Origin of the sequence: Acidovorax radicis (genome assembly GCF_020510705.1) — a bacterium.
GTDB lineage: Bacteria > Pseudomonadota > Gammaproteobacteria > Burkholderiales > Burkholderiaceae_C > Acidovorax > Acidovorax radicis_A.
The window spans coordinates 3,663,879-3,718,448 of the sequence record NZ_CP075184.1 but is presented as its reverse complement, the minus strand read 5'-3'; the positions used below and the strand labels follow the sequence as shown (position 1 = coordinate 3,718,448).

Here is a 54,570-nt window from a genome sequence, read left to right as displayed (position 1 = left end):
CGGTGTTTTGGGGTGGTGTTCAGGGTTTTGACGTGCTGTGGTCCGCTGCGGCCCCGGCGCTGTCAGCGCCCATGATTCCCCGATACCACTCGTGAAAATGCTGCATGCCGTCTTCCATGGGGCTCTGGTAGGGGCCGACCTCGTTGTCGCCGCGTGCCAGCAGGGCCTTGCGGCCAGCGTCCATGCGTTCGCCGATTTCATCGTCTTCGAGGCAGGTTTCCATGTAGGCGGCTTTTTGTGCCTCGACGAATTCGCGTTCAAACGCCGCAATTTCTTCGGGGTAGTAGAACTCCACCATGTTCAGCGTCTTGGTGGGGCTGATCGGGTGCAGGGTCGAGACCGTGAGCACATGGGGATACCACTCCACCATGATGTGCGGGTACAGCGTGAGCCAGATCGCGCCATGTTTGGGCGGCTCGCCGTTGCGGTAGGCCAGCAGGGCTTCGTGCCAGCGCTCATACACGGGGCTGCCCGCCTTGCCCAACTGGTTGGCCACGCCCACGGTTTGCACCGAGTAGTTGGTGCCAAACTCCCAGCGCAGATCGTCGCAGGTGACGAAGCTGCCCAGGCCCGGGTGAAACGGGCCCACGTGGTAGTCCTCCAGGTAGACCTCGATGAAGGTCTTCCAGTTGTAGTTGCACTCATGCAGCTCCACATGGTCCAGCACGTAGCCGTCAAAGCTCAGATCGGCGCGGGGGCCCATCTGCGCCAGGTCAGCGGCCACGTCGTAGCCGTTGTCTTCAAACAGCAGGCCATTCCATTCGCGCAGTTTGTAGTTGTTCAGGTCCAGGCAGGGGTCGTGCGCGAAATGGGGCGCGCCCAGGAGCGAACCCTTGGGGCTGTAGGTCCAGCGGTGCACGGGGCACACGATGTTGCCGCCTGCGCTGCCCTTTTGCTGGCTGTTCAGCGAGCCCTTGCCCTTGAGCATGACCGCTTGGCGGTGGCGGCACACGTTGGACAGGAGTTCGATCCCGCCCTGTGCGTTGCGCACCAGCGCGCGGCCCTCACCCTCCTGGGGCAGGGCATAGTAGTCGCCCGCATTGGGCACGGCCAATTGGTGCCCCACGTAGCGGGGCCCTCGCTGGAAGATGGTGCGGAGCTCGCGCTCAAACAGCGCTTCGTCAAAATAGCTTGAAACTGGTAGTTGGCTTGCGGCCTGCTGCAGTCGAAGACTTAAATCAGACATGGGTGACCTGACCTAAAGACTCCCCACAGGGAGGTGCGCCGGGGCGCATCTGGAAAAAAAGAAACCGGCTAGGTGGACTAGCCGGCTTGGCGATAATGGGATTATAGGTGGTGGGGTTATTCCCGCATCCCACTTACGTGTATTGACAGGAAGGGCGTAGAGAGGGGGCGGGGCGCGACGGTTGCCGCCGTGCTCTGGCGATGCCCTGCGGATGCCGGTCTGAACCTGTGGGCGGACTGTCTGCGGCTTTTGATGGGCTGTGAACAGGTTCCAAGGGCTGTGCTCCACCCTTGTGCTGCCAACGTGCGCCTAAAATCACCCGTTTTTCACCCGCGCTCTGCCGCTCTCTCCATGCCCAAGGCCCCCGCAACTCCCGCTTCTCCCGCCGCACCTGCCAGCTATGAGGCGGCACTGGAAGAGCTGGAACAACTGGTGGCCCGCATAGAGTCTGGCCAGTTGCCACTGGACCAGATGCTGGCGGGTTATCAGCGCGGCGCCACCTTGCTGGCCTTTTGCCGCCAGCGCCTGGATGCCGTGCAGGACCAGATCAAGGTGCTGGATGAAGGCCAGCTACAACCATGGACGCAGGAATGAGCGTGTTGTCGACTTCACTGGGTTCACAGGGGTTACCTGCGGTGGGCCAGTCCTTTGATTTGACCCCCTGGAGCCAGGGGCACCTGGCCCGGGTGGAGCAGGCCTTGTCGCAATGGGTGGGGCACGGTGCGCCCGCCGGTCTGGGCGATGCGATGCGTTACGCGGTGCTCGATGGCGGCAAGCGCCTGCGGCCCTTGCTGGTGCTGGCGGCCTATGAGGCGGTTGGTAGCGCAAGGGGTGCATCTGTGGCTGTGTCGGTGGGCGATGCCGCCACCCGCGCTGCGTGTGCGGTGGAGCTCATCCACGCTTATTCCCTGGTGCACGACGACATGCCGTGTATGGACAACGATGTTCTGCGCCGCGGCAAACCCACGGTGCATGTGCAGTTTGGCGAAGCCCAGGCCCTGCTGGCGGGCGATGCCCTGCAGGCCTTTGCCTTTGAGTTGCTGACACCTGATGAAGACGTCGCTGCTAGCGCTCCCGCCATCGCAGCGTCCACCCAGGCTGCCTTGTGCCGTTTGCTGGCCCGTGCTGCGGGATCAGCCGGCATGGCCGGAGGGCAGGCGATAGACCTGGCCAGCGTGGGAACAGCGCTGACCGAAGATCAGTTGCGCCACATGCACCGCCTCAAGACCGGCGCGCTGCTCCAAGGCAGTGTGCTGATGGGCGCCGTGTGTGGCCAGGCAGAGGTTGGCGCTTACCAGGCGCTGTCGGACTATGGCGCAGCCATGGGGCTGGCGTTTCAGGTGGTGGATGACATCCTTGATGTGGTGGCCGATTCGGCCACGCTGGGTAAAACCGCCGGGAAGGATGCTGCGGCCGACAAGCCCACTTACGTCTCTCTGCTCGGGCTCACGCGGGCGCAGGCCTATGCCCAGGATCTGTTGGGCGAGGCGCAGGCGGCGCTGGTTCGCAGTAGCTTGCCCGATACACGGGCGCTGGCTGCGCTGGCCGACATGGTGGTGAACCGATCTTTTTGATGCCGCACAAGCCTTTATCGTTCGACCGTCTTGCTGCCCCATGGCTTTATCGAGTGTTGGCCACCTTGTGGTGAATTAAGTGTCTAACAGGCCTCTGGCGCTTATATATAAAGCGCTGGCAGCTATTAAAAGAATAGTAAATGTCCACGACATCCTTCCCCCTGCTGCAGACCATCAACGACCCGTCGGACCTGCGCCGACTCTCGCGCGCTGACCTCAAGACGCTGGCCACCGAGTTGCGCGGGTTCGTGATTGAGAGCGTTGCCAAAACGGGTGGGCACCTGAGCTCGAACCTGGGCACTGTCGAGCTGACGGTGGCGCTGCACCACGTCTTCAACACCCCTGAGGACCGGCTGGTGTGGGACGTGGGCCACCAGACCTATCCGCACAAAATACTCACTGGCCGGCGCGATCGCATGCACACGCTGCGCCAGATGGGCGGCATCTCGGGTTTCCCGCAGCGCGCCGAGAGCGTGTATGACACCTTTGGCACGGCACATTCAAGCACCAGCATCTCTGCCGCCCTGGGCATGGCGCTGGCCGCCAAGCGCAAGGGCGAAAACCGCCATGCGGTCGCCATCATTGGCGATGGTGCGATGAGTGCCGGGATGGCTTTTGAGGCGCTGAACAACGCAGGCGTGGCCGACTGCAATCTGCTGGTGGTGCTCAACGACAACGACATGAGCATCAGCCCGCCTGTGGGCGCGCTCAACCGCTATCTGGCACAGCTGATGAGCGGGCAGTTTTATGCGGCGGCCAAAAACGTGGGCAAAACCGTTCTCAAGCCCGTGCCACCGTTGCTGGAGCTGGCCAAGCGTTTCGAGCAGCAGGCCAAAGGCATGGTGGTGCCCGCCACGCTGTTTGAGAAATTTGGCTTTAACTACATCGGCCCTATCGATGGGCACGACCTCGATTCGCTGATCCCCACGCTGGAGAACATCAAGGGCCTGAAGGGCCCGCAGTTCCTGCATGTGGTGACCAAAAAGGGCCAGGGCTACAAACTGGCCGAGGCCGACCCCGTGGCCTACCACGGCCCCGGCAAGTTTGATCCCGCCGTGGGCCTGGTCAAGAGCAGCGCCCCGCCCAAGGCCACATTCACCCAGGTGTTCGGGCAATGGTTGTGTGACATGGCGGCCCACGACGAGCGCCTGGTGGGCATCACGCCGGCCATGCGCGAGGGCTCGGGCATGGTGGAGTTTGAAAAACGCTTTCCGGAGCGGTACTACGACGTGGGCATTGCCGAGCAGCACGCCGTGACCTTCGCGGCCGGCATGGCCTGTGAAGGCGTCAAGCCCGTGGTGGCCATCTATTCCACCTTTTTGCAGCGCGGCTACGACCAAATGATCCACGACGTGGCCCTGCAGAACCTGCCTGTGGTGTTCGCGCTCGATCGTGCGGGCCTGGTGGGCGCTGACGGCGCCACCCACGCGGGGGCCTACGACATCCCCTTTGTGCGCTGCGTCCCCAACATGAGCATGGCCTGCCCGGCCGATGAGCGCGAGTGCCGCCAACTGCTGAGCAGTGCCTTCGAGCAGGACCACCCCGTCGCTGTGCGTTACCCGCGCGGCAGCGGTGCGGGTGTAGCGCCCCTGGCGGGGCTCGACAGTCTGCCATTTGGCAAAGGCGAGATCCGCCGCGAACGCCTGGGCTCCGACCCCAAGGCGCCGCGCATCGCCATCCTTTCGTTTGGCACCTTGTTGTACCCCGCGCTGGAAGCCGCCGAGGCGCTCGACGCCACGGTGGTCAACATGCGCTGGGCCAAGCCCATTGACGAAGCCCTGCTGCGCGAGGTGGCCGAGCGCCATGACGCGCTGGTAACGCTCGAAGAAGGCGCCATCATGGGCGGCGCGGGCAGCGCCGTGACCGAGGCACTCAACGCCGCGGGCATTGTCCGCCCGGTGCTGCAACTGGGCCTGCCGGACGTGTTCATCGAACATGGTGACCCTGCCAAATTGCTGGCCCTTCAAGGTCTGGATGCCGCAGGAATTCAACGGGCCATAGCGGTGCGTTTTGGTATGGGTGCGGCCGCGCCGCAATAATGCCGGTGGCGTTTGCGCCGCGCGTGCCACCTTTGGTGGTGCGATTGCTTGCAAAAGTCTGAAGACTGCCGCGCACGCGGGCTTTTTCGCGGGAAAACCCCCAAGGGCTCGCGCGGGGGCATTTCTACAATCTGTCACGTAAACAACGCCGGTTTGTTCACCGCAGCATGCTGCCGTGGGCCGGCTTCACCTATCTCGGAGAACATTACATGGATCGTCGTTCCATCATCAAGCATGCCGGAATTGCTGGCGTATTGGCCGCAGGCATCGCGCCCGCAGCGCATGCGCAAGCCACGGTGCGCTGGCGCCTGGCATCGAGCTTCCCCAAGTCGCTCGACACGATTTTCGGTAGCGCCGAGATGTTCGCAAAAACCATCAAGGCCCTCTCGGGTGGCAAGTTTGAAGTGTCGGTGCATGCGGGTGGTGAGCTGATGCCTGCATTTGGTGTGGTCGATGCCATCCAGAACAACACGGTCGAGATGGCGCAGACAGCGCCTTACTACTTCACCGGAAAGGACCCGATTTTTGCCTTTGGTTGTGCTGTGCCTTTTGGCCTCACGGCCCGCCAGATGGATGCGTGGATGGAGCACGGCAATGGCCGCAAGCTCATGGACGCTTTCTATGCCAACTACAACATCAAGAGCCGCAGCGCAGGCAATACCGGCACGCAGATGGGTGGCTGGTATCGCAAAGAGATCAAGACCGTGGCCGACCTGAAGGGCCTGAAGATGCGTCTGGGTGGAGGTCTGTTCGGCGAGGCCATGCAAAAGCTGGGCGTGGTGGCGCAGAACATGCCTGCCGGTGACGTCTACCAGGCACTGGAAAAAGGCACGCTGGATGCCACCGAATTTGTCGGCCCTTATGACGACGAAAAGCTGGGCTTCAACAAGGTGGCCCCGTTCTATTACTACCCCGGCTGGTGGGAAGGCAGTGCCGAGCTGGAGTTCTTCATCAGCGCCAAGGCTTATGCAGCCCTGACGCCTGAGTTCCAGGCCATGGTGGATGCCGCCACGGCGGTTGCTGCGCGCGACATGACTGCCAAATATGACGCCTTCAACCCCATCGCGCTCAAGCGTTTGGTGGGTGCCAAGACCCAGCTCAAGGCTTTCTCGAAGGAAATCATGGATGCAGGCTACAAGGCCTCCATGGAAGTGTTTGCCGAGCACGAAGCCAAGTCGCCAGAGTTCAAGAAGATTCACCAGGACATGCGTGCATTCCAGCGTGACCAGCTGCTGTGGGCCCGTTATTCCGAGCTGCGCTTCGACAACTACATGACGGGCGTGAAGCTGTAAGCAAGCCATACGGCTGCGCAGGAGGGCGTGTACGCGCGCTGTTCCCGCCAGCGTATTTTGAACCGGTATGGGGTTGCCGCTCGGCGAGCGGCAACAGTACCGGTTTTTTTGTCACACAGTGCGCCACGAGTGCCTGTGTATTACCAGGAGATGTTCATGGATCGTCGTTCTCTGATCAAAAATGCCGGCATTGCCGGGGTGTTGGCCGCTGGCGTCGCACCTGCTGTGCATGCGCAGGCTGCCGTGCGCTGGCGCCTTGCTTCTAGTTTCCCAAAATCGCTTGACACCATTTTTGGCTCTGCCGATGTGTTCGCCAAGGCTGTCAAGGAAATGTCGGGCGGCAAGTTCGAAATTTCGGTGCATGCCGCTGGCGAGTTGATGCCCGCATTTGGCGTGGTGGACGGCGTACAGAGTGGCACGGTGGAAATGGCGCACACCGCGCCGTACTATTTCTTCGGCAAGAACGAAGCATTCGCCATTGGCGGTGCGATTCCGTTCGGCATGAACTCGCGCCAGCTCACTGCGTGGATGGTGGACGGCAATGGCTCCAAACTCATGCGTGAGTTTTATGCCAAGTACAACATCATCAACTTCATCGGCGGCAACACGGGCGCGCAGATGGGCGGCTGGTTCCGTAAAGAGATCAAGTCGCCAGCCGACATCAAGGGTCTGAAGTTCCGGGTGGGTGGTTTTGCCGGCCGCGTGATCGAACGCATGGGCGGTGTGCCCCAGAACATCGCCGGAGGCGAAATCTACCAGGCACTGGAGAAGGGCACCATTGATGCCGCCGAGTGGATTGGTCCATATGACGATCTGAAGCTGGGCTTGAACAAGGTCGCGCCTTACTACTACTACCCCGGCTGGTGGGAGGGTAGCCTGAACCTTGATTTCTACATCAACGACAAGGCCTTCAACGGGCTGTCGGCCGAAAACAAGGCCATCGTGCAGGCTGCGGCGCATGAGGCGCATGTGACCACGCAGGCCCGCTATGACGCACGCAACCCAGGTGCGCTCAAGCAGCTGGTGGCTGCAAAGTCCAAGGTGCTGCCTTTCCCTCAATCCGTGCTGGAAGCCTCGTTCAAGGCCTCGATGGAGGTGTATGCCGATTTGGCCGGCAGCAACCCCGACTGGAAAAAAATCTACAGCGACTACCGCAACTTCCAGCGCGACGAAATCCTGTGGTTCCGCTTCGCCGAAGCCCGTTTCGACACCTTCATGTCGTCACAGAAACTCTGACCCAGGCCGGCAGCGCCAGACGCTGCCCGCTGCGACAGAAGGGACCGCCGAGTGATTGCTCGGCGGTTTTTTTTGCCCCCGATTGTTGTGGCATGGCACGCACCGTGCGCGGCAGACAGCATTCGGCCGTGTTGCCTTATGGATGCGCGCTCGCTTGCAGGGGCGTGTCTTCCGTTGGCTGCGTACGTACCCAAGGCCCTGCGGCTGCGGCCTTGGATTGATATTCCACTGGTTCGGGTTCGCATCCCTCGCATGACGGTCTCTGGTGCTCGGCGCATGGATACCTTTGTCTGGATGAGACTGTGCAGCCACGCACCCCCAAAGAAAAAGCCCCTGCAGCACGCTGGCTGCAAGGGCTTGGGGTCGATAGGGGGTGGGTATCAACACCGGTCTGTGCCCGCGCAAGAGGCCAGCCCCCTTGCGCTGGGCTGCAGGTCATTCCTTTTTGGCGGGGTTGGCCATCGAGTCCTGCATGTCTTTGAGCGGATCATCTGCTGCTGGAGGCTCTGCAGACGGCTCAGAGGAGGGCTCAGAGGACGGTGTACCTTGCATGTCGGCAGCGGGATCAGGCTCCACCATCGATGCGGGCATGTCGGCTTCCATTTGCATGCGTACCTTGTCCAGGTCATACACCTCTTTCTTGTCCAGCCCGCTGGAGACGATGCCCGGGAAGATGATGACAAGCGCCACCATCGTGATCTGGATCACGAGGAACGGTACCGCGCCCCAGTAGATCTGCATGGTTGTCACAGGGGCAATCACCTTCTTGGTGACCTTGTCCACGTACTCCTTCGTTGGTGCCACGCTGCGCAGGTAGAACAGTGCAAACCCAAAGGGTGGGTGCATGAACGAGGTCTGCATATTGATGCCCAGCAGCACCCCGAACCAGATCAGGTCGATGCCCAGTTTTTCGGCCACCGGGGCCAGCAAGGGCACAACGATGAAAGATAGTTCGAAGAAGTCCAGGAAGAAAGCCAGGAAGAACACCATCAGGTTCACAACGATCAGGAACCCCAGCTGCCCGCCGGGCAGGCCGGTCAACAGGTGCTCCACCCACACCGGGCCGTCCACACCCTGGAAGGTGAGGCCGAACATGGTTGCACCGACGAGGATGAACACCACAAAACAAGACAGCTTGGTGGTGGTGTACATCGCCTGTTTGAGCAGCGAGAAGCTCAGGCGGCCACGGATCGACGCCATGACGAAGGCGCCCAGGGCACCCATTGCACCGCCTTCAGTCGGTGTGGCCACGCCCATGAAGATCGTGCCCAGCACCAGGAAGATCAGCAGCAGCGGGGGGATCAGCACAAAGGTCACGCGTTCAGCGATCTTGGACAGCAGGCCCAGCTTGGTGACCTTGTTCACCATCGCAATCACAAAGGCCAGCGCCACGCCAAAACACATGGCCACCACGATGGTTTCGTCAAGCGGAACACTCGTCACCACTTCGCCCGACCACCAGGTGTGCAGTGCGGCCATGTGTTCGGCCATGTAGAGTGCAGCGCCTGTGCTGGCGGCAGTCACCACCAGCAGAGAGATCACGCCACTTTTGCCATTTTTCTCGCGGAACGCGCGGGCCTCGGGGGGCAGGGCGGGCACCCATTCGGGCTTGATGAAAGCCAGAATGATGACGTACAGCGCGTAAAAGCCCGTGAGCATCAGGCCCGGCGTGAAGGCGCCCTTGTACATGTCGCCCACGCTGCGGCCCAGTTGGTCGGCCAGGATGATCAGCACCAGCGAGGGCGGGATGATCTGCGCAAGGGTTCCGGATGCGGCGATCACACCTGCGGCCAGACGCCGGTCGTAGCCATAACGCAGCATGATGGGCAGCGAGATCAGGCCCATCGAGATGACCGATGCCGCCACGACGCCCGTGGTGGCCGCCAGCAAGGCGCCCACAAAAATCACGGCCAGTGCCAGGCCACCGCGGATAGGGCCAAACAGTTGGCCGATGGTGTCCAGCAAATCCTCGGCCATGCCGCTTCGCTCCAGGATCAGCCCCATGAGCGTGAAGAACGGTATGGCCAGCAGCGTGTCGTTCTGCATGATGCCGAAGATGCGCAGTGGCAAAGCCTGCAGCAGCGCCTGGGGCAGCACGCCCAGCTCAATGCCGATGAAGGCGAAAAACAGGCCGCAGGCGCCCAAGCTGAAAGCGACCGGAAAGCCGACCAGCAGGAACAGGATGAGTCCCCCGAACATGATCGGGGCGAGGTTGTGGGTGATGAATTCCATGGTGGTTTCTCCGCTCAGCTGCCCAGGGTTTTGTTCTGGCTGCTGCCTTTGGCGGCTTCAGCAAGGTTGCGGATGGCTTCGGCGAGTTCTTCTTCGGCCGATTTTTCGGCCTTTTTGGCCGTGGGATCCTCGATCAGGCCCTGCAGAAACGCCACGCGTTTGATGAGCTCAGACCAGCCCTGCAGCAGCAGCAGCGTGAAGCCGGCGGGGATCATCAGGTACACGGGCCAACGGATCAGGCCACCCGCATTGCTCGACATTTCACCGGACGCAAGGCCACGCAGAAAGAAGGGCGTGCCGTACCAGAGCACGGCCAGGCACATGGGGGTGAGAAAGCAGAGAAACCCGAAGATTTCGATCCAGATCTGGGTGCGTTTGGCGAAACGGCTCGACAGCACATCCACCTTCACGTGTTCGCCTTGCAGTAGCGTGTAGCCCGCAGCCAGAAGGAAAGACGCGGCGAACAGATACCACTGCACTTCCAGGAAGGCGTTGGAGCTGGTGTCGAACACCTTGCGCACGATCGCGTTGAGCGCGCTGATGCCTGCCGACCCAAGAATGAGCCAGATAACGATTTTGCCGACTTGGGTGTTGAGCCAGTCGACTCCCCTTGAAAGTCTGAGTAGAGCCTGCATGGTGTCTCCAATAAAAAGGCTGCGCGCACAAATAGCCGGCCCTACCGAGGATAGTCGGGGACCAACAAACTTTTACAGGGCGCGATTCTACGGAGCACTCTAGCCCGAGTCTGACGGCATCGTGACGGTGTTATCCCTCGGTGGATATTCGGCTTAATGCTATAAAAAAAGAAGCGATTAGGGTTTTTGCCTAGGCGCTGGTGCCCGCTTTTTTCGCGGAAATTTCCACCACGGCAACACCTGGCTCATGGCCAGTACTTCGCCGCAGTGCATGGGGGCATATCCTGGCAGGAGCACCATTTGGTCTTGCCAGGTGGGGGTTTGCAGCAGGTTGCGCAGCGCCAGGGTGGCTGGTTGCTCCAGCATGGACTTGAGGCAGGCCAGGTGATAGCGCTCGTGGACCAGGGGCACAAAATCCAGCCCCCGCGCACGCGCTGCCATCTCGATACCCATCCCCACATCGGCCACACCGGCGGCCACGGCCTGCGCCACGGCCGTGTGCGACGGTTCGTCCTGGTCATAGCCTCGCAGGCTCTCAGGCCCAAGCCCCGCTTGCGCGAGCAGGTCGCCCAGCAACACGCGTGTGCCGGTGCCCAGGGCCCGATTCACAAAACGTGCATGCGTGCGCGCCACGTCTTGCAGCGACCGCAGACCCAGCGGGTTGCCGCGCGCCACGATCAGGCCCTGGGTGCGGCGTGCAAAACCGATGATCTTGTGCAGGCCGGGCTGCAACAGCGGGCGGTAGCTGGCTGCCGCCAGGGAGTCGGGTGAAGGCTGCTCCAGCGTATGAAAGCCCGCAATGGTGCAGCGCCCCTCATTGAGTGCGCGGATCGCATCCACGCTGCCGGTGAAGCGAATGTCCAGATGAAGTGCGCCGTCCTGCCCTGACACTCCCGGCTGGGCGGCGTGCGCGCGCAGGGCTGTCAGTGCATCGTCATGGCTGGCATAAATGGTGAGCACATGGGCGCTGGGGTCAAACGCCACGGCGAAGGCGCGCTCCAGGTCCGCACGCAGTGCTTCTATTTGAGGCGCCAGGCGCGCTTGTGACTGGCGCTCGGCCCAGAGCAGCTTGGTGCCGAACTCGCTGAGCTGCGCCGACTGGCCTTTGCCCCAGATGATGAGCTCGCCGCCGAGCTGGTCTTCCCAGCGTTTGAGAGCGCCCCAGACATGGCGGTACGACAGGTCCAGTGCACGTGCGGCGCCCGAGATAGAACCTTGCCGAACGACGGCTTCGAGCATCTCTGGCAGCGGGTTGCGGATGAGGGCATCGCCGGCGGCCAGGCTCAAGGTGTAGTGAAGTTGGATCCTATGCACGGGATTACATATGGCTGGACATTGTGTGGCTGCCTACGATAGCCGATCCCTCACACCCTTTTTTGCATGTCCACCGTCTCCGAGTCTGTTTCTGTTGCACTGCAGCTCATCACTTCTTCCGATCCGGCGTTGTGGTCCATTGTGAGCAGGTCGCTCGCGGTCAGCGCCACGGCGAGTGCGTTGTCGTGTGGCCTGGGGCTGGTGCTGGGCGGCTGGCTGGGTGTGGCGCGTTTCTCGGGGCGCGGCGCGGTGCTGGCGGTGCTCAACACGCTGCTGGCCGTGCCATCGGTGGTGGTGGGGCTGGCCGTCTATTTGTTGTTGTCCCGCAGCGGGCCGTGGGGCGGTCTGGGTTGGTTGTTCTCGTTCAAGGCCATGGTCATGGCGCAGGTTATTTTGGTGCTGCCGGTGGTGACGGCACTCACACGGCAGGTGGTGGAGGATGCCGACAGATCGCATGGTGAGCAGCTGCACTCGCTGGGGGCTGGCACGCTGCTGCGCAGCCTGCTGCTGGTGTGGGACGAGCGCTATGCACTGCTCACCGTGCTGATCGCCTCATTTGGTCGCGCCATCTCCGAAGTGGGTGCGGTGATGATCGTGGGCGGCAACATCGATGGATTCACGCGGGTCATGACAACAGCCATCGCGCTGGAGACGAGCAAGGGCGATTTGCCGCTGGCGCTGGCGTTGGGGCTGGTGTTGCTGGGCGTGGTGCTGGTACTCAATGTGCTGATCGCCCAGTTGCGGCGCTGGCGCGAGCGGGTGGACGGGGCTGCTTTTGGGGCGGCTGCGCCCCGCTTGGCCGCATGAGCGCCGTGCCCGTCGGCATGCGGGGAGGCGAGGGGGACTCCACGTGCGCATCCGTGTCAAAGACTCCCGCCCCGGTGCTTTTTGAACTGCTCAACGTCAGCAAACACTATGGCCCCGTGCCCGCGCTCATGGATATTCACTTGCGCGTGACCGCCGGTGAGCGGCTGGCTTTGGTGGGGGCCAACGGTAGCGGCAAGAGCACGTTGCTGCGGGTGCTGCATGGCCTGCTGACCCCCACCGGCGGGCAGCTGCGCAGTGATGCCGGCAAACGCCAGGCACTTTTGTTTCAACGACCCCACATGCTGCGCACCAGCGCACAGAACAACGTGGCGTTGGCCCTGTGGCTGCGCGGCACACGGTGGCGCGATGCGCGGCTTCAGGCCCTCACCGCATTGGAGCGCGTGGGGCTGCAGGACATTGCCGCTCAGAACGCACGCACCCTGTCGGGCGGCCAGCAGCAACGTGTGGCGCTGGCCCGTGCCTGGGCGTTGCGGCCCGATGTGCTGCTGCTGGACGAACCCACGGCCAGCCTCGACCCCCACGCCAAACGCGAGGTCGAGGCCCTGATGGCCGAGTTTGCCGCCAGCCATGGCGCGGCAGGCCCGGCCCACCCCGTGACCATGGTGTTCAGCAGCCACAACCTGGGTCAGGTCAAGCGCCTGGCCAGCCGCGTGATCTACATGGAGCATGGCCGACTGGTGGCCGATTTGCCCGTACATGATTTCTTCAACGGCCCGTTGCCCGAGGCCGCCCGTTTGTTTGTCAAAGGAGAGTTAGCATGACGAAAATTGACCCCCACGCTTCCCACTTCGTGTGGTCGCTGCCCCCCAAGGGGGCTTTTTCATCTTGGGGCGGCCCGGCGATGAAAAATTTCAAGCCTTTTCGCACTGTAGCGCTTGTATCTAAAGCGCTGGCAGCTATTGTTTTGGTAGCGTCTGGCTCTGCTTTCGCGCAGAGCATCACCATGGCGTCCACCACGTCCACCGAACAATCAGGCCTGTTTGGCTACCTGCTGCCCGAGTTCAAGAAGGCCAGTGGGCTGGACATCAAAGTGGTGGCGCTGGGCACCGGGCAGGCGCTCGATATGGCGCGCCGGGGCGATGCCGATGTGCTGTTCGTGCACGACCAGGTGGCCGAAGAAAAGTTTGTGGCCGATGGCTGGGGCGTGAAGCGCTACCCCGTGATGTACAACGACTTCATCCTGATCGGCCCCAAGAACGACCCGGTGGGCACCAAAGGTAAGGACATCGTGCAGGCCCTGCAAAAGCTGTCTGCCGCCAATGGCAACTTCATCTCGCGCGGCGACAAGAGCGGCACCCACGCGGCCGAGCTGCGCTACTGGAAGCTCGCGGGCGCCGATGCCGCAAATGCCTCAAAGGGCAGCGGCTACAAGGAATGTGGCTGCGGCATGGGCCCTGCGCTCAACATTGCGGCATCGAGCGGCGCCTACGTGCTGGCTGACCGTGGCACCTGGCTCAACTTCAAGAACCGTGCGGACCTGGCCATTCTGGTCGAGGGCGACACCAAGCTCTTCAACCAGTACGGCGTGATGGTCGTGAACCCGGCCAAGCACCCGCATGTGAAGACGCAAGACGCGCAGAAGTTTGTGGACTGGGTGGTGTCGCCCGTCGGCCAGCAGGCGATTGCGGGCTACAAGATCGGCGGCGAGCAGCTGTTCTTCCCGAACGCAGCCCAGTGAGCAGCAGCCATGGCACAACGCTCCCAGAGGGTGGCTGCCGCCGCAGCTGCCGGTTTAGCCATCGCGCTGGCCGGTTGTGCGGTGGCGCCCGCCAAGGCTCCCATGGCTGACGCTGCTCCCGTGCAGGTGTACGCCGCCGGCAGCCTGCGCGAGGCCTTCACCGAGATCGCGCGCGACCACGAGGCCCGCACGGGCCAGAAGGTGGCGCTGACCTTTGGTGCGTCGGGCCTGCTGCGCGAGCGCATCGAAAAGGGCGAGCCCGCACAGGTCTTTGCCTCGGCCGATACCGACCACCCCCAGCGCCTGGCGGCCCGGGGCGGCTGGCAGGCGCCTGTGGTGTTCACGCGCAACGCGCTGTGTGCGCTGACCAGCGAGCAGATCAGCGCCACCCCCGACACCTTGCTGGCCACTATGCTGCGCAGCGATGTGCGCGTGGGCACCTCCACGCCCAAGGCCGACCCGTCGGGCGACTACGCCTGGGCGCTGTTCCGCAAGGCCGACAAGATGCAACCGGGTGCCTATGCCCAACTGGACGCCAAGGCCCTCAAGCTCACGGGTGGTGCGGACTCGCCCAAACCGCCTGCGGGCCGGGGCACCTATGCCTGGGTGATGAACCAGCGCCAGGCCGATGTGTTTTTGACCTATTGCACCAACGCGGTAGCTGCCCAGGTTGAAGTGCCGCGCCTGCGCGTGGTGCAGTTGCCTGCGGCGCTGCAGGTGGGTGCAGCCTATGGCCTGACCGTGCGTGCCGATGCGCCTGCTGCGGCGCAGGCGTTTGCCAGTGCGCTGCGCCAACCGCTTTCTCAGGCAGTATTGCAACGGTTGGGGTTTGGGCAGCCCTGAACGTAGGCTGCCGTCTGGCTGCGTGTGCCTTTTAGACCCGCTGTCTGCAGCGCTCAGTCATCATCGCGGTGATGGCTGCTGCGCCAGATGGCACGCACCAGCCACAGGCCACACACCACGGCGCCGAAGAACCCCAGGAAACCAAACGCTGGCAGGCCAAACAGCGTAGGCCCACCCTTCACGGTCATCACGATGGACGAGCCGATGATCAGCGCCGCAATCACCAGTGCCATGGCCAGCCGGTTGGCCGACCGGTCGATCTGGTCGCCCACGCGCTTGAGGTGGGCCAGCTCGATGCCCACCTGCAGGTGCCCGCGCCGCGCGTTGCGCAGCAGCCGTCCCAAGTCGTCCGGCAGTTGCTCCACGGTGGCCAACGCGCGCCGCAAGGTGCTCCAGGCCCGCCCGGCCAGCGCCTTGGGCTGGTAGCGGTCGCGCGCCACCTGCTTGAGCAGCGGCAGGGCCTCGGTTGCCATGTGGAACGCCGGGTCGAGATTGCGGCCCATGCCTTCTAGCGAGATGAACGCCTTGATCAGCAGTGCCAGATCGGACGGCAGGCCCAGGCGGTGTTCGCGCAGGATGGCGGTGACGTCGGCCAGCATCTGGCCCAGGCTCAGCTGTGCCAGCGGCATGCCGTGGTATTGGTCCACAAAGGCCTCGATCTCGGTTTCGAGCTGGCCCCGGTTGATGCCCGGCCCGTCGCCTGTCCAGTCCAGCAGCACATCGGCTACGGCCTGGGGCTGGTGTTCCACCATGCCCAGCAGCAGCTGCAGCAGCTCATCGCGCCGGCGCTGCGACAGGCGGCCGACCATGCCGAAGTCGATGAAGGCGATGCGATTGCCTGGCAGGTAAAACACGTTGCCGGGGTGCGGGTCGGCGTGGAAGACACCGTCCTTGACGATCATCTGCAGCACGGCCTGCGCGCCCCGCTGCGCCAGCACGGTGCGGTCAAAGCCGGCCTCGGATGTCAGCGCCGCCAGGGCGCCGCCGGGTATGCCGTCGATGAAGTCCTGCACATTGATGCGCTCGCGGGTGTAGTCCCAGTGCACGCGCGGGATCACGATGTGGGGCAGCGTGGCCATGTTGTTGGCAATGCGTTCGGCTTGCCGGCATTCGCCCGCCAGGTCCAGCTCGCGGCGCAATGAGCGCGCGAACTCGCGCACCAGTTGCTGGGGCCCGTAGGGCTTGAGCGCGGGCAGTTCGGCCTCTGCCAGCGCCGCCAGCCGCTCCAGCAGGCGCAGGTCTGCGTGGATGATGTCGGTGATGCCGGGGCGGCGGATCTTGACGATCACCTCGGTGCCGTCCTGCAGCCGGGCGCGGTGCACTTGTGCAATCGAAGCGGCGGCGAGTGGCGTGGTGTCGAACCAGGCAAACACGGCTTCGGGCTCAGCGCCCAGGTCTTCGCGCAGTTGCGGGCGCAGGGCGTCGATGGGCACTGCGGGTACGTGGCTGTGCAGCTTCTCGAATTCTGCAATCCACTCCGGGCCGAACAGGTCGGCCCGGCCCGCGAGGATCTGGCCGAATTTCACGAACGCGGGGCCCAGCTCTTCGAGCGCAAGGCGCACCTGCACGGGCGGCTCCACGCGGGCCAGGTCTGCCGCGTGGGTCCAGTTCAGCGCCTGGCCTGCGCGCTCCAGCCGGTCGGCCAGGCCCAGGCGGCGCACGGTGTCGCCAAACCCGTGGCGCACCATCACGCCCAGGATTTCCTTCAAGCGCCCCAGGTCGCGGGCAGTGTCCAGGGTCTCGATCAGCATGGGGCGATGATAGTCCGCAGGGTGCCGTTCAGACCGTCAGCGCGGGCTTGTTCACCATCAGGTAGAACACCACGGCCATGGCCACAAACGCCGGGTAGCCCAGTGCCTCCCACCAGCGGGCATAGCGCCAGTACAGCGGCGGCAGCACCCCGTCGCCCTGCGCCGCCTCTAACGCCATATCGCGCATGCGCAGCTGCAGCCACACCACGGGCAGCCAGCAGGCACCGGCCACCAGGTACAGCGCGATGGACGCGGCCAGCCACGGCGTGCTCCAGGGCAGCCCGGCCATGGCGGCCATGGCCAGCCCCGTGGCGGGCTGGATGAACACCGTGGGCGTGGTGAACCACCAGTCCGCGCGCACCACCAGGCGCGTCACCACCGCCTGTGCCTGCACATTGCCGCTGCGGTTGGTAAAGAACATGTAGAACGCAGAGCCCAGCCCGGTGCCCACCAGCAGCACGCTGGAGATGATGTGCAGCCATTTGAGGGTGAGGTACAGGCTCATGGCTTTGGCGGCGAGGTGGTCGTGCCTTGCAGCAGCACCCACAGGATGGCGGCAATCGGCAGGTTCTTGGTGAGCGGCCCGAAGGGGTGTAGCCACCACGCCGGGTGTATAGCCGTGGCCAGCACTGTCATGGCGGCCATCAGCAGCAGTGCCGCCCCATACGCCTTGCGGCCGGGGCGAAGCGCCAGCCACAGCCCCAGGATGGCGTCGGCCGCCGCACCGGCCAGGATGATGGCGGTGGGCAGCCACGCTGCAACGCCTTCTGTCCATGCAGTGGGCAGGCCCGCCAGCAGTTCGCGGCTTTGGCCGTGGAGCTCCCACACGCTGACCAAGGCGGTGGCCAGCCAGACGACCACAAGGCTGGTGCGCAGGAGATTCGCAGACGAGCGATTCATGGATTGACCTTGCGCGCGGCGGCAGGATCTACCCCTTGCGCTTGTTGCCAGTCTGCAATGTCGGCAGCGCGGCTTGCCAGGAACTGCGCCAGGCGCTGGAACCGCTGGCGTGTCTTTCGAACAAAGATCCAGTTCACCACAGGCTCCAGAACAGCCCGAAAGAGTGCCGGGCCCACTTGAAACGTGTAGGTGTAGATCAGCAGGGACTGGTGGGGGCCCTGCTCCTGGTGGCGCATGGAGGCGGCCCACTGGGTGAAGGGAAACGAGCGGCCGACCATGACGGCGGCCGCAAGCACCGGGCGGTCATAGCTGACGAACTGCGTGCGCATGGACAGCGCCCGCAATGCACCGGCGCCCAGGTTCTCGGTGGTGGCGCCCACACTGGGGCAAGGCGCACCGCTTTCCACGCTGGTGCGGCGCACCAGCGAATCCCACTGGCACCGCCACTCGTGGTAGTGGAAGGCATCGAACACAACGTCGGCCCGCGCTGGCATGGGGAAGATCATTTTCTGGTGGGCCATTGCTTCATTCCTCCACCACATCCGTCACCATGCCCCACTTCGCAAACTCGGCTGCAAAGGCCGCCAGGGGCAGCAGGCTGGTGCTGGTGTGTGCGCCTATTGGCAGCGCCTGCCCGGCCGCCAGTTGGCGGGCCAGCAGGATCGCGGCCATGCAGGGGATCTCGGGGCCATGGTCGTGGTCTGCGGCAATGTGCCAGGCGCGCCGGCGGGGCTGGCCCTGTGCATCGGCGCCCGCCACACGCACCACCATGCCGCCCAGCGGTGTGCCCAGAAAGTCCAGCGCGCCGCCCGCGTGGTGCATCAGCCAGGCCAGCTTTTCGGGGTGGGGCAGCACGCCCCAACGGCGCAGCGCGGCCAGGGTGGCGAAGGCTCTTTGCGCCAGGCTTACCTCCAGTGCGGCGCGGAAGGTGACGCGGTCACGGGCCTGGTAATGGGCGGGGAAGATCTCCAGGTCCGGGATGTCGCAGACCGCCCCCAGGCGCGGTCGCAGCCGCTGGAACCGGACCGGCGTAGGCTGCGCCCAGCCCCGCTGCGGCTGCCAGCGGCCACCGTTCCACACATCAATGGGCAGGCCGCAGTAGCTCAGCACCGCCGCCAGCGTGGCCTGCCCGCGGGGTGCACGCTGCGCGGGGGCGATGCAGATGTCGATGCTGTCGATGTGCTGCCAGCCTGCGCACAGGTGGTCGATGACGGCCGAGGACAGCGCGGGCACGGTGCTGGCGCCAGCGATGGCGGTGCGCCCGGCCGCGGCAAACGCGGCCTGCATCGCGGCCGGGAAATCGCACACAAAGCGGCGGCCGTCGGCCAGGTCGATGTAGTGCGCGCCTGCTTCGGCAGCCGCCTGGGCCACGCTGTAGCCCTGCACCTGGAAAGGCCCTGCGGTGTGGATGACGAGGCCCACCCCCCATTGGCGCAAGGTGGTTGCCAGGCCTGGGGCCTGGTGGTTGAGAGCCACGCCCTGGGCGCCGTGGCCCAGGGTGTCCGCCAAGGCTTGGGCGCGGGCGGCATCGCGGCCCGCCACCAGCAGGGCGGTGTGGTGGCGCGTGGCCGTGTCGCCCACCAGTGCGCGGCAGATGCGTGCGCCAAAGTTGCCGTAACCGCCCAGCACCAGTGTTTTGAGTGTTGCCATGAATCAGTGGTTGGACGACGGTGCCAGGGTGGGGCGGGGCGCTAAAAACGGTGTGTGTGCCACTGCCGTGGCCGAATCAGCCGGGTGTAGCACGCTCTGCAGCGCTGCGCGCTGGTGCGGCATGTGGGCGTGGTACCAGTCGGGCACGTTGGTTGCCGGAATGGGTTTGCTGAACACGTAGCCCTGGATGCAGTGAAGTCCGATGGCGGCCAGCGTCTGCAGCTCCTCCACGGTCTCCACACCTTCCACCACCACAGACAGGCCGAACTCACCGGCCAGCGCGCTGATGTGCCGCAGCAGCATCTGCCGCCGGCTGTCCTGTGGCAGCTGTCGCACGAAGAGGCGGTCGCATTTGATACCCGCGATGGGCAGATCGCCCAGTATGCCCAGCGACGAATACCCAGCGCCAAAGTCGTCCATCAGCACGGCCACACCCATGGTGCTGAGGTCGTGGATGGCCGCCACCATCTCAGAGCCCAGTGCAATGATGGCGTGTTCGGTCATTTCGAGTTTCAGGGTGCGTGGTGGCAGGTCTCGTTGGGTGAGTTCTCTACGCAGCCAGGGGGCGAAGCGATCGTCCAGCAGCGTGATGGGGGCCACGTTCACGCTGATGGTGATGTCGGTGAGCCCCTGGGCTTGCCAGGCTTTCACGCTGTCCAGCGCGTTGCGAAGGATCATGCGATCCACTTCGACCGTCTTGCCTTGCAACTCGCACACCAGCAAAAAAGTTTCGGGGTTGATGGGGCCCAGGGTCTTGTCGGTCATGCGCAGCAGTGCCTCGAACTGCACCCCGCGCTGGTGAAAATCGACGATGGGCTGAAAGTGCAGCGCCAGATTTTCTGGCCGAAGCAGCCCGTGCAGATGGTCTGCAATGAGCGAGAGCTGCATGTCGCGCTGGGCGTTTTGCACGTTGGCCGAAGACCGCATCATCGACAGCCCGCGGCGCAAAAGTTGCTGACGACCTTCATCCCAGCGCATATTGCTCAATTGCTCCACCGCTACAGCAATGGCAAACACCAGCACGATGACCAGCAGGGCGATGCCGTCAGACTCACCGCGCGGGTCGCCCAGGTTCAGTGCAAAGGTGTTGACCAGCATCCAGTGCAGCATCAGGATAGAAGCGCCACACAGCATCTTGTCTTCCCAGGTCTGCGCGCGGTAGTGGGGGGTGAGCACACTCAGTTTGGCTGAGCGGTGGCGGATGGATGTGTAGGTCGCAATGCCCACGGCGGTCGCTATCGACAGCGCGATGGCCAGCCCGTTCACCTGCGAAAAGCTCTGCGCATGGCCCCAGGTGATTGTGAAGTGTGCGGCCAGCATGCCGCACGCCAGCCACACACCGGCGCACAGAATGCGTGCCTTGCTGGTGCTCGTACTGAGTGTGGGAATGGTGAAGCGCGCACTCACGGCCATGATGAGCAGGCCGCTGAGCGCGGGCGCCAGTTCGAGCACATGGTGCGCCAACTCGTCGTACATGAACAGGCCCACCACGTCCAGGGCCCAGACGATGCAGCCAATACACAGAGCGGCGTGCGAGGCGCTGATGCGGCGGCTCGATGGATCGACCGAAAACGCCGTGTGTTCAACCAGGCGCTGGCACACATGAACCACCAGCGAAGCGAAGATCCAGAACAGCAGGCTTTGAAGCAGTGGCGGAAACCCCACCGCAAACGCCAGTGTGGCGTCATGCCAGATTGATACCATTTCCTCCCCTTGTTCCCATCCTTGTTTTGCCGGTCATCATACGACCGAGGGGAGGCGCTGGCGGCCACCGGGGCAGCACATGGGGTCTTCAGCAATGCGCCTGGATTTCGCCCTCGTCAGTTCACGATGGCAATGCCCTTGATCTGTGCAAATACAGGTTGGCCAGGCGCCAGCGTCAGGGCCTGGGCCGAGCGTTGCGTGACCCTCGCCAACAAACGCGTGGGACCTGCATCAAGGACCACCATCGTCTGTCCGGGGCTGTCTTCACCCAGTGCCACCACGGTAGCTGACAGGACGTTGAGAATGCTGGTGTCGCTGGGGGCGGTGAGCGCCAGGCTCACGTCGCGCGCCTGCACACGCAGTCGTATGGGTTCGCCGATGGCGTGGGCCTTGGGGCTCACCAGCAATAGCTGCCCGCCGCTGAAAGCCACGGTGGCTATGTGGTCGTGTGCATCGTGCTGTTGCACGGTGCCTTCGATCACGGTGGCTGCCGTGTCGCCGTGGGCCAGGGGCAGATCCAGGCGCACGATCAGCTCGTTGGTACGGCCTTGCGCCAGCACGCGGCCCTCGCGCATCAACACCATGTGGCTGGCCAGTCGTGCGACTTCATCGATGGCGTGGCTCACATACAGCATCGGGATATCGAGTGTGTGGTGCAGCCGTTCCAGATAGGGCAGCACCTCGACCTTGCGCTGTGCATCCAGCGCCGCCAGCGGCTCGTCCATCAGCAGCAGGCGGGGGCTGGTGGCCAGCGCGCGCGCCATGGCCACGCGCTGGCGCTCGCCACCCGACAGGGCCTGGGGCTTGCGGTCCATCAGGGGGGCGATGCCCAGCAGGTCCACGGCCTGCTCCAGCGCCACCTTGCGGCGGGCGGCTGGCGTGCGCTGCAAGCCGTAGTCGATATTGCCGCGCACGCTCAAATGGTCGAACAGGCTGGCCTCCTGGAACACATAGCCCAGGCCGCGTTCGTGGGTGGCGCGCCAGATTTTCTGCGCATCGTCCTGCCATACATCACCGTTGACCGCCACACGTCCAGGCTGTGCGCGCTCCAGCCCGGCAATGGCGCGCAGGCAGGTGGTCTTGCCGCAGCCCGACGGGCCGAACAGGGCGGTCACGCCATGCCCGGGCAGCTGCAGGTTCACGTCCAGCGTGAAGCCGGGGCGCACCACTGAAAGCTGCGCGGTGATCTGCGCCGAAGAGGTACTGCTTGCCATCACTGCACCATGGAGGGAATCCGGCGGCGCGTGAGGTTCAGCCCCAGCAGCACCACAAACGAAAACAGCACCATGCCCCCGGCCAGCCAATGGGCCTGGGTGTATTCAAGCGCCTCGACATGGTCATAGATTTGCACTGACACCACGCGCGTCACGCCCGGGATGTTGCCGCCCAGCATGAGCACCACACCAAACTCGCCCACGGTGTGCGCAAAGCTCAGGATCGCGGCCGTGATAAACCCGGGGCGCGCCAGCGGCAGCGCCACCGTAAAGAAGCGGTCCAGCGGGCCTGCGCCCAGCGTGGCCGCCACTTCCAGCGGGCGCTGGCCTATGGCTTCAAACGCATGCTGCAGCGGCTGCACGGCAAAAGGCAGCGAGTAGATGAGCGAGCCCACCACCAGGCCCCAGAAGGTGAAGGGCAGGGTGCCCAGCCCCAGCCACTGCGTGAACTGCCCCATGGGCCCGTTGGGGCCCAGCGTGACAAGCAGATAGAACCCGATCACCGTGGGCGGCAGCACCAGCGGCAGCGCCACCATGGCCGACACCGGGCCACGCCAGCGCGACGGCGTGTGCGCCAGCCACCAGGCCAGTGGCGTGCACAGCACCAGCAGTAGCACCATGGTGGTGCCCGCCAGTCGCAGCGTGAGGCCGATGGCCGCCAGATCGGCGCTGGAAAAGGGCATGAAGATGAAAGGGGGCTGGAAGGGGGCGAGTGTGCCGCAGGCGGTCAGAAACTATAGCCGTACGACTGGATGATGGCGCGTGCCTTGTCGCCGCGCAGGTATTTCAGCAGCGCCGCAGCGGCTGCACTGTCTTTGCCGGGTTCGAGCAGTATTGCGTCCTGGCGGATGGGTTCATACAGGTTGGTGGGCACTTGCCAGGCCGATCCGCTGGTGATCTTGCCGTCTGCCATGACTTGCGAAAGCGCCACAAAACCCAGCGAGGCGTTGCCGGTGGCGATGAACTGATAGGTCTGTGCGATGTTTTCGCCCTGCACCAGGCGCGGCGTCAGCGCAGCCGTCACGCCGAGTTTGTCCATGACCTGCGTGGCCGCCAGACCATAAGGTGCCAGCTTTGGGTTGGCGATGGCCAGATGCTTGAAGTCGCCGGTCTTGAGCACGGCGCCTTGTGCGTCGACATAACCGGGTTGCGCGCTCCACAGCACGAGCGTGCCAACGGCATAGGTGAAGCGGGAGTGGGCTACCGCCTTGCCTTCGCGCTCCAGCTTGGCGGGGGTGGTGTCATCGGCCGCCAGCAGGATCTGGAACGGTGCGCCGTTGGTGATCTGCGCGTAGAACTTGCCAGTGGCGCCAAAGGCCAGCGCTGCCTTGTGGCCCGTGTCGGCTTCAAACGCAGCCGCAATTTTCTGCATGGGCGCCGTGAAGTTAGCGGCCACCGCCACCGACACCTGATCGGCGTGGGCTGCCTGGAGTGTGGCAAAGGCGAAACCCACAACGGCGAGGGCTTTAAACATAGGCGCTAGGCGAATTTGCATGGTGAGAAGGCGCTGATGCGCTATTCATTAATGGAATAGCGAAAGTATATGCCCCACCGCAACCAGCGGGCAATGCGGCCAGACAGCTCGCACGCAAAGCGGGGAATGTTTTGAGTTTCAATAATTCGACAATTGTTGTATTATTGATGCATGCAAGAAAACGACGTTGTCCGTGCCCTCGCTGCCCTGGCCCAGGAGGTTCGCCTGCGGGTCTTTCGCGCCCTGGTGGTGGCAGGCCCTGCGGGGCTGACCCCTGGCGACCTGTCCGCCCAGTTGGATGTGGCCGCCAATACCCTGTCCTTTCACCTCAAGGAGCTTTCGCATGCCGGGCTCATCAGCCAGGAGCGGCAGGGCCGCAACCTGGTCTACCGCGCCGCGTTCGACACCATGAATGCGCTCTTGGCCTACCTCACCGAAAACTGCTGCGAAGGCCAGGCCTGCGCCCCTGCCGACGCTGCAGCGTCCTGCCACTGCTGACTATTGTTTTAGGAGAACTCCCATGAAACGCTTTCACGCCCATGTGCATGTTGATGACCTGGCCCAGAGCATCGCTTTTTATTCCAAGCTGTTTGCGGTCGCCCCCACGCGTGTGGAGGCCGACTACGCCAAGTGGATGCTGGAAGACCCGCGCATCAACTTCGCCATCTCCACGCGCGGCGCCCAGCCGGGGCTGGACCACTTTGGCATGCAGACCGACGACGCAGCCGAGCTGGCCGAACTGAAGGCGCGCGCCGAGGCCGCCGACATGGCCCTGCTCGATGAAGGCAACACCACCTGCTGCTATGCCCGCAGCGAAAAACACTGGGTGACCGACCCGCAAGGCATTGCGTGGGAGCACTTTCACACCCTGGGTGACATCCCCGTTTTCAACGAAGCTAAGCAGTCCTCCGCAGCGGGCGCCTGCTGCACGCCTGCAGCGGCGCCGACGTCTGCCCCGGCGGCAGCGGCGACTCCACAGGCAGCATGCTGCGGCCCCGCTATGTCTTCCACCAACAAAGCCACCTGCTGCTGAGAGAGCCCCATGACTGCGCTGAACGTTCTTTTTCTCTGCACCCACAACTCGGCCCGCAGCATCCTGGCCGAGGCCTTGCTCAACGACATGGCGCCAAGCCGTTTCAAAGCGTACTCGGCGGGCAGCAGCCCGCGCGACAACCAGCAGCCCAACCCGCTGGGCCTGGAGGCTCTGCAGGCCGCCGGCATCTCGACCGAAGGCCTGCGCAGCAAAAATTGGGACGAGTTCGCCGCCCCCGGCGCCCCTGCGATGGACCTCATCATCACCGTCTGCGACAACGCGGCGGGCGAGGTCTGCCCCATCTGGCCCGGCCACCCGGCTACCGCGCACTGGGGCTATGCCGACCCGTCCGAAGGGGATGGCTCGGACGATGAAAAGCGCGAGGCTTTCCGCAAGACACTGCATGCCATCCACCAGCGGCTGGAGCTGCTGATCAACCTGCCCGCAGACAAGCTTGACAAGACCTTGCTGCAACACACGGCCCGCGAGCTGTCGCGCGAAGCCGTCACGCCATGACGGTGCAGTGCAAACCGGCCGGAGCACCCGCCCCGGCCCCCATGAGCGTGTTTGAGCGCTACCTCACCGTGTGGGTATTCTTGTGCATCGTGGTGGGCATCACGCTGGGGCAGTTCTTCCCCTCGGTGTTCCAGGCTGTGGGCCGCATGGAGATTGCAAAGGTCAACCTGCCCGTGGGCTTGCTGATCTGGGTGATGGTCATCCCCATGCTGGTGAAGGTGGACTTTGGTGCGCTGGGCGAGGTGCGCAAACACGCCCGGGGCATCGGCGTGACGCTGGTGGTGAACTGGCTGGTCAAGCCGTTCTCGATGGCGTTTCTGGGCTGGCTGTTCATCCGCCACTGGTTTGCGCCCTACCTGCCTGCGGACCAACTGGACAGCTACATCGCAGGCCTCATCCTGCTGGCGGCTGCGCCTTGCACAGCCATGGTGTTTGTATGGAGCCGCCTCACCGGCGGTGACCCGTTGTTCACGCTGTCGCAGGTGGCGCTGAACGACAGCATCATGGTGATTGCGTTTGCGCCGCTGGTGGCCTTTTTGCTGGGAATCTCGGCCATCACCGTGCCGTGGGACACCTTGCTCACCTCGGTGGTGCTCTACATCGTGATCCCGGTGGTGCTGGCCCAGTGGCTGCGCCGGTCGCTGCTGGCCAAGGGGCAGGCGGTGTTCGATGTCGTCATGGCGCGCATGGGGCCCTGGTCCATCGCCGCATTGCTGGCCACGCTGGTGCTGCTGTTTGCGTTCCAGGGCCAGGCCATCCTGCAGCAGCCGCTGGTGATTGCGCTGCTGGCCGTGCCCATCCTGATCCAGGTCTTCTTCAACGCGGGGCTGGCCTACTGGCTCAACCGCGCGGTGGGTGAGAAGCACAGCATTGCCTGCCCGTCGGCACTGATCGGTGCCTCCAACTTTTTCGAGCTGGCGGTGGCGGCCGCGATCAGCCTGTTCGGTTTCCACTCCGGCGCCGCGCTGGCCACCGTGGTGGGCGTGCTGATCGAGGTGCCGGTGATGCTGCTGGTGGTGCACATCGTCAACCGCAGCAAGGGCTGGTACGAGCGGGCGTGAGCGCTCAACCCTTGGTGGTGGTGGTGAGCAGCGCCACCACCTTGCGGGCCAGAGGGGCCGCCAGCATCACCGCCGGAAAGGCGAACAGCCACCCGGTGAGCCATGCGCCCGCCCAGAGGCTCACCCAATCCTGCTGGGGCTGCAGGGCGCGAAAGGTGGAGATGCCCGACACCAGCAGCGACATCACCCCGGACAGGATCAGGCTGAATAGTACCGGGCCATAGCGGGCGGGGATCATGCCGCAACCTCTTCGCCAGGCTGGCGTGCGCCCACACCGCCCAGGCGCTGCAGTGTCTCGGCGAAATGCTGGCCGAACATGCGGGCGGTCTTGGTGTCGCCGGGCACAAACGCATCGGCTGCCGCTCCATGGCCCGCCTGCGCCATCAGGCCCGCCCAGGAGCCGAGGCGGTTGGCCGCTTCGTCGTTCGGCACCCCGGCATGCTGCTCGGGAAGGATGGGGTTGCCCACCCACACCATGCCGTGCTGCATGGCAAACACCCACATCGACATCAGCGTGGACTGCTTGTCGCCCGCAGGCAGCGACGACACGGTAAAGCCCGCCGCAAGCTTGTTCTTGAGCTGCTGCGTTTTCCAGAGACGGCCGGTGGCATCCATGAAGGTCTTGAACGGCCCGGACACCCCACCCAGGTAGGTGGGCGAGCCCAGGATGACGCCGTCGTAGCGCAGCAGGCGGTCGGGCGCCTGCGCCAGGTCTTCGGCCCGGACCAGTTCAGCGAGGACGCCCGGCACGGCGCGTGCGCCGTCTAGCACGTGGTGGGCGATGTGTGCGGTGTGGCCGTGGGCGCTGTGATAGACGATGGCAATGTGTTGCATGGTGTGAGTTCCTTAGGAGTGATTTCTGGGGAGAAGGCGCGAGGCAGGTCAGCGTGAAATCAGTGCGATGACCAGCGCGGAGAGATACAGGCCCAGGCCAAATACGGTGTGGTTGGCCAGGCTGCGCAGGCAGTTTTTGAGCGGGGTGGGCGTGCGCGAGGCCGCAAAGCCCGAGCCCATGGAGGGCTGCATTACCAAGAGCGGCGCCGCCACGGTGCCCATGCCCACGGTCAGCGCGGGCCACAGGGTGGGGCTGTGGACCCAGGCGGTGCCCTGCAGGGACAGCAGCAGCACCGCAAAGGCCACGCCCACGGCGTAGTGTGTGAGCCAGCCCCAGGCCAGCTCGCCGCGGATCGGAGCGGCCTTGGCGATGGCGGCGTGGGCGATCTGGCCGCGCAGCAGGTGGCCCACCCAGCGGCCAATGAAGGCGAAGTTGAGCGTGGGCACGCCCAAACTTTTGAGCAGCAACAGCCAGGCATCCATGACGGCGGTGGCGCCGATGCCGATGAGCATCGCGAGTGGAATGTCTTGCAGTGAGAGAGTCATCAAAACACCTCGAAAAGTTGACGGAAGAAGGTTTTGAAAGGAATATAGAAGTTCAAGTCAACTTGAGGTCAAGGGGTTTTTTCATGGACATTGCCGAAGTCGCCAAACGCTCCGGGCTGCGGGCGTCCACGCTGCGGTATTACGAAGAGAAGGGGTTGATCCAGTCGGTGGGACAACCGGGCGAGCGCCGCCGGTTTGCGCCCGGCGTGATGGACCAGCTGGCGCTGATCGCGCTGGGGCAATCGGCGGGGTTCTCGCTGGACGACATCCGGTCGATGTTCTTGCCCAGTGGCGAGCCCAACATCGACCGCCAGTTGCTGTCGGCCAAGGCCGACGAACTCGACACCATGGTCAAACGCCTCAAGGCCATGAGCAACGGCCTGCGGCACGCAGCGGCTTGCCCTGCCAAGAGCCACGCGCAATGCCCCTCGTTCCAGCGGCTGCTGACGGCTGCAGCTACCGGCGCGCTGGAGCGCCAGAAAAAGCGCGCGAAGCCTGTCACGGGGCTGCGCCGCAAGGCAGCATGAAGGGGTCTCTCAGGCATCATCGGCGCATGCCTGTTTCTCTCTCCCTCTCGGATGCGCTTGGCCATGCCCTGACCGACAAGCGCATCGACATCCTGCGCCAGATCGGTGCCTGTGGCTCTATCTCGCAGGCTGCGCGTGCCGTGGGCGTGAGCTACAAGGCGGCATGGCAGGCGCTGGACACGCTCACCAATCTGGCGGGAACTCCCCTGGTGGCCCGTGCCGTTGGCGGCGCGGGCGGCGGTGGTGCGCAGCTGACCGATGCGGGGCGCGAGCTGCTGGCGGCGGCCGATGCCATGGCCCAGGCGCGTGGCGCCGTGCTGTCGCGCTGGCAGGCCACGCCGCATGCCGGGCCCGCGCTGGCCAGGCTGGCGGTGCGCACCAGCATGCGCAACCAGATGCCTGCCGTGGTGCAGCGACTCGAGGTGTTGGGCCAGATCGTGCGGGTGCATCTTCAGATCGGCCCGAACCAGGCCCCCCTGCTTGCCGACGCGCCGCCCACCTTTGCGTCACGCATCACGCGCGAGAGTGCGGAGTTGCTGGGTCTGCAGCCGGGGCTGGCCGTGCAGGTGCTGTGCAAGGCGACTGCCGTGCGTGTGGAGCGCGCTGGTGAGCCCCCAGTGTCCTCAGCGTCAGCTGTGGCTGTATTGGCACAGGCTGGGCATGGCACCTGCCGCCTGCCAGCGAAGGCCGTGCGCGTGGTGCGGGGCGAGTCGGGCGATGAGGTGTCAGCCCAACTGGCGGCGGGGCTGTCCATGGTGGGCTTTGCCTCGCCGGGCAGCGGCCTCAGAGCGGGCAGCAGGGTGGACCTGGTGCTGGAAGAAAACGCCGTGGTGCTGGCGCTGACAGACATCTGACCGGTTGCCACGGGCGGTGGGGATGTTTTATTGCTATGTTATTTATAGCTTGTGGCGCTTGTTGGTAAAGCGTTGGAGGCACTTTTTGCTTGTTTCTTTGACAACAGGTGCGTGTTGTGGAGTGGCCGCACTGTGCCCTGGCTTGGACTTTGGCGGCAGGGCCCCATCAGCGTTGCGCGCCTTTTATGCCCTTCATGCCTTTGGCATCGCTGGCGAATTGCGCATCTCGGTGGTCGTTGGCATCTCGCGTGCTGTCGCCGCTTTGGGCGCGCCGAGCTTACGGTACACCGTGGCGCGGCTGATGCCCAGTGCCCGCGCGGCTTCGGCCACGTTGCCTCGGGCGTGTTGCACCGCCTGGCGAATCATGGCGGTTTCTGTTTCGCGCAGGGGGGCGGAGGTTGCCGCTGCAACAGCCGGGGCAAGCCGCGGCGCCAAGGTGGTGGGCCGGGGCGGGTTGCACAGGCTGAGGGCCCGGTCGGGCAGCAGCGCCAGTGCCTGCAGGCGCAGACCCGACCACAGCGGCAAATCGACGGGCTGCGTGCGGTGCTGGCGGGCGGCGTCGAACAGGCAGGCGCAGGGCAGCGCCAGCAGGTCGCCGCAGTGGGTGCGGGCGTTTGGCAAGCGAAGGGGCTGGGGCACCAGTTGGCGGGCCATGCTGTTGCAGCCCAGCACAAAGCCATCGGCGTCCAGGGTCAGCAGCCCGTCGCCCTCGCTGCCCAGCATGCCGCCGGGCCAGTTCAGGCGCAGCAGCAGCGCGTATGGCTGCTGCAGCAGCAGGGCGTCTTCCATGGCGCGGGCGGACCGGGTCACCAGGTGGCGCAGTTCGGGGCGCTCGGGCACGTCCACGCCCGTGAGGTCCAGCATGCCGACGCAGCGGCCCTGCGGATCGAACAGCGGCGCGCCCGCGCAGCTGTAGCTGCTGTTGCCGTCAAAAAAGTGTTCTCCCCGGTGCAGCCACACTGGTTGCAATTCGGTCAGTGCTGCGCCGATGGCGGTGGTCCCCACACGGGCTTCGGAGAGGTCGATGCCTGCCCGGCCGATGGCCGCGGCGCGCGGGTCGCTGTGGTCGCAATGACCCAAGACATTCACAACCACCCCCTGTGCGTCTGTCAGCATCGCGAAGTAGCGCATGCCAGCCACGGCCCGCGTGAGCTGCTCCAGCACCGGCCGGGCGGCTTGCAGAAGAGGGCGGTTTTGCTCCAGGCTGCGGCGCAGCGCGGGCGCGCTCACCGCGTCAAAAACGACATGCTCCGTGGGCGCCAGCCCACGCGCCAGGCAGCGTTGCCAGGACTGCGCAATCCAGGGTTCGATCCCGGCATGTGCGGAGACAGCGCCATCGCTCAGCAGCGCGTGGCGGGCCTGCGCGATGAGCGCATGGCGGCTGGCGGGTGTAGAGGGCACGCAGGACGACATGGTGGCCAGTTTCCTTGAAGACTTCGCGACGAGGCGCGCCGCATGCTGACAACCACGCCACGGCGGCCATGGCGCTGCCGTCGGTGGGTTACATCAGCGGCACCCCGCTGCACATCATGCGCGGGTGTGCAGTGCAGCATGTTTCATTTTGAGAATATCCAGCCAGGGCCGCTGGAAATCTAGGGTTGTCCCTAGGGATGGGCGGTAGGGCGCGGCAGAAGATGCGTGGGCTAAGAACGCATTCATATCCAGCCAAAACCATTCCAGGAGACAGCCAGATGCAAGTCCAGTTCACGGTCAACGGGCGCTCGACCAGCGTTGACGTTCCTCCCAACACCCTGCTTGTCCATGCGCTGCGAGAGCATCTGCTGCTCACCGGCACCCACGTGGGCTGCGACACCAGCCAGTGTGGGGCGTGCACGGTGCATGTGAATGGCCGGGCCGTGAAATCGTGCGCCATGCTGGCGGTGCAGGCGCAAGGCGCCGACGTGCAGACCATCGAAGGCCTGGCCGCGCCCGACGGCACCATGCACCCCATGCAGGCGGCGTTCAAGGAATGTCACGGGCTGCAATGCGGCTTTTGCACCCCCGGCATGGTGATGAGCGCGGTGGACCTGTGCAAGAACCACCCCAACGCCACCGAGGGCGAGATCCGCGAGCTGCTCGAAGGCAACATCTGCCGCTGCACCGGCTACCAGAACATCGTGCGCGCGGTGCAGGTTGGCCAGAAGGCCATGGCCGGCGCCTGAGCCCGCCCACCGTCCCCACGCCAGAACAATCCAAGGAGACAACCATGGGTGCATCCGACTTTTCCAAGCTGCCGCACATCGGCGAATCGCTCAAGCGCAAGGAAGACTATCGCTTTCTGACCGGCGCGGGCCAGTACACCGATGACGTGGTGCTGGCCGCGCAAAGCCATGCCGTATTCGTGCGCTCGCCCCACGCGCACGCCAGAATCAACAGCATCAACGTGGACGCCGCCAAGGCTGCGCCCGGCGTGCTGGGTGTGTTTGTCGGCACCGATGTGGCGGCCGACAACATCAATGGCCTGCCATGCGGCTGGCTCATTACCAGCACCAATGGCGAGCCCATGAAGGAGCCGCCGCACCCCATCCTGGCGCAGGGCAAGGTGCGCTACGTGGGCGACCAGGTGGCCATGGTGGTCGCGCAAACCCAGCAGCAGGCGCGCGACGCGGCCGAGCTGGTGGAGGTCGACTACGACGTGCTGCCCGCCGTCGTCAACGTGGCCGATGCGGCTGCCGGTGCTGTGGCGGGCGCGGCGGTGCACGACATCGCGCCCGACAACCATTGCTTCAAATGGGCCATTGGCGACAAGGGCGCAGTGGACGCTGCGTTTGCCAACGCCGCGCATGTCACCCAGATCGACCTGATCAACAACCGCCTGATCCCCAACGCCATGGAGCCACGCACGGCCATTGGCAGCTACAGCCGGGCGAACGACGAATACACCCTGTACGTCAGCAACCAGAACCCGCATGTCGAGCGCCTGTTGATGACGGCCTTTGTGATGGGCCTGCCCGAGCACAAGGTGCGGGTGATTGCCCCCGATGTGGGCGGCGGCTTCGGCTCCAAGATCTTTTTGTACGCCGAAGATGTCTGCCTGACCTGGGCCTCCAAGAAGCTCAATCGCAACATCAAGTGGGTGGCCGACCGCAGCGAGTCGTTCCTCACGGACGCCCATGGCCGCGACCACGTGAGTCATGCCGAAATGGCCATGGACAAGGACGGAAAATTTCTGGCCCTGCGTGTGCACACCCATGCCAACCTCGGCGCCTATCTGTCCACGTTTGCCAGCGCGGTGCCCACCATCCTGTATGCCACGCTGCTGGCCGGGCAATACACCACGCCGCAGGTGCACGTTGAAGTCGATGCGTGGTTTACCAACACCTCGCCGGTCGATGCGTACCGGGGTGCAGGGCGACCCGAGGCGACCTACCTGCTGGAACGCCTGGTCTCGCGCTGCGGCTGGGACATGAACCTGTCGCAGGACGAGATCCGCAAGCGCAACTTCATCACCAGCTGGCCCTACCAGACGCCCGTGGCGCTGCAATACGACGTGGGCGACTACCACGCCTGCATGACGCAAGCCCAGCAACTGGGTGATGTGGCGGGCTTTGCGGCGCGCAAGGCCGCCAGCGAGGCCAAGGGTTTCAAACGTGGCATCGGCTATTCGTCGTACATCGAGGCCTGCGGCATTGCGCCGTCCAACATCGCCGGTGCGCTCGGTGCGCGCGCGGGCCTGTTCGAATGCGGCGAGGTGCGCGTGCACCCCACGGGCAGCGTGACGGTGTTCACCGGCTCGCACAGCCATGGGCAGGGGCACGAGACGACGTTTGCACAGGTGGTGGCCGCGCGCCTGGGCATCCCGGTCGAGAACGTGGACATCGTGCACGGCGACACGGGCCGCGTGCCGTTTGGCATGGGCACCTACGGCTCGCGCTCCATCAGCGTGGGCGGTGCGGCCATCATGAAGGCGTTGGACAAGATCGAGGCCAAGGCCAAGAAGATCGCCGCCCATTTGATGGAGGCGAGCGACGCCGACATCGACTTCAGCGGCGGTGAGTTCACCGTGCGCGGCACCGACAAGAAGATCCCGTTTGGCCAGGTGGCGCTCACCGCCTATGTGCCGCATAACTATCCGCTCGACAAGCTTGAACCAGGGCTCAACGAGACGGCCTTCTACGACCCCACCAACTTCACCTTCCCCGCAGGCACCTACATCTGTGAGGTGGAGATCGATCCCGCCACGGGCAGCACGCGGGTGGACAAGTTCACCGCCGTGGACGACTTCGGAACCATCATCAACCCCATGATCGTGGAAGGCCAGGTGCATGGCGGCCTGGTGCAGGGCATTGGCCAGGCGCTGATGGAAAACTGCGTGTACGACCGCGAGACGGGCCAACTGCTCACCGGCAGCTTCATGGACTACGCCATGCCACGCGCCGACGACTTTCCCAACTTTCAGCTGGGCCACGTGTGCACGCCCTGCACACACAACCCGCTAGGCACCAAGGGTTGCGGCGAGGCCGGGGCCATCGGCTCGCCGCCCGCCGTGATCAACGCGGTGCTCGATGCGCTCAGGCCTTTTGGTGTGCGCGATTTCGACATGCCCGCATCGCCCCACCGCGTGTGGGAAGCCATCCAGTCGGCAAAGGCATGAAACACCCCTTGAGTCGCTTCGCACCCACTCTCTCAAAGGGGGGCGCCGCCGGCGCGGCGGGGCGGCCCTTGCGCGGCGGCCGCTGGCCTGCTCCGCGCGTTGTTCACCGGTTGCGAGCCTTTGCTGCCGCAGCATGAAAACTGACAGGAGTTCTTTATGTACGCATTCACCTTTGAAGCGCCTTCCTCCACTGCCGCCGCCGCGCAGCTCATCGCCCAGGGCGGCAAGCTGCTGGCGGGTGGGCAAAGCCTGCTGCCTTCCATGCGCCTGCGCCTGGCCCACCCCGAGAAGATCATCGATATCAACAGCATCCCCGAGCTGGCGGGCATCCGCCGCGAGGGCAACACGCTGGTGATTGGCGCCATGACGCGCCACATGGACGTGGCCAACAACGCGGACGTGAAGGCCGCCATCCCTGCGCTGGCCGACCTGGCCTCACACATTGGCGATCGCCAGGTGCGCGCACGCGGCACGCTGGGCGGGTCGGTGGCCAACAACGACCCCGCCGCCTGCTACCCCAGCGCCGTGCTGGGCCTGGGGGCCACGGTCATCACCAACCAGCGCGAGATCGCGGCCGACGACTTCTTCGTGGGCATGTACACCACGGCGCTCGAAGAGGGCGAGATCATCACCGCCATCCGCTTCCCCATTCCCAAACGCGCCGCTTACATGAAGTTCAAGCAGGCGGCATCGCGCTTCTCGCTGGTGGGGGTGTTTGTGGCGCAGACCGACAGCGGCGTGCGCGTGGCCGTCACCGGTGCGGCCAGCAGCGTGTTCCGCCATGCGGGGCTGGAGGCGGCACTCAACCAGAGCTTCACCCCCCAGTCTGCCGCCAGCGTGAAGATCGATGAGAGCGACCTGAACGCCGACATTCACGCCAGCGCGGCGTATCGCGCCAACCTGATCAGCGTACAAACCCAGCGGGCAGTGGCGCAGATGCTGGGCTGATGGGGGCGGGGGTTACCGCTGCCACCGTACGGCATTCGTAGGGTTTTTGAGTCAAATTGGCTGCTGGCGCTTTATGGATAAGCGCTAACAGCTATGAATTAAGTAGCAATGAATTCGTCTATAGCCGCCCCTGTTCCGGTTTCCATCGATGCCTTGGTACAGGCTTTGCAGGGCGTGGGCTACTTTGCCGACCGGCGCCTGGCCACGGCCGTGTTCTTGGCGCTCAAGCTGCAGCGTCCCTTGCTGCTGGAGGGCGAGCCAGGGGTGGGTAAAACAGCGCTGGCCCAGGCGCTGGCCAAGGTGCTCTCACGCAGCCTGATCCGCCTGCAGTGCTACGACGGCCTGGAGCAGCGCGAGGCGCTGTACGAGTGGAACTACGCGGCTCAACTGCTGCACATGAGGGCTGCAGAAGGCAAAGGCAGTGCCGACATGGCGCAGGTGGAGCGCGAGGTGTACCAAGACCGCTACCTCATCCGCCGCCCCTTGCTGCAAGCCCTGCAGGCACCCGCACCGGGCGCCGTGCTGCTCATCGATGAGGTAGATCGCGCCGACGAGCCCTTCGAGGCCTTTTTGCTCGAATACCTGGGCGAATACCAGGTCAGCATTCCCGAGATCGGCACCGTGCGCGCCACGGCCGCGCCGGTCACCATCCTCACCAGCAACCGCACACGCGACCTGCACGACGCTGTCAAGCGCCGCTGTCTGTACCACTGGCTGGACTACCCCGAGCGCGAGCGCGAGCTGGCCATCGTGCGGGCCCAGGTGCCGGATGCCAGCGCGGCCTTGGCGACCCAGGTGGCGGACTTTGTCGGCCGCCTGCGCAGCCAGCCGTTTGCCAACGCCTTTCAGCGCGCACCGGGCATTGCCGAGAGTGTGGAATGGGCGAAGGCGCTGGTGGCACTCGACACCATCGTCGTGGACCCCGAGGTGGTGCAAGACACCGCAGGCATCCTGTTCAAGCAGCGAGAGGATGTGGCGGCACTGACCAGCGACATGGCCGCACAGCTGCTGCAGCCTGCCGATGCCACGGCGTGACGGTGGGCGCGAACACGAAGAGCCATTGCATGTACCAGCGCACCACTTTCTCACAGCTGGGTGATGCGCGCACGGGCAAGCTTGCCGACAACCTCAGCGGCTTTGGCCGCACGCTGCGGCGCGCGGGCGTGCGGGTGGATGCGGCCCGCATGGCGCTGGCCCAGCAGGCGGTGATGTTGGTGGGCATGGCGCGCGAAGATGTCAGCGCGGCCCTGGAGGCCGTGTTTGTCAGCTGTGAGCAGGATCGCCTGGTGTTTCGCGAGCTGTTTGACGTTTACTTTCGCAACCCCAACGTCGCGCAAAAGCTGCTGGCGCAAATGCTGCCCAGTGCCGAGACCAAGGCCGAGCCTGCCAAGCGCCGTCCCCGCGTGAGCGAGGCCCTGGCCCCCGTGCATGCCGCGCGCAATGCCCCGGCGCCGCGTGAGGAGGACAAGGTCGACTTCGACGCCGCCATGACCGCCAGCGATCTGCAACGCTTGCGGCACGCCGATTTCAACCAGCTCTCTGCCAGCGAATACCTGCTGGTGGAGCGGCTGGCACGCGAGGTGCCCTTGCCCCTGCCGCGCTATGCCGCGCGCCGCACGCGCCCCGGCACGCGCGGCCACCGCCCCCACTGGCCCGGCGCCATGCGCAAAGCGGCGCGCTCTGGCGGCGAGGTGCTGGAGGTGCCGCTGCTGCAACGCCGCCAGCAACCCTTGCCTGTGCTGGTGCTGGTGGACGTGTCGGGGTCGATGGAGCGCTACGCGCGCCTGCTGCTGGCCTTTTTGCATGCGGCCACGGCGCCGCGCCATGCGGGCCCTGGCCTGCGCCGCGATGTGTTTGCATTTGGCACCGGCCTGACCGACCTCACCCCGGCCTTTCGGCTTGCCGATACCGACGCCATGCTGGACGCAGCCAGTCAGGCCATCCACGACTTTGCAGGCGGCACCCGCATGGGAGACAGCCTGGCCCAGCTGCGCATGCACCACGCCCGCCGCTTGGTGGGGCGGCGCACGCTGGTGCTGCTGGTGAGCGATGGGCTCGATACGGGCACCCCCGAGGTGCTGACCCGCGAGCTGGCCTGGCTGCGGCGCCATGGTGGCCGCCTGCTGTGGTTGAACCCGTTGCTCCGGTTTGAGGGCTATGCACCCACCGCCAGCGGCGCCGCCGCATTGCACCGGCAAGCCCATGGCATGCTGGCCATCCACAACCTGAGCCGGTTGCAGGATCTTGCAGGCAGCCTGGCGACACTGTTGCGGCAGTAACCGCGTTTTACGATCCCCCAGCACACCGAGAGGAACCCATCATGGAAATGCAAGCCAGCCGTACCTTGGCCGTCAGCCAGCAACAGGCCTGGGAGGCGCTCAACGACCCCGAGGTGCTCAAGCTGTGTATCCCCGGCTGCGACAAAGTAGAGCCCACGGCGGACCACCAGTACAGCGTGGCCATGGCGCTCAAGATCGGGCCGGTGTCCGCCAAGTTTGCCGGCGAGATCACCCTGTCCGACATCGTTCCGCCCGAGAGCTACACCATTGCCTTCGATGGCTCTGGGGGGGTGGCCGGTTTTGGCAAAGGCAACGCCCAGGTGCGGCTTGAACCGCTGCCGGTGGACGCGGCTGGCCAGGCCAGTTGTGAGCTGCACTACGCCGTGCATGCCACCGTGGGCGGCAAGATTGCGCAGCTGGGGCAGCGTCTGATCGACGGCGCCGCTAAATCGATGGCCGAGGATTTTTTCAAGCGGTTTGACAATGAGATGCAACGGCGTCACCCGCGCGCGGAACCCCCGCCGTCGGATGCCGAGGCGCCACCAGGCGTCCTGGTTGCGGCGGCCGATGACACTATGGTGCCGGGCGGTGGTGTGCCCGTCTGGGTGTGGGCTGTGGGTGTGGCCGCGCTGGTGTTGCTGGCCTGGTGGTTCAATCGGGGGTAAACATCGTTTGACGACAAAGGTCTTGGATCATGGAAAACCTGGATGTCTTCGTATTGCGCACGCTGCACAGCTGGCGTGCCGCAGGGCGACGCGCGCTGATGGCCACTGTGGTGCGCACCTGGGGCTCATCGCCCCGGCCCGTGGGCTCCATTATGGCGCTGTGCGAGGACGGTGCCGTGGTGGGCTCGGTGTCGGGCGGGTGCATTGAAGACGATCTGATCGACCGCTACACCCGCGCCTACGTTCATCTGGCCACTGCGAATCCCACAGCGACCGCGGCAGCCGCGTCTACGGAAACAACGGCAAACCCGCCCGGGGCCGACCACAGCATCCCCAGCGGGCCTCCGGCGTTCGTCAAATATGGCATCACTGCCGATGAGGCGCACCGTTTTGGCTTGCCTTGCGGCGGCACACTCGAACTGCTGCTGGAGTACGACCCCGATCCCTGCGGGCTGGCCGAGTTGCTGGCCCTGCTGCAATCGGGGCACCTGGTGCAGCGCACTGTGCGGCTGTCCGACGGCACCGCAACGCTGTCGATGATCCCGGCACCCCAGGCCATGACGATCGATGTCCACCAGTTGACCAACACTTTCGGGCCCGAGTACCGCATGCTCATCATTGGCGCGGGCCAGCTGACCGAGTACCTGGCCACCATGGCGCTGTTCAGTGGCTTTGCCGTCACCGTGTGCGACCCGCGCGAGGAGTACCGCGCCAGTTGGCATGTGCCTGGGGCCACCGTGGTCAGCGAGATGCCTGACGATGTGGTGCAGGCCTTCAAGCCCGACCACCGCACCTGTGTGGTGGCCCTTACACACGACCCCAAGCTCGACGACCTGGCGCTGCTGGAGGCCCTGCAGACCGATGCCTTCTACGTGGGGGGCATCGGTTCACGCCGCAACAACGAAGCGCGCCGCGCCCGCATGGTGGAGCATTTCGACCAGACGGCAGAGAGTCTGGCCCGTCTCAGGGGCCCCATCGGCATCTACATTGGCAGCAAAACACCGCCCGAGATCGCAGTGAGCGTCATGGCCGAGATCCTGGCGGTGAAGAATGGCGTTACATTGCCGCGCGACATGGCGGTGGCCGAGGCCAAGAACGAACGCGAACAGCAGCACAGTGACCTGGGCACGCCGGTGTGTGGCGTGCGTTAGCCGTGCATTAGCACTTCGCACTTCGCACTGCGGCGGGCCACCTGAACCCAAACGCAAACCAAGGACGCTCCATGGGCGCTCCGTGGGTTGCGGTCAGATCGACGGCATCACCACCGGGCCACCTTTCGCAATGCCGCGCTGGTAGGCCGACCGCGCCCGCATGCGTTGCTGGTAGGCCAGCAGATGCGGGCAAGCCTGGGCATGGGAGGCGCGCGAGAGTGCGGCCTCCACGGCAAAACTCATCTGAAAATCCGCCATGGTGAGGTGCTCGCCTGCAAACCAGGTGTGCTGGCCCAAGTGCTGCTCCATGAAGTCGAGCGCGGTGTTGACGTTGGGGTCGATCAGCTTGGCCTGGACCTTGCCGCACAGGGCCTTGGCAATGGGTTTCACGAAGAAGGGCATGGGCTGCGTCGGGATGGTCATGAACACCAGCTTCATGACCATCCAGTTCATGAGAGACCCTTCGGCGTAGTGCATCCAGAACCGGCACTGGCGGTACTCCGGCGTGCGCGGCGCAGGCTGCAGGTGGGCCAGGTCCGCAGCAGAGGCCTGGGCGGCATAGGTTTCGACCAGGTATTCGATGATGGCGCCCGACTCGGCGATCACCTCCTCTCCATCGGTGATGACAGGCGACTTGCCCAGAGGGTGGATCTTCTTCAACTCGGGCGGCGCCAGCCTGGTGGCCTTGTCGCGCTGGTAGATTTTTAGCTCGTACGGAACGCCGAGTTCTTCCAGGAGCCAGAGGATGCGTTGTGAACGCGAGGTTTCGAGGTGGTGGACGGTGATCATGCACGTCATCTTAGAACCTGTGGACGCTGCTGGTTTGCCATCATTTGCACGCTGTCGACGGGCTGCAGTGATGCATGCCTTTGGTAGCGAATGGCCAGGCTGAATCAAGAGGTCTTGAGCAGCGGGTTTTGCTGCGTAAAACGCTGAACCGCCTTGCTTCAGGGCCGCATCAAAAAGGCGCGCAATAAAAGCCAGTGTTCCACGCACTGCGCAGCCATCAAATGGGCGGCCGCATTTTCGAGCTGGTTGGCACGCACACTTTCGGCGGGGTGGCCCAGTGTCAGCAGCACGGTCGCCAGGCTGTGCGCCAGGCGCCGAAGGGCCGACCAGTCCTGTGCCGCGCAGGCGGTGTCCCCCAGTTTCACGTCGGCTGGAAACTGCTGCACGCAGCTGGCACGATAGGCTTTGAACAGGAAGGTGTCGCCTGCAAAGTGGGTCGCGATGGCTTCGGCCTCATCGGCTTTTTCGGCCTTGTCGCTTGTGCTGCGGAGCACGTCTTGGCCGTTGCTTTCAGCAGTGGCTACGCTTGGGGCGAGGTGCTGGTCGATATGGAGGGCATCGCGCACGCAGGCTTCCAGTTCCAGCACCGAGGCGGGTTTGGACAGCAGGCGCCACACCTTCAAGGCCCCGAGCTGTTCGCGCACAGCGGGCGTAAGCCCTGCGCTGAACACCACTACAGGCACTTTCGCCCCGGGCGCTGGCTCGTTGAGTAGCCGCTGCACCAGGTCGATGCCCGACTCTCCGGGCAGCATCAGGTCTGTAATGATCAGCTGCGCGCCACCGGCTTTCAGTGCCTGCATGGCGTCTGGCACATTGGCGCAGGTCACCAGTTCAATCGGCATTTCCTCCAGCGCCATCTGCACAAAGCGTGCAATGGAGGTGTCGTCCTCCACCAGCAACACGCGGGGGCGTGTCATGTCGGCGCCTTCGCAGAAGGAAGGCACGCCGCAAGAGCGGCAGGCAGATCAGCCACCAGTCGCGGCTTGTGTATGACCTTGACTCCCTGCAAGGCAAACGCGTATGGCTCCCGTTGTGCCGTGTCCAGCGACGTGACAACGATGAGGTGGCTGCGGGTGAATTGCGGTTGTGAGCGTAACGCGGTGATGAGTGTGGCGCCATCAATGCCCGGCAGCAGGATGTCCACGATCAGGACATCGGGCTGTGTCTGGCCATACATGGCCAGACCGGCAATTCCGTCATTGGCCACATGCAACACAACGTCAGGAAAGTGCTGCTGCACGATCAGCCCCACCAGGTTCTGAAAGTGGACGGAATCTTCTATCAGCAGAATTTGCTTTGCAGCGGGCGCCGCTTTCAGGGCGGGGTTGTGGGTTTTGATCGCTGCGGTGGGTTCAGCCCCCGCATTGCCCGCGGGTTCTGCCGTATCTGCCCCCATGTGCCGATGGCTGCTGACCCAGTGCTCCACAGAAGCGCGGGAGATTCTGCGATGCCCCCCTGGGGTTTTCCAGGCATCAAGTTCATGGCGATCCACCATGAGTTGGACGGACCGCACGGCCATTCCCAGCATCTTCGCGACCTCTAGCGTGGTGTAGTGGTCGGAGAGCGGGGGAGAGGAGGTGTAAGGGTCAGATTGCATAGGTTGGCATTTTCTCGCGAATTTTTTCTCTTCATCTCTTGTAATTGATAAATATGATTGATATGATCGAAAAATCGTAAGAAGAAGTTAAAAATAGCGTCTTTTGAGCCCTCAATGGAGGCGACTCATCCGAAAGTGATCCCCTCATGAAAAAAATCCTGATCGTCGAAGACCATATGGATATCCGTAAATTGCTCAAAATGACGCTGGAATTTGATGATTTTGACATCCATGAGGCAGCTACCGGCGATGCAGGTTGGACGCTGGCCCGTGAACTGCGGCCCGACATCGTGTTGCTGGATGTGATGATGCCCGGAACTCTGAACGGGCTGGATGTGTGTCGTCTCATCAAGGCAGACCCGCTGACCCGCCATACCAAGGTGATCATGCTGACGGCGCGAGTCCAGGCGGCTGACCGCGAGGCGGGCATTGCGGCGGGGGCGGACGACTACTTGATGAAGCCCTTCAGCACGCTCCAGGTGCTGGAAACGATCTATCGCCTGGAGGCCACGCTATGACCACTGCGAGCGCACAGGCCGGATGTCCGCTACTCGATGGGAATGCGCGGTGCTTTGACGAAGCGGCGGCGGCGCAGATGGAGCGATTTGTGTCGGATTTCGGGCGCATGTACTGCGAGCGCAATGAAGCTTTGCGCGAGGTGACGCGTGCCCACCATGCCGCGCTTTTTCAGCTCTCTGCCGCTGCGGATCTGAAGGACGATGACACGGGCGTTCATATCGTTCGCATTGGATATTTGGCAGAGGCGTTGGCACTTTTTCTGGGCCAAAGTCCCGACTATGCACGCATGCTGCGCAAGGCGGCGCCCATGCATGACATCGGCAAGATCGGCATCCCCGACAGCGTGCTCAAAAAGCCCGGCCCCCTGACGGCTGACGAGCGACAGAGCATGAACCGCCACGCCGCCATGGGCGCAGAGATTCTTGGGCGCTCGCACATCCCCGTTTTTTTGATGGCGGCCGAGCTGGCGTTGACGCACCATGAGCGTTATGACGGCGGGGGCTATCCCGCTGGTTTGGCAGGCGACGCGATTCCGTTGTCCGGCCGGATCACTGCAGTGGTGGATTTTTTTGATGCGGTGACCATGGACCGCGTATATCGGCCCGCTTTCACGGTGGAGCAAGCGTTGGAGATGTTGTCCGCTGAGCGGGGCAAGGCGTTTGATCCCCACGTGGTCGATGTGTTTTTGGCGCATGCCCATGAAATCAACGATTTACGGTGCAAGATCACGCGGGAATGCCCCTCGTTTGATGCACTGATCGATTCTTTGTGATGTACCTCCTCACCCTCGACACAGGCACCCAGGACATGAATACCAACAACTTTTGGCGACGCTGTGTGATGGCCGTTGGCGCGTGTCTGGCGGTGTGGTCCATGCAGGCCACAGCCGGGCCAGTGATGCAGAGGGTGCAGTCCGAGGCGGTGGTGAAGGTGTGCATCTGGCCTGACTATTACGGGGTGACATACCGCCACCCGCGCACGCAGGAGCTGGGCGGAATCGATATTGAACTGGCCGCTGAGCTGGGCCGTGACCTGAAGGCCAAGGTCGAGTTCGTGGAGTCGTCATTCCCCACGCTCATTGACGATCTGACGCATGACCGGTGCGACGTCGCCATGTTTGCCATCGGCATATTGCCCCAGCGGGCAGAGAAACTGGCGTTCACGCAGCCTTATCTGCGCAGCGATATTTATGGCGTCACCACCAAGAGCAATGCCGTGGTCAAGCAATGGTCGGACATCGATAAACCTGGCGTGATGGTGGCGGTGCAGTCGGGTACGTTCATGGAGCCTGCGATGGCACAGAGCCTCAAGAAAGCGACGATGGTTACGGTGAAGCTCCCAGCCACCCGGGAACGCGAGTTGATGGCCGGGCGAGTGGATGTCTTCATGACCGACTATCCCTACAGTCGTCGCTTGTTGGACAACGCAGACTGGGCGCGCCTGATTGAGCCGCCACAGCCGTTTTTTGTGTTGCCCTACGCATACGCCGTCAAGCCTGGCGATGAGGCCTGGCTGACTGTGATGGATGCTTTTGTGAGCCGTATCAAGCGTGATGGCCGGTTGAAGGCTGCAGCCAGCCACCACGGCCTGGATGCGATTGTGGTGCGCTGACATGGCGCTGTTTCGTCGACCCGTTTGGTCCGGACAGCGCTCCTGGTTTTCGCAGTCCAGTCACATGGTGCTGTTGGGCGGGGGGCTGTCTGTGCTGGCCACGCTGGTGGCGGTGGCTGCCTTGGCGGTCAATGACTTTCGTGCCGCGCGCGCCAACAGCGAGACGCACGCGGCCATGCTGGCCCGGGTGCTGGAAGACCAGGCCACACGGACTGTGGGTACCGCTGAACTGGCCCTGGAAGCCTTGTCGGGTGCCCCTGCGCTCAACGCTGCGTCGGCCGACCCTCGCAGCATGGCGGAGGCCCTCCAGCAGGCATTGGTGGGGCTGCCTTTTTTGCGAGGTCTTGCGGTGGTGGATGCCAGTGGGCGCGTGGTGGCCAGCACATTGGCGGGAGACGCGGATATTTTTGTGGACAGGGCCCTTCTCGGGCCCCAGGTCAGGCCGGGCCAGAGTGCGCTGGGGGGCGTGCTGGCCGGGCGTAGCTTGCAGAGCATTCGACTGCGCGGAACGCCCATGCACGCGCCCAAGGGCGTAGGCTATATCCCCCTGTTGTATGGGCATACCCATCCAGCCGGGCAAGCGCTGACGTTGGCTGCACTGATCAATCCTGACGCCTTGTCCAACTTCCAGAACCTGGCGTTGGAGTCGGAGCCGTTCGATTCGGTGGTCACGTCCTATGAGGGGCAAATTTTGGCCAGCTCTGGCGCTGCAACGGCCATGCTGGGGCAAAGCGTGCGGCATATCCCGGTGTTCAGCCAGTACTTGCCCCGGCGCGAACATGCCACGTATCTGGGCGCTGGTGTGTTGGGGCCTCACCAGATACTGAGCTTTCGTGCGTCTGAAACGAAGCCCTTGGTGGTCATTGTTGAAGAGTCGTACGACTCGGCGGTGTGGCGGTGGTTGGTAGACGCGCGCGCGCTGATTGGCATTGGCATCGCGCTGGTTCTGATGGCGCTGGGCCTGACCATCGCCGTGTGGCGCGGTGTGCGTAACCGTGAATCGGCGCATCAAGCGTTGCAGGGTGCGCAAGCGCGCATTGCCCAAAGTGAACGCGAGTTGACGGTGCTGATGCGCAGTGTGCAGGAGCTGATCTTTCGCACGGACTTGCGGGGCGTCATCACCTACGTCAATGCCCACTGGACAACGTTCAGTGGCAAGGACACCCAACGTGCGATTGGACAGCGGCTGCAGGATATTGTGGAGCCGCAAAGTCGCAGGGATGTTTTTAATGCCCTGGACCCCGGCTCTGACGAGGGGGTTCGCGTGTGTCAGGTGGCTGCACGCTTTGAAGAGGGGCGTGAGCTGATATTTCAGATGGCGGTGGTCCCGCTGCGGGTGGACGGGCGGATAACGGGCTTTGCAGGCAGCGCCGTGGATGTGACCGAGCGCTGGGCGGCAGAGCACCAGTTGCAGGCGCAAATAGCTTTCCAGGATCTGCTGCTGGAGACCAACCCGCTGCCCATCTCCGTGACCGACGCCGAGGGCCGTTTTGCGCGCGTCAACCGCGCATGGGAGGAATACAAAGGGTGGACGCGTGCTTCGGTGATTGGCAAAAAATTGGCCGATCTTTTTCCTCCTGATGAGGCGAAGGTACAAGAAGCTGCCAACGCGCAGCTCATGCGATGGGGTGGGCGCACCTATTTGGATATCAAGATTTCGCACGGCGATGGCTCGCGAAGGGACACGCGCATCGCCAAAGCGGCCATTGCCGACGAGAACGGACGGGTGACTGGCGTACTGAGCATCCTGATGGATGTGAGCGAGTTTCGCGAAGCCGAGCGGGCCACCCAGGAGGGACGGGATGCTGCCGAAGAGGCATCGCGTGCCAAGTCGGAGTTCGTGGCCAACATGAGCCACGAGCTGCGCACGCCCTTGCAGTCCATCATGGGTTTTGCCGAGCTGGGCGTGCTGCGCGGAAAAGCAACCCCTAAGCTGGTGGGAATGTTTGAAGACATCCATTCGGCAGGCCAGCGCATGCTGACCCTTGTGAACGACTTGCTGGATGTGTCCAAGCTCGAAAGCACCGTGGGCACTTTCCACATGGAGCGTATTGACCTGCGCGGCGTCATTCGCCCGGTGATCCGGGAGCTGGAGCCTTTGCTTGCACGCAGTCATTTGATGATGGAGGTGCGACTGTCGGACATGCCGCTGGTGGCCAAGGCCGACCCCTTGCGCTTTCAGCAGGTGATTCGCAACGTGGTGGCCAATGCCATCAAGTTCTCACCCCCCGGCAGCACCATCACACTAGAAGGTTACATGGACTCCAAGGGCCAGGCGCATCTGGTGATTCAGGACGAGGGACCAGGAATCCCGGATGCGGAGTTGGGCCGTATCTTTGAGGCCTTTGTGCAGTCCAGCAAGACCAAGGACGGATCGGGGGGGACAGGGTTGGGCCTGGCGATTTGCCGCAAGATCGTGGAAGCGATGGGCGGCCAGATATACGCCCGCAACAAGCCTGCCAGTGGCGCTGCCTTTCACATCGTTTTGCCAGCGCGGGGAGAATCGCAAACCCAGCCCGCACCGCTTGAGTAAAGCGAAAGTCCGGCCTGCCACAGAAGTCATCGCCGACGCCATTGCCAGCATCATTGCCGACATTTTGCAGAGCGCCACCAAAAACAAAGCCCTCGAAAGAGGGCTTTGTTTTTGGTGGCATGCGCGGGGTATGCCGCAGGCGATTTATCCGCCTTTGTTCGGGCGCTTGCCAGGGTTCTTCTTGCTGCGGGTGGCAACACCGCGCTCCAGGCTTACGCGCTGGCCGCGGCCACCGGTGCGCAGGCTGTAACCTGGCAGTGGCTTGGGTTGGGGAGTGGCCTTGCGGTCTGCTTCGGTGACGATCTTGTTGCCCATGGTGGTTCTCTGAGAAAGTGGAAAAAACGCTGATTTTAGGCCACAGCCGAGGTTCGGGGTTTTCGATGCCCCGTCAGGGTGCAGTGAAACCCGCTGCCATGCCCGAGCCACGGTCGGTGGACAGGGCTTGCGAGCCAAGGTGGGGAAGCACAAAGCCGCGCCCGGCATCCTCCACGGCAAATGCCCGAATCACCGGAGGGTGAGCTTGTACGCCCCCGAAAATTGTCGCAAATGCAACGTCAGCCGCGTCGCGGCCGGTGCAGATGCGCAAGAGCCCCATGGGCGTGGCGGTGCCCGACGGGTCAAACAGGTACCACCGGTCGCCCAGATAGACCTCGACATACGCGTGAAAATCGGGCGGCCCCAGGGCGGGATCTGCGCCGTAGTCGGTGCCGGTGGCAAACCGCGCAGGAATGTTCAGCGCACGGCACAACGTGATCATCAGGTGCGCGAAGTCCCGGCATACGCCCACCTGCGTCACCAACGTGTCCACGGCAGAGGTATTGGCGTCGGAGGTGTTGGACACAAAGGACACCTGCTGTTGGACCCAGTTGCAGATCGACTGCACGCGGCTGTAGCCGTGGGGCAGGGCGCCAAATTCATTCGCCGCGAGGCGCAGCAGGCGGTCCGATTGGCAATAGCGGCTGGGGTACAGATAGTGGAGGGTGTCCGCAGGCAAGCATTGCACAGGCACTTCACGCAGCGTGCAAGGGTCCGCAGCATGGTGCGAGATGTCGACGGTGGCGTTGTACTGCACGTGCAGTGTGCCGGGTTCGCCACGCAAACGCAGGGTGCGGTTGGCCGTGACGGGGTCTGTGTGCATCGTGTGCGCAATGTCCTGGCTGAGCTTCAGGCGTTCGTTATCCACCCATTGGTGAGGCGTTTGGGCCGCGTGAATGTTGAAAATGAAATCGGCTCCGTAGCGATCAATGTCGTACTCCAGATCGATTTGCAATTCCAGGCGAACACGGGTCTGGTGGTTTGACGGCGGTTGCAAGCGCATGGGGGGCACATTGCCAGGGGTGTGCGCTGGCGTGCGGAGTGCAAACAGCGGGCTATTCATAGCGGTGTGCGCTATGGTCACATGTGCACCCTGTATGCGTGAGACGGGTGGGGGTGCCGATGTGCATGCGCCGCAGATGTTTCACCTGCATGGTGCAAGGTTCAAAAGGCTGAAAAAGGGCGTGCATGAAAAATCCTCCGGGCGTTGCGCACCGGATACCCGGCAACCGCTGTCCACAGCTTAGAGAGGCCATGACGCAGCGCCTGTAGGCGGACGGCTTTCTTGGGTGACGGTACCGGCCGATGGGGCCAAGGATGGACGCGAATGACAGACGCGCCTACAACAAAGACAAAGGGGTAGGTGCCTACCCGCCCGCTGGTGGAGTGGGCTGTCTTTTGCGATCACCCAGCGCACATGCCGGCTGGTGGCTTCGCATGTTTAGAATCTGTTCAAAATCTTTTCGGAGATCGCATTGGAGTGCAATCGGGATGAGTGGATGCTTCGGATGCGCAGCATGGGCTCATGCCCATGCAAGCAGCCGGGGCGTCCAATCGCCCGATTTCACTCCAACCCTTCGGGCAAGTGCCTTGCTGGGCGGTCTGCGGCGTTGCTGCGCTTGTGGATAGCCGCGCTATCCACTGCACCCCGCGCCTTGTATCCCATCCCAGCAAGGTACTTGTGTGACCCTGAAAAGATCTTGAACAGGTTCTTAGAACGTGAACACGTTCTTACGCCAGATCGAACGCGCTGCGCAGTGCCGCGCAAAACTGGGCATGGCCGCTGAGCGACAGGGTGACGGTAGATCGGGGCGGAGCGGGTGTGCCGGGGGTGGCGACGATGCGGCCAGTGGCGGCGTCAAAGTCCATTGCCATCGGTGTCGTAATCTCTTGCAAGCCTTGCAGGTCGCACTGCCAGAGCCCTCCGTCTTCAGAGGGGCCGCAGGCATCGGGGAAGCAGGCATGTGCCCATGTCAGCACGGCGGCCACTTCAGCATGCAGTGCTGCAACCTGCGAGGGCGCCGCACTGGCCATGGCGTCGAATGTGCCGGTGCCCTCATCGTCTTCGCTGTAGTCGAAATCCAGGAAATGAAGCGTCATGGTCGGGGCATGGTGGAGTCGGTAAAAAGAGGGGGCGTGCCGGCAGGGCTGGTCATGTGCTGATGCGGGCCAGTGTCTGCGCCGCTGCATTCAGCCGTGGAATCTGTTGCAGCGCCTGCGGCAGCGACATGCGTGCGCAGGGAGCTTGCAGTGCGACCGCGCAGCGCACGTCGCGATGCCCCCTGCCGGGCACCGGCACGGCCACGCATACCAAGCCATCCACAAATTCTTCGGCGTCGGTGGCGTATCCCTGTCGCAGGATCTGGTCGAGCTCTGCCTGCAGCGCCCTGGCATCGGTCAAGGTGGTGGCTGTGTGGCGGGTGAGCGGCAGGCCATCGAGGAGCGCCGCACGGCGTGCTGGCGCCAGATGGGCCAGAAACAGCTTGCCGCTGGCAGAACAGTGAATCGGCACCCGCGTGCCCGGGCGCAGTTCCATGCGCAGCGGAAAGGCAGACTCCACCCGGTCCAGGTAGATCACCTCGGCGCCGCTCAGTGCCGTGAGGTTGCAGCTTTCGCCAATGTCTGCCACCAACTGGCGCAGCACGGCATGGCGCACGCCTTGCTGCGTGCCAGCCGTCAGCGCGTCTTCTGCCAGGCGCAGCAGGCGTGGTGCGGGGGCGTAGCGTCGCCCGCCGGGCTCACGCGTCAGCAGGCCGCCGCTTTCGAGTTGCGCCAGCATGCGGTGCACGCTGGGCTTGGGCCAGCCCGAGGCTTCGATGGCCTCGGCAAGGCTGAACGGGCGGCCGTGGGCGCACATGGTTTCGAGCAACTCGAACAGGCGCAGGCTAGGTGTGGTCATAAATCCCGAAATTCGAGACGAATACGCAAATCATTTCGAGATTATTGCGCGTGGTTGATAAGCTGCAAACCACTATTTGACGGCGCCACCACGGCATCGGATCGCCACCGCTGACGGGCCCTCGCTCGCATGTCAAACATGCCGAGATGGGCCACTCATCCACAACACCGATAGAAAGCACAATAAAAATGAGCTTGGAGACACTCCCTGAAGGAGCCGATACCCGCGCACAGATAGCCCTGATCGGCGCCGGGCCCAGCGGTCTGGCTGCTGCCCGCAACCTGCAGAAGCTGGGCGTGCCGTTCCAGGGCTTTGAAGCGCACACCGATGTGGGTGGCCTGTGGAACATCGACAACCCGCGCAGCACCGTGTACGAGTCGGCGCACCTGATCTCCAGCAAGCACACCACCGAGTTTGCCGAATTCCTGATGCGCACCGAGGTGGCTGACTACCCCAGCCACCGCGAGATGCGGCAGTACTTCATGGACTTTGCGGAGCACTTTGACCTGCGCCCGCACTATTGGTTTGGCACGCAGGTGCTCAACGTCGAGCCTGTGGGCGAGGGCGCCGCTCCGCTGTGGCGTGTCACCTGGAGCCAGCATGGCGGCCCCGCGCAGACGGCAGAGTTCAAGGGTGTGGTCATTGCCAATGGCACCCTGGCCGAGCCCAACATGCCGCGCTTTGAAGGCCAGTTTGACGGTGAACTGCTGCACACCAGTGCCTACAAAAGTGCCGAGCTGTTCAAGGGCAAACGTGTGTTGGTGGTGGGCGCTGGCAACTCGGGCTGTGACATTGCGGTGGATGCGGTGCACTACGCGCGCAGTGTGGATCTGTCGGTGCGGCGCGGCTATTACTTCGTGCCCAAATACCTGTTTGGCAAGCCTGCCGACACGCTGGGCGGCAAGCGCCCGCTGCCGCCCTGGCTCAAGCAGAAGATCGACAGCGTGGTGCTGCAGTGGTTCACGGGCGACCCGGTGCGTTTTGGCCTGCCCAAGCCCGACTACAAGATGTACGAGTCGCACCCCGTGGTGAACTCGCTGGTGCTCCACCACCTGGGCCATGGGGACATCCATGTGAAGCCCGACATCGCGCGCTTCGATGGCCACACCGTGCACTTCAAGGACGGCCGCGCACAGGACTACGACCTGGTGCTCTGCGCTACCGGCTACAAGCTGCACTACCCCTTCATCGACCACAGCCTGCTCAACTGGCAGGGCATGGCGCCGCAGCTGCACCTCAACATCCTGTCGCCGCGCTTCGACAACCTGGCCGTGATGGGGATGATCGAAGCCAGCGGCATCGGCTGGCAGGGCCGCTACGAACAGGCCGAGCTGGTGGCACGCTTCTTCAAGGCGCAGGCCGAGGGGTCGCCGTGCGCCCAGGCCCTGCGCCAGGCCAAGGCGGGCCCGCAACCCGATCTGTCGGGCGGGTTCAAGTACCTCCAGCTCGAACGCATGGCGTACTACGTGCACAAAGACACCTACCGCAACGCGGTGCGCGCAGCGTCTGCGGCGCTTGTCGCCTGAAAGGACCTTCATGCTGCCTGTCGACGAAATACGCCTCAACTTCAACCCCGCATCGCTCGTGGCGCTTAACGTGGTGCTGGGCTTTCTCATGTTTGGCATTGCGCTCGATACGCGCGTGGCCGATTTCAAGCGCGTGCTGCGGATGCCAGGCGCCATGGCGGTAGGCATTGCGGCCCAGTTCGTCGTGTTGCCTGCCGTGACCTTCGGGCTCACGCTGCTGCTGCAGCCCGGCCCCAGCATTGCACTGGGCATGATCCTGGTGGCGTGCTGCCCGCCGGGCAATGTGAGCAACATCCTCACGCACCGCGCCGGGGGCAATGTGGCGCTTTCGGTGTCGATGACGGCGATATCGAATGCCTTGGCCATCGTGCTCATGCCGCTCAACTTTGCGTTCTGGGGCGGTCTGCACCCCACGGCGGCGCCGCTGCTGCGCAGTATTGCGCTGGACCCGATGGAGATGGCGGGCCACATCGTGGCCATCATCGGGCTGCCTTTCGTGCTGGGCCTTGTGTGTGCTGAAAAGCTGCCGCGATTGGCTCAGCGGGTGAACAGGCCCTTGCGCATCCTCAGCTTTGTCTGCCTGATCGGTTTCATCATCGGTGCCGTGGCAGGCAACTGGCGCTACTTCCTGGACTATGTGGGGCTGGTGCTGCTGGCGGTGGCACTGCACGACGCGCTGGCCTTCGGCACGGGCTATGCCTGTGCCCGCGCCTGCGGCCTGCCAGACTACGACCGGCGCGCCGTGAGCATCGAAGTGGGCATCCGCAATGCCGGGCTGGGCCTGGTGCTGATCTTCAGCTTCTTTGGCGGGCTGGGCGGCATGGCCGTGGTGGCGGGTGTGTGGGGCTTCTGGGACATCATCGCGGGCCTGGTGCTGGCGGGGTGGTGGGGCCGCAGACCGGCCGTGATGCCAGTGGTGGCGGCTGCCAAGGAGCATGGCGCATGACCGAATCTTCTTTGACAACGCGCCGCATTCTGGTGACCGGGGCCGATGGTTTTTTGGGCCGGAGCGTGGTGGCGGCGCTGGCGCGCGAAGGTGTTTCCATGCTGGTGGCCGCCGATGTGCGCGAGGTGCCTGCCGAGCGTCGCCTGCCGGGCGTGACCTACCTTGTGCAGGACGTGCGCGACCCCGCGCTGGCGCAGACGCTGGCTGACCATGCCATCGACAGCGTGGTGCACCTGGCCTCCATCGTCACCCCCGGCAAGGGCTCCAGCCGCGCATTCGAGTATTCCGTGGATGTGCTGGGCAGCAAGAATGTGCTGGATGCCTGTGTGGCGCAGGGCGTGGCGCAGGTGGTGGTCAGCTCCAGCGGGGCCGCCTATGGCTACCACGCCGACAACCCCGCCTGGCTGCGTGAGACCGATGCGCTGCGCGGCAACGCGGTGTTTGCCTATGCCCACCACAAGCGGCTGGTCGAAGAGATGCTGGCCCAGTACCGCGCTGAACATCCCGCCCTGGCGCAGACGGTGCTGCGCATTGGCACCATCCTGGGCGAGCGGGTGGACAACCAGATCACGGCGCTGTTCGACAAGCCGCGCCTGCTGGCCATCCGTGGCAGCGAGAGCCCCTTCGTCTTTGTCTGGGACGAGGACGTCACCGGCGCCATCGTGCATGCGTTGCGCACGCAGCGCGCGGGCTGCTTCAACCTCGCGGGCGATGGCGCACTTGCGCTGCGCGAGATCGCGCGGCGCCTCGAAAAACCCGTGCTGGAGTTGCCCGCTGGCCTGCTGCGTGCCGCGCTCGCGGTGGGTTCCACGCTGGGCGTGAGCCGCTATGGCCCTGAGCAACTGGACTTTCTGCGCTACCGGCCGGTGCTGCTCAACACCGCGCTCAAGGAGATTCTGGGCTATGTGCCCGGCAAGACCAGCGCCGAGGCGTTCGATGCCTTCGTGGCGGCCCGGGCGCGCCAAGGGCGGCCGGTGGCTGCGGCTGGGGCTCCGGCGGTGCCTGCATGACCGCGCGGACACTGAGCCGCGGCGACCTGCTGCGGGCGCTGGCCGTGGTGGTCATCTGGGGGCTGAATTTTGTGGTGATGAAGCTCGGCTTGCAGGGGCTCAGCCCCATGCTGCTGGGCGCCCTTCGCTTCACCGCTGCATCACTGCCTTTTCTGCTGTTCGTTCCACGCCCGTCGCTGCCCTGGCGCTTTGTGGTGGGCTATGGGCTGGCGCAGGGGCTGGGGCAGTTTGGTTTTCTGTTCCTGGGGCTGCAGTTGGGCATGACGGCGGGCATGGCATCGGTGGTCATGCAGACGCAGGCATTTTTTACGCTGCTGTTGGCCGCCCCTATGCTGGGTGAGCGCGCCAAGCCTTGGCAGTGGTGGGGTCTGCTGCTGGCGTTTGGTGGCCTCATGACGATTGGTCTGGCCCATGGCGAAGGGCCGGGGCAGATGACGCTCGCTGGGTTTGTGCTCACGCTCGGCGCCGCCTTCATGTGGGCGGTGTCCAACCTGGTGGTGCGGCGCGCGGCGCGGGCCGGGGCGTATGCGCCGCTTCCTTTCATCGTGTGGAGCAGCGTGGTGCCCATCGTTCCATTTTTTGCGTTGGCGATGTGGACCGAGGGCGCGAGCGGCGTACTGGCTCAGTTACAGGCCATTGATCGGACGGCGGTGCTGGCGGTGGGCTACCTGGCGTTGCTGGCCACCTTGCTGGCCTATACGCTGTGGACGCAACTGCTGCAGCGCCATGCGGCCGGGCGTGTCACGCCGTTTTCGCTGCTGGTGCCCGTGGTGGGGCTGTGGGCTGCCTACGCATTTTTGGGCGAAACACCCTTGCCGCTGCAATGGGCGGGCGCGGCGGCCGTGTTGTGTGGGTTGGTGGTTAACCAGACCGGTGGCTGGCTGGTGGCACGCTGGCGGCGCAAAGCCCAGGCAAACTCGACCGCTCTCTAGAATCTTGGACCGGCGCAGGCTTGAACGGAATGCCCTGCGCCACGAACCCAAGGAAGCAGGATGTCTGAGAACGTGGTGTTGCGGGTGGAAGGTCTGTGTTTTGCCTACCCCGAATGTGGGGTGCTGGAGCAGTGGTCGGCGGCGCTACCCGCAGGTTTGACGCTGGTGCGTGGCGACGAGAGCAGTGGCAAGACCACGCTGCTGCGCCTGCTGGCGGGGCAACTCCAGCCACAGGCCGGGCAGATCAGGCTGCAGGGGCTGAGTCCAGGCGATGCGCCCAAGGCCTATGCGCAAAAAGTGTTCTGGGCCGACCCCCGCTCTGGCGATCTGGATGCACTCACGGCCCGGGGCTGGCTGGGCAGCCTGCCCGCCCGCTACCCGTTGTGGGATGCCGCAGCGCTCGCTGCGCACACCGAAGGCTTCACGTTGCACGAACATCTGGACAAGCCGTTCTATGCGCTGTCGACCGGCAGCAAACGCAAAGTGCTCATGGCTGGGGCCTTGGCCTCGGGCGCGCCGCTGACCTTGATCGACGAGCCCGTGGGCGGGCTCGACAAGCCATCGGCCGCGTACCTGGGCCGCGCCCTGGCGCAGGTGGCCGGCCAGCCGGGGCGCGTGGTGGTGGTGGCGCACTACGAGTCCTTGCCGGGTGTGCCTTGGGGCACGGTGGTGGAACTGAACGGTTGAGTTGAGTCCGGGGCACCGGGCGCCTGTGTCGCCCGCCCCCCCCCGTTTGTGCCCCCGCTTGTTTTAGACTGCACCGCTATCTGGTGTTTTCCCGTTCCCTGAAGGACTGTTCCATGGACGCGCTTCTTTTTGCCCCGGTGGCGGTTGCCATTGCGCTCACGCCCGGCCCCAACAACTTCTGCGGCCTGAACAACGGCATTCGTGCGGGGGTGGGCGCAGCGCTGGTGGCCACGGTGGGGCGGGTGGCGGCATTTGCGATCTTCCTGACCGTGTCTGCAGTGGGTCTGGGGGCCATGTTGCTGGCGTCTGAGGCGGCTTTCACCGCTGTGAAATGGGTGGGGGCGTGCTATCTGTTCTGGCTGGGGTTGCGGGCCTGGCGCAGCCGAGAGTTCAGCGGCCTGGAGGTGATCGACGGCGGCGAAGTCAAGACCAGTGGCGCACCGGTTCACCTCAAAGCGCTCATTGCCCAGGAGTTCTTGCTGGGCATCACCAACCCCAAGGCCATCATTTTGTTCGCGGCGATCTTTCCGCAGTTCATCGACCCCAGCCAACCGGCCCTGCACCAGTTTGTGGTGCTGGGGGCTGTGTACCTGGGGGCCGAATTTGTGTCCACGGCGGTTTATGCGGCCGGGGGCCGGCAGATCCGCC

At 64.2% G+C, this 54,570-nt stretch carries 56 protein-coding genes (1 of these 56 cut by a window edge); 32 read left to right on the top strand and 24 right to left on the bottom strand.

Going from position 1 to position 54,570, the window contains the following annotated elements; translation table 11 throughout:
- Nucleotides 1-19 precede the first annotated feature (19 nt).
- The gene (locus tag KI609_RS17035; RefSeq protein ID WP_226444749.1) at nt 20-1,186 is read right to left on the bottom strand and encodes an aromatic ring-hydroxylating oxygenase subunit alpha; all 1,167 of its coding nucleotides are present in this window, start codon (nt 1,184-1,186) and stop codon (nt 20-22) included.
- A gap of 351 nt (nt 1,187-1,537) precedes the next feature.
- Between KI609_RS17035 and KI609_RS17030 the strand changes: the two genes are divergently transcribed.
- From KI609_RS17030 to KI609_RS17010, 5 genes are all read left to right on the top strand, one after another.
- Entirely contained in the window at nt 1,538-1,780 is a 243-nt protein-coding gene (locus KI609_RS17030; RefSeq protein ID WP_226444748.1) for an exodeoxyribonuclease VII small subunit, read from the top strand.
- Nucleotides 1,777-2,760, top strand: a complete 984-nt coding sequence (locus KI609_RS17025; protein WP_226444747.1) for a polyprenyl synthetase family protein — start codon at nt 1,777-1,779, stop codon at nt 2,758-2,760. Before KI609_RS17030 ends, KI609_RS17025 begins: the two co-directional genes overlap by 4 nt.
- 140 nt (nt 2,761-2,900) lie before the next feature.
- A complete protein-coding gene (gene dxs, locus KI609_RS17020) occupies nt 2,901-4,799 on the top strand; it encodes a 1-deoxy-D-xylulose-5-phosphate synthase (RefSeq protein WP_226444746.1) in 1,899 nt (632 codons plus the stop codon).
- A 209-nt stretch (nt 4,800-5,008) separates the two neighbouring features.
- On the top strand, nt 5,009-6,091 hold the full coding sequence (locus KI609_RS17015; protein ID WP_226444745.1) for a TRAP transporter substrate-binding protein: 1,083 nt from the start codon (nt 5,009-5,011) through the stop codon (nt 6,089-6,091).
- Between the two features lie 156 nt (nt 6,092-6,247).
- Nucleotides 6,248-7,327 (top strand): TRAP transporter substrate-binding protein, encoded by a 1,080-nt coding sequence (locus tag KI609_RS17010; protein WP_226444744.1) that lies wholly within the window; start codon nt 6,248-6,250, stop codon nt 7,325-7,327.
- A 435-nt stretch (nt 7,328-7,762) separates the two neighbouring features.
- Here the strand turns inward: KI609_RS17010 and KI609_RS17005 are convergent, their stop codons facing one another.
- From KI609_RS17005 to KI609_RS16995, 3 genes are all read right to left on the bottom strand, one after another.
- Nucleotides 7,763-9,559, bottom strand: a complete 1,797-nt coding sequence (locus tag KI609_RS17005) for a TRAP transporter large permease (protein WP_226444743.1) — start codon at nt 9,557-9,559, stop codon at nt 7,763-7,765.
- 14 nt (nt 9,560-9,573) lie between these two features.
- Nucleotides 9,574-10,194: a TRAP transporter small permease subunit gene (locus KI609_RS17000; protein ID WP_226444742.1), complete on the bottom strand. Its 621-nt coding sequence runs from the start codon at nt 10,192-10,194 to the stop codon at nt 9,574-9,576.
- A gap of 177 nt (nt 10,195-10,371) precedes the next feature.
- On the bottom strand, nt 10,372-11,508 hold the full coding sequence (locus tag KI609_RS16995; protein ID WP_226444741.1) for a substrate-binding domain-containing protein: 1,137 nt from the start codon (nt 11,506-11,508) through the stop codon (nt 10,372-10,374).
- Nucleotides 11,509-11,574: 66 nt separating this feature from the next.
- Here KI609_RS16995 and KI609_RS16990 point away from each other — a divergent pair, with 66 nt between their 5' ends.
- The 4 genes from KI609_RS16990 to KI609_RS16975 all read left to right on the top strand — a co-directional run bounded on the left by KI609_RS16990 (nt 11,575) and on the right by KI609_RS16975 (nt 14,857).
- Nucleotides 11,575-12,315, top strand: a complete 741-nt coding sequence (locus tag KI609_RS16990) for an ABC transporter permease (protein WP_226444740.1) — start codon at nt 11,575-11,577, stop codon at nt 12,313-12,315.
- Between the two features lie 17 nt (nt 12,316-12,332).
- Nucleotides 12,333-13,097, top strand: a complete 765-nt coding sequence (locus KI609_RS16985) for a phosphate ABC transporter ATP-binding protein (protein ID WP_226450500.1) — start codon at nt 12,333-12,335, stop codon at nt 13,095-13,097.
- A gap of 80 nt (nt 13,098-13,177) precedes the next feature.
- Nucleotides 13,178-14,014 (top strand): extracellular solute-binding protein, encoded by an 837-nt coding sequence (locus KI609_RS16980; RefSeq protein WP_226450498.1) that lies wholly within the window; start codon nt 13,178-13,180, stop codon nt 14,012-14,014.
- Nucleotides 14,015-14,023: 9 nt separating this feature from the next.
- Nucleotides 14,024-14,857, top strand: a complete 834-nt coding sequence (locus KI609_RS16975) for a molybdate ABC transporter substrate-binding protein (protein ID WP_226444739.1) — start codon at nt 14,024-14,026, stop codon at nt 14,855-14,857.
- Nucleotides 14,858-14,910: 53 nt separating this feature from the next.
- Here KI609_RS16975 and KI609_RS16970 read toward each other — a convergent pair whose 3' ends face one another.
- The 9 genes from KI609_RS16970 to modA form a co-directional block, all read right to left on the bottom strand.
- Nucleotides 14,911-16,608, bottom strand: a complete 1,698-nt coding sequence (locus KI609_RS16970) for an ABC1 kinase family protein (protein ID WP_226444738.1) — start codon at nt 16,606-16,608, stop codon at nt 14,911-14,913.
- Nucleotides 16,609-16,636: 28 nt separating this feature from the next.
- On the bottom strand, nt 16,637-17,113 hold the full coding sequence (locus tag KI609_RS16965) for a DUF2269 family protein (RefSeq protein ID WP_226444737.1): 477 nt from the start codon (nt 17,111-17,113) through the stop codon (nt 16,637-16,639).
- Nucleotides 17,110-17,508 carry a DoxX-like family protein gene (locus tag KI609_RS16960; RefSeq protein WP_226444736.1) on the bottom strand — a complete coding sequence of 133 codons (399 nt, stop codon included), beginning with the start codon at nt 17,506-17,508 and terminating at the stop codon, nt 17,110-17,112. Before KI609_RS16960 ends, KI609_RS16965 begins: the two co-directional genes overlap by 4 nt.
- Nucleotides 17,505-18,029: an SRPBCC family protein gene (locus KI609_RS16955; protein ID WP_226444735.1), complete on the bottom strand. Its 525-nt coding sequence runs from the start codon at nt 18,027-18,029 to the stop codon at nt 17,505-17,507. The genes KI609_RS16960 and KI609_RS16955 overlap by 4 nt, the downstream gene beginning before the upstream one ends.
- A 4-nt stretch (nt 18,030-18,033) precedes the next feature.
- Nucleotides 18,034-19,158 carry a saccharopine dehydrogenase NADP-binding domain-containing protein gene (locus KI609_RS16950; RefSeq protein ID WP_226444734.1) on the bottom strand — a complete coding sequence of 375 codons (1,125 nt, stop codon included), beginning with the start codon at nt 19,156-19,158 and terminating at the stop codon, nt 18,034-18,036.
- Between the two features lie 3 nt (nt 19,159-19,161).
- Nucleotides 19,162-20,862 (bottom strand): EAL domain-containing protein, encoded by a 1,701-nt coding sequence (locus KI609_RS16945; RefSeq protein WP_226444733.1) that lies wholly within the window; start codon nt 20,860-20,862, stop codon nt 19,162-19,164.
- 116 nt (nt 20,863-20,978) lie between these two features.
- A complete protein-coding gene (modC, locus tag KI609_RS16940) occupies nt 20,979-22,076 on the bottom strand; it encodes a molybdenum ABC transporter ATP-binding protein (RefSeq protein WP_226444732.1) in 1,098 nt (365 codons plus the stop codon).
- On the bottom strand, nt 22,076-22,759 hold the full coding sequence (gene modB, locus KI609_RS16935; protein ID WP_226444731.1) for a molybdate ABC transporter permease subunit: 684 nt from the start codon (nt 22,757-22,759) through the stop codon (nt 22,076-22,078). The genes modC and modB overlap by 1 nt, the downstream gene beginning before the upstream one ends.
- A gap of 44 nt (nt 22,760-22,803) precedes the next feature.
- On the bottom strand, nt 22,804-23,550 hold the full coding sequence (gene modA / locus KI609_RS16930; RefSeq protein WP_226444730.1) for a molybdate ABC transporter substrate-binding protein: 747 nt from the start codon (nt 23,548-23,550) through the stop codon (nt 22,804-22,806).
- 171 nt (nt 23,551-23,721) lie between these two features.
- On the opposite strand from modA, the gene KI609_RS16925 reads away from it, so the two are divergent.
- The 4 genes from KI609_RS16925 to arsB are packed head-to-tail and all read left to right on the top strand — an operon-like array spanning nt 23,722 to nt 26,160.
- Nucleotides 23,722-24,048 carry an ArsR/SmtB family transcription factor gene (locus KI609_RS16925; RefSeq protein WP_226444729.1) on the top strand — a complete coding sequence of 109 codons (327 nt, stop codon included), beginning with the start codon at nt 23,722-23,724 and terminating at the stop codon, nt 24,046-24,048.
- Nucleotides 24,049-24,070: 22 nt separating this feature from the next.
- Nucleotides 24,071-24,583: an ArsI/CadI family heavy metal resistance metalloenzyme gene (locus KI609_RS16920; RefSeq protein WP_226444728.1), complete on the top strand. Its 513-nt coding sequence runs from the start codon at nt 24,071-24,073 to the stop codon at nt 24,581-24,583.
- A 9-nt stretch (nt 24,584-24,592) separates the two neighbouring features.
- Nucleotides 24,593-25,099, top strand: a complete 507-nt coding sequence (locus tag KI609_RS16915) for an arsenate reductase ArsC (RefSeq protein WP_226444727.1) — start codon at nt 24,593-24,595, stop codon at nt 25,097-25,099.
- Nucleotides 25,096-26,160, top strand: a complete 1,065-nt coding sequence (gene arsB, locus KI609_RS16910) for an ACR3 family arsenite efflux transporter (protein WP_226444726.1) — start codon at nt 25,096-25,098, stop codon at nt 26,158-26,160. The genes KI609_RS16915 and arsB overlap by 4 nt, the downstream gene beginning before the upstream one ends.
- Before the next feature lie 4 nt (nt 26,161-26,164).
- On the opposite strand, the gene KI609_RS16905 is transcribed toward arsB, so the two are convergent.
- From KI609_RS16905 to KI609_RS16895, 3 genes are read right to left on the bottom strand one after another with little or no spacing between them, the layout of a single operon-like run.
- Nucleotides 26,165-26,398 carry a DUF2798 domain-containing protein gene (locus tag KI609_RS16905; RefSeq protein WP_226444725.1) on the bottom strand — a complete coding sequence of 78 codons (234 nt, stop codon included), beginning with the start codon at nt 26,396-26,398 and terminating at the stop codon, nt 26,165-26,167.
- On the bottom strand, nt 26,395-26,994 hold the full coding sequence (locus tag KI609_RS16900) for a flavodoxin family protein (protein WP_226444724.1): 600 nt from the start codon (nt 26,992-26,994) through the stop codon (nt 26,395-26,397). Before KI609_RS16900 ends, KI609_RS16905 begins: the two co-directional genes overlap by 4 nt.
- A gap of 48 nt (nt 26,995-27,042) precedes the next feature.
- Nucleotides 27,043-27,507, bottom strand: coding sequence for a DUF2938 domain-containing protein (locus tag KI609_RS16895; RefSeq protein ID WP_413463436.1), 465 nt, complete (start codon nt 27,505-27,507; stop codon nt 27,043-27,045).
- A 116-nt stretch (nt 27,508-27,623) separates the two neighbouring features.
- Here KI609_RS16895 and KI609_RS16890 point away from each other — a divergent pair, with 116 nt between their 5' ends.
- Together KI609_RS16890 and KI609_RS16885 are read left to right on the top strand one after the other, a co-directional pair.
- Entirely contained in the window at nt 27,624-28,067 is a 444-nt protein-coding gene (locus KI609_RS16890) for a helix-turn-helix domain-containing protein (RefSeq protein ID WP_226444722.1), read from the top strand.
- 26 nt (nt 28,068-28,093) lie between these two features.
- Nucleotides 28,094-28,921, top strand: coding sequence for a TOBE domain-containing protein (locus KI609_RS16885; protein WP_226444721.1), 828 nt, complete (start codon nt 28,094-28,096; stop codon nt 28,919-28,921).
- 192 nt (nt 28,922-29,113) lie between these two features.
- Here KI609_RS16885 and KI609_RS16880 read toward each other — a convergent pair whose 3' ends face one another.
- Complete coding sequence (locus KI609_RS16880) at nt 29,114-30,334, bottom strand: helix-turn-helix domain-containing protein (protein WP_226444720.1); 1,221 nt, start codon at nt 30,332-30,334, stop codon at nt 29,114-29,116.
- A 278-nt stretch (nt 30,335-30,612) separates the two neighbouring features.
- Between KI609_RS16880 and KI609_RS16875 the strand changes: the two genes are divergently transcribed.
- The 7 genes from KI609_RS16875 to KI609_RS16845 all read left to right on the top strand — a co-directional run bounded on the left by KI609_RS16875 (nt 30,613) and on the right by KI609_RS16845 (nt 38,558).
- A complete protein-coding gene (locus KI609_RS16875; protein WP_226444719.1) occupies nt 30,613-31,083 on the top strand; it encodes a (2Fe-2S)-binding protein in 471 nt (156 codons plus the stop codon).
- Nucleotides 31,084-31,127: 44 nt separating this feature from the next.
- A complete protein-coding gene (locus tag KI609_RS16870; protein WP_226444718.1) occupies nt 31,128-33,515 on the top strand; it encodes a xanthine dehydrogenase family protein molybdopterin-binding subunit in 2,388 nt (795 codons plus the stop codon).
- 156 nt (nt 33,516-33,671) lie between these two features.
- Complete coding sequence (locus KI609_RS16865) at nt 33,672-34,463, top strand: FAD binding domain-containing protein (protein WP_226444717.1); 792 nt, start codon at nt 33,672-33,674, stop codon at nt 34,461-34,463.
- 108 nt (nt 34,464-34,571) lie between these two features.
- A complete protein-coding gene (locus KI609_RS16860) occupies nt 34,572-35,498 on the top strand; it encodes an AAA family ATPase (RefSeq protein WP_226444716.1) in 927 nt (308 codons plus the stop codon).
- 29 nt (nt 35,499-35,527) lie between these two features.
- Nucleotides 35,528-36,742, top strand: a complete 1,215-nt coding sequence (locus tag KI609_RS16855; protein ID WP_226444715.1) for a vWA domain-containing protein — start codon at nt 35,528-35,530, stop codon at nt 36,740-36,742.
- Nucleotides 36,743-36,783: 41 nt separating this feature from the next.
- Nucleotides 36,784-37,407: a CoxG family protein gene (locus KI609_RS16850; RefSeq protein WP_226444714.1), complete on the top strand. Its 624-nt coding sequence runs from the start codon at nt 36,784-36,786 to the stop codon at nt 37,405-37,407.
- A gap of 29 nt (nt 37,408-37,436) precedes the next feature.
- The gene (locus tag KI609_RS16845) at nt 37,437-38,558 is read left to right on the top strand and encodes an XdhC family protein (RefSeq protein WP_226444713.1); all 1,122 of its coding nucleotides are present in this window, start codon (nt 37,437-37,439) and stop codon (nt 38,556-38,558) included.
- Nucleotides 38,559-38,651: 93 nt separating this feature from the next.
- On the opposite strand, the gene KI609_RS16840 is transcribed toward KI609_RS16845, so the two are convergent.
- The 3 genes from KI609_RS16840 to KI609_RS16830 form a co-directional block, all read right to left on the bottom strand.
- A complete protein-coding gene (locus KI609_RS16840; RefSeq protein ID WP_226444712.1) occupies nt 38,652-39,347 on the bottom strand; it encodes a glutathione S-transferase family protein in 696 nt (231 codons plus the stop codon).
- A 158-nt stretch (nt 39,348-39,505) separates the two neighbouring features.
- Nucleotides 39,506-40,264, bottom strand: coding sequence for a response regulator (locus tag KI609_RS16835; RefSeq protein ID WP_226444711.1), 759 nt, complete (start codon nt 40,262-40,264; stop codon nt 39,506-39,508).
- Nucleotides 40,261-40,944: a response regulator gene (locus KI609_RS16830; RefSeq protein ID WP_226444710.1), complete on the bottom strand. Its 684-nt coding sequence runs from the start codon at nt 40,942-40,944 to the stop codon at nt 40,261-40,263. The genes KI609_RS16835 and KI609_RS16830 overlap by 4 nt, the downstream gene beginning before the upstream one ends.
- Before the next feature lie 146 nt (nt 40,945-41,090).
- Between KI609_RS16830 and KI609_RS16825 the strand changes: the two genes are divergently transcribed.
- The 4 genes from KI609_RS16825 (at nt 41,091) to KI609_RS16810 (ending at nt 45,607) form a co-directional block, all read left to right on the top strand.
- Nucleotides 41,091-41,462: a response regulator transcription factor gene (locus KI609_RS16825; protein WP_226444709.1), complete on the top strand. Its 372-nt coding sequence runs from the start codon at nt 41,091-41,093 to the stop codon at nt 41,460-41,462.
- On the top strand, nt 41,459-42,235 hold the full coding sequence (locus KI609_RS16820; protein ID WP_226444708.1) for an HD-GYP domain-containing protein: 777 nt from the start codon (nt 41,459-41,461) through the stop codon (nt 42,233-42,235). Before KI609_RS16825 ends, KI609_RS16820 begins: the two co-directional genes overlap by 4 nt.
- Nucleotides 42,236-42,303: 68 nt before the next feature.
- Nucleotides 42,304-43,074 (top strand): ABC transporter substrate-binding protein, encoded by a 771-nt coding sequence (locus KI609_RS16815; RefSeq protein ID WP_226450496.1) that lies wholly within the window; start codon nt 42,304-42,306, stop codon nt 43,072-43,074.
- Between the two features lie 64 nt (nt 43,075-43,138).
- Nucleotides 43,139-45,607, top strand: coding sequence for a PAS domain S-box protein (locus KI609_RS16810; RefSeq protein ID WP_226444707.1), 2,469 nt, complete (start codon nt 43,139-43,141; stop codon nt 45,605-45,607).
- Nucleotides 45,608-45,751: 144 nt separating this feature from the next.
- Here KI609_RS16810 and KI609_RS16805 read toward each other — a convergent pair whose 3' ends face one another.
- From KI609_RS16805 to KI609_RS16790, 4 genes are all read right to left on the bottom strand, one after another.
- A complete protein-coding gene (locus tag KI609_RS16805; protein ID WP_226444706.1) occupies nt 45,752-45,922 on the bottom strand; it encodes a hypothetical protein in 171 nt (56 codons plus the stop codon).
- 73 nt (nt 45,923-45,995) lie between these two features.
- Complete coding sequence (locus tag KI609_RS16800) at nt 45,996-46,925, bottom strand: transglutaminase-like domain-containing protein (RefSeq protein WP_226450494.1); 930 nt, start codon at nt 46,923-46,925, stop codon at nt 45,996-45,998.
- A gap of 728 nt (nt 46,926-47,653) precedes the next feature.
- Nucleotides 47,654-48,022 carry a hypothetical protein gene (locus KI609_RS16795; RefSeq protein WP_226444705.1) on the bottom strand — a complete coding sequence of 123 codons (369 nt, stop codon included), beginning with the start codon at nt 48,020-48,022 and terminating at the stop codon, nt 47,654-47,656.
- Between the two features lie 52 nt (nt 48,023-48,074).
- Entirely contained in the window at nt 48,075-48,821 is a 747-nt protein-coding gene (locus tag KI609_RS16790) for an IclR family transcriptional regulator (RefSeq protein WP_226444704.1), read from the bottom strand.
- A 188-nt stretch (nt 48,822-49,009) separates the two neighbouring features.
- On the opposite strand from KI609_RS16790, the gene KI609_RS16785 reads away from it, so the two are divergent.
- The 6 genes from KI609_RS16785 to KI609_RS16760 form a co-directional block, all read left to right on the top strand.
- Nucleotides 49,010-50,347: a flavin-containing monooxygenase gene (locus KI609_RS16785; protein WP_413463333.1), complete on the top strand. Its 1,338-nt coding sequence runs from the start codon at nt 49,010-49,012 to the stop codon at nt 50,345-50,347.
- Nucleotides 50,348-50,357: 10 nt separating this feature from the next.
- On the top strand, nt 50,358-51,293 hold the full coding sequence (locus KI609_RS16780) for a bile acid:sodium symporter family protein (protein ID WP_226444702.1): 936 nt from the start codon (nt 50,358-50,360) through the stop codon (nt 51,291-51,293).
- Nucleotides 51,290-52,303 (top strand): NAD-dependent epimerase/dehydratase family protein, encoded by a 1,014-nt coding sequence (locus tag KI609_RS16775; RefSeq protein WP_226444701.1) that lies wholly within the window; start codon nt 51,290-51,292, stop codon nt 52,301-52,303. Before KI609_RS16780 ends, KI609_RS16775 begins: the two co-directional genes overlap by 4 nt.
- A complete protein-coding gene (locus KI609_RS16770; RefSeq protein ID WP_226444700.1) occupies nt 52,300-53,235 on the top strand; it encodes an EamA family transporter in 936 nt (311 codons plus the stop codon). The genes KI609_RS16775 and KI609_RS16770 overlap by 4 nt, the downstream gene beginning before the upstream one ends.
- Nucleotides 53,236-53,295: 60 nt before the next feature.
- Entirely contained in the window at nt 53,296-53,922 is a 627-nt protein-coding gene (locus KI609_RS16765; RefSeq protein WP_226444699.1) for an ATP-binding cassette domain-containing protein, read from the top strand.
- A 113-nt stretch (nt 53,923-54,035) separates the two neighbouring features.
- Nucleotides 54,036-54,570: the 5' portion of a LysE family translocator gene (locus tag KI609_RS16760; protein ID WP_226444698.1), read on the top strand. 98 nt of this gene lie beyond the right edge of the window; 535 of the gene's 633 nt are visible here — the first part of the coding sequence; its start codon is at nt 54,036-54,038; its stop codon lies off the right edge, out of view.

Excerpts from the sequence above, each read along its gene's own strand:
- KI609_RS17035 (WP_226444749.1), bottom strand. The coding sequence starts at position 1,186 with ATGTCTGATTTAAGTCTTCGACTGCAGCAGGCCGCAAGCCAACTACCA.
- KI609_RS17030 (WP_226444748.1), top strand. The coding sequence starts at position 1,538 with ATGCCCAAGGCCCCCGCAACTCCCGCTTCTCCCGCCGCACCTGCCAGC.
- KI609_RS17025 (WP_226444747.1), top strand. The coding sequence starts at position 1,777 with ATGAGCGTGTTGTCGACTTCACTGGGTTCACAGGGGTTACCTGCGGTG.
- dxs (WP_226444746.1), top strand. The coding sequence starts at position 2,901 with ATGTCCACGACATCCTTCCCCCTGCTGCAGACCATCAACGACCCGTCG.
- KI609_RS17015 (WP_226444745.1), top strand. The coding sequence starts at position 5,009 with ATGGATCGTCGTTCCATCATCAAGCATGCCGGAATTGCTGGCGTATTG.
- KI609_RS17010 (WP_226444744.1), top strand. The coding sequence starts at position 6,248 with ATGGATCGTCGTTCTCTGATCAAAAATGCCGGCATTGCCGGGGTGTTG.
- KI609_RS17005 (WP_226444743.1), bottom strand. The coding sequence starts at position 9,559 with ATGGAATTCATCACCCACAACCTCGCCCCGATCATGTTCGGGGGACTC.
- KI609_RS17000 (WP_226444742.1), bottom strand. The coding sequence starts at position 10,194 with ATGCAGGCTCTACTCAGACTTTCAAGGGGAGTCGACTGGCTCAACACC.
- KI609_RS16990 (WP_226444740.1), top strand. The coding sequence starts at position 11,575 with ATGTCCACCGTCTCCGAGTCTGTTTCTGTTGCACTGCAGCTCATCACT.
- KI609_RS16985 (WP_226450500.1), top strand. The coding sequence starts at position 12,333 with ATGCGGGGAGGCGAGGGGGACTCCACGTGCGCATCCGTGTCAAAGACT.
- KI609_RS16980 (WP_226450498.1), top strand. The coding sequence starts at position 13,178 with ATGAAAAATTTCAAGCCTTTTCGCACTGTAGCGCTTGTATCTAAAGCG.
- KI609_RS16975 (WP_226444739.1), top strand. The coding sequence starts at position 14,024 with ATGGCACAACGCTCCCAGAGGGTGGCTGCCGCCGCAGCTGCCGGTTTA.
- KI609_RS16970 (WP_226444738.1), bottom strand. The coding sequence starts at position 16,608 with ATGCTGATCGAGACCCTGGACACTGCCCGCGACCTGGGGCGCTTGAAG.
- KI609_RS16965 (WP_226444737.1), bottom strand. The coding sequence starts at position 17,113 with ATGAGCCTGTACCTCACCCTCAAATGGCTGCACATCATCTCCAGCGTG.
- KI609_RS16960 (WP_226444736.1), bottom strand. The coding sequence starts at position 17,508 with ATGAATCGCTCGTCTGCGAATCTCCTGCGCACCAGCCTTGTGGTCGTC.
- KI609_RS16955 (WP_226444735.1), bottom strand. The coding sequence starts at position 18,029 with ATGGCCCACCAGAAAATGATCTTCCCCATGCCAGCGCGGGCCGACGTT.
- KI609_RS16950 (WP_226444734.1), bottom strand. The coding sequence starts at position 19,158 with ATGGCAACACTCAAAACACTGGTGCTGGGCGGTTACGGCAACTTTGGC.
- KI609_RS16945 (WP_226444733.1), bottom strand. The coding sequence starts at position 20,862 with ATGGTATCAATCTGGCATGACGCCACACTGGCGTTTGCGGTGGGGTTT.
- modC (WP_226444732.1), bottom strand. The coding sequence starts at position 22,076 with ATGGCAAGCAGTACCTCTTCGGCGCAGATCACCGCGCAGCTTTCAGTG.
- modB (WP_226444731.1), bottom strand. The coding sequence starts at position 22,759 with ATGCCCTTTTCCAGCGCCGATCTGGCGGCCATCGGCCTCACGCTGCGA.
- modA (WP_226444730.1), bottom strand. The coding sequence starts at position 23,550 with ATGTTTAAAGCCCTCGCCGTTGTGGGTTTCGCCTTTGCCACACTCCAG.
- KI609_RS16925 (WP_226444729.1), top strand. The coding sequence starts at position 23,722 with ATGCAAGAAAACGACGTTGTCCGTGCCCTCGCTGCCCTGGCCCAGGAG.
- KI609_RS16920 (WP_226444728.1), top strand. The coding sequence starts at position 24,071 with ATGAAACGCTTTCACGCCCATGTGCATGTTGATGACCTGGCCCAGAGC.
- KI609_RS16915 (WP_226444727.1), top strand. The coding sequence starts at position 24,593 with ATGACTGCGCTGAACGTTCTTTTTCTCTGCACCCACAACTCGGCCCGC.
- arsB (WP_226444726.1), top strand. The coding sequence starts at position 25,096 with ATGACGGTGCAGTGCAAACCGGCCGGAGCACCCGCCCCGGCCCCCATG.
- KI609_RS16905 (WP_226444725.1), bottom strand. The coding sequence starts at position 26,398 with ATGATCCCCGCCCGCTATGGCCCGGTACTATTCAGCCTGATCCTGTCC.
- KI609_RS16900 (WP_226444724.1), bottom strand. The coding sequence starts at position 26,994 with ATGCAACACATTGCCATCGTCTATCACAGCGCCCACGGCCACACCGCA.
- KI609_RS16895 (WP_413463436.1), bottom strand. The coding sequence starts at position 27,507 with ATGCTCATCGGCATCGGCGCCACCGCCGTCATGGATGCCTGGCTGTTG.
- KI609_RS16890 (WP_226444722.1), top strand. The coding sequence starts at position 27,624 with ATGGACATTGCCGAAGTCGCCAAACGCTCCGGGCTGCGGGCGTCCACG.
- KI609_RS16885 (WP_226444721.1), top strand. The coding sequence starts at position 28,094 with ATGCCTGTTTCTCTCTCCCTCTCGGATGCGCTTGGCCATGCCCTGACC.
- KI609_RS16880 (WP_226444720.1), bottom strand. The coding sequence starts at position 30,334 with ATGTCGTCCTGCGTGCCCTCTACACCCGCCAGCCGCCATGCGCTCATC.
- KI609_RS16875 (WP_226444719.1), top strand. The coding sequence starts at position 30,613 with ATGCAAGTCCAGTTCACGGTCAACGGGCGCTCGACCAGCGTTGACGTT.
- KI609_RS16870 (WP_226444718.1), top strand. The coding sequence starts at position 31,128 with ATGGGTGCATCCGACTTTTCCAAGCTGCCGCACATCGGCGAATCGCTC.
- KI609_RS16865 (WP_226444717.1), top strand. The coding sequence starts at position 33,672 with ATGTACGCATTCACCTTTGAAGCGCCTTCCTCCACTGCCGCCGCCGCG.
- KI609_RS16860 (WP_226444716.1), top strand. The coding sequence starts at position 34,572 with ATGAATTCGTCTATAGCCGCCCCTGTTCCGGTTTCCATCGATGCCTTG.
- KI609_RS16855 (WP_226444715.1), top strand. The coding sequence starts at position 35,528 with ATGTACCAGCGCACCACTTTCTCACAGCTGGGTGATGCGCGCACGGGC.
- KI609_RS16850 (WP_226444714.1), top strand. The coding sequence starts at position 36,784 with ATGGAAATGCAAGCCAGCCGTACCTTGGCCGTCAGCCAGCAACAGGCC.
- KI609_RS16845 (WP_226444713.1), top strand. The coding sequence starts at position 37,437 with ATGGAAAACCTGGATGTCTTCGTATTGCGCACGCTGCACAGCTGGCGT.
- KI609_RS16840 (WP_226444712.1), bottom strand. The coding sequence starts at position 39,347 with ATGATCACCGTCCACCACCTCGAAACCTCGCGTTCACAACGCATCCTC.
- KI609_RS16835 (WP_226444711.1), bottom strand. The coding sequence starts at position 40,264 with ATGACACGCCCCCGCGTGTTGCTGGTGGAGGACGACACCTCCATTGCA.
- KI609_RS16830 (WP_226444710.1), bottom strand. The coding sequence starts at position 40,944 with ATGCAATCTGACCCTTACACCTCCTCTCCCCCGCTCTCCGACCACTAC.
- KI609_RS16825 (WP_226444709.1), top strand. The coding sequence starts at position 41,091 with ATGAAAAAAATCCTGATCGTCGAAGACCATATGGATATCCGTAAATTG.
- KI609_RS16820 (WP_226444708.1), top strand. The coding sequence starts at position 41,459 with ATGACCACTGCGAGCGCACAGGCCGGATGTCCGCTACTCGATGGGAAT.
- KI609_RS16815 (WP_226450496.1), top strand. The coding sequence starts at position 42,304 with ATGGCCGTTGGCGCGTGTCTGGCGGTGTGGTCCATGCAGGCCACAGCC.
- KI609_RS16810 (WP_226444707.1), top strand. The coding sequence starts at position 43,139 with ATGGTGCTGTTGGGCGGGGGGCTGTCTGTGCTGGCCACGCTGGTGGCG.
- KI609_RS16805 (WP_226444706.1), bottom strand. The coding sequence starts at position 45,922 with ATGGGCAACAAGATCGTCACCGAAGCAGACCGCAAGGCCACTCCCCAA.
- KI609_RS16800 (WP_226450494.1), bottom strand. The coding sequence starts at position 46,925 with ATGCGCTTGCAACCGCCGTCAAACCACCAGACCCGTGTTCGCCTGGAA.
- KI609_RS16795 (WP_226444705.1), bottom strand. The coding sequence starts at position 48,022 with ATGACGCTTCATTTCCTGGATTTCGACTACAGCGAAGACGATGAGGGC.
- KI609_RS16790 (WP_226444704.1), bottom strand. The coding sequence starts at position 48,821 with ATGACCACACCTAGCCTGCGCCTGTTCGAGTTGCTCGAAACCATGTGC.
- KI609_RS16785 (WP_413463333.1), top strand. The coding sequence starts at position 49,010 with ATGAGCTTGGAGACACTCCCTGAAGGAGCCGATACCCGCGCACAGATA.
- KI609_RS16780 (WP_226444702.1), top strand. The coding sequence starts at position 50,358 with ATGCTGCCTGTCGACGAAATACGCCTCAACTTCAACCCCGCATCGCTC.
- KI609_RS16775 (WP_226444701.1), top strand. The coding sequence starts at position 51,290 with ATGACCGAATCTTCTTTGACAACGCGCCGCATTCTGGTGACCGGGGCC.
- KI609_RS16770 (WP_226444700.1), top strand. The coding sequence starts at position 52,300 with ATGACCGCGCGGACACTGAGCCGCGGCGACCTGCTGCGGGCGCTGGCC.
- KI609_RS16765 (WP_226444699.1), top strand. The coding sequence starts at position 53,296 with ATGTCTGAGAACGTGGTGTTGCGGGTGGAAGGTCTGTGTTTTGCCTAC.